At 72.4% G+C, this 41,662-nt stretch carries 43 protein-coding genes and 2 pseudogenes; 19 read left to right on the top strand and 26 right to left on the bottom strand.

Features of this window, described 5'->3' with window-relative positions; all coding sequences use genetic code 11:
- Nucleotides 1–25: 25 nt before the first annotated feature.
- The 3 genes from EBN88_RS08485 to ilvA all read right to left on the bottom strand — a co-directional run bounded on the left by EBN88_RS08485 (nucleotide 26) and on the right by ilvA (nucleotide 3,620).
- Nucleotides 26–895, bottom strand: coding sequence for an ABC transporter permease (locus EBN88_RS08485; protein WP_407703386.1), 870 nt, complete (start codon nucleotides 893–895; stop codon nucleotides 26–28).
- Complete coding sequence (locus EBN88_RS08480; RefSeq protein ID WP_122183182.1) at nucleotides 892–1,893, bottom strand: ATP-binding cassette domain-containing protein; 1,002 nt, start codon at nucleotides 1,891–1,893, stop codon at nucleotides 892–894. The genes EBN88_RS08485 and EBN88_RS08480 overlap by 4 nt, the downstream gene beginning before the upstream one ends.
- Before the next feature lie 512 nt (nucleotides 1,894–2,405).
- A complete protein-coding gene (gene ilvA / locus EBN88_RS08470) occupies nucleotides 2,406–3,620 on the bottom strand; it encodes a threonine ammonia-lyase (RefSeq protein ID WP_122183181.1) in 1,215 nt (404 codons plus the stop codon).
- Between the two features lie 172 nt (nucleotides 3,621–3,792).
- On the opposite strand from ilvA, the gene EBN88_RS08465 reads away from it, so the two are divergent.
- Entirely contained in the window at nucleotides 3,793–4,326 is a 534-nt protein-coding gene (locus tag EBN88_RS08465) for a MarR family winged helix-turn-helix transcriptional regulator (protein WP_122183180.1), read from the top strand.
- Between the two features lie 40 nt (nucleotides 4,327–4,366).
- Here EBN88_RS08465 and EBN88_RS08460 read toward each other — a convergent pair whose 3' ends face one another.
- The gene (locus EBN88_RS08460) at nucleotides 4,367–5,527 is read right to left on the bottom strand and encodes a cystathionine gamma-synthase (RefSeq protein ID WP_122183179.1); all 1,161 of its coding nucleotides are present in this window, start codon (nucleotides 5,525–5,527) and stop codon (nucleotides 4,367–4,369) included.
- A gap of 182 nt (nucleotides 5,528–5,709) precedes the next feature.
- Between EBN88_RS08460 and EBN88_RS08455 the strand changes: the two genes are divergently transcribed.
- From EBN88_RS08455 to EBN88_RS08420, 8 genes and pseudogenes are all read left to right on the top strand, one after another.
- Nucleotides 5,710–6,852 carry a hypothetical protein gene (locus EBN88_RS08455; protein ID WP_122183178.1) on the top strand — a complete coding sequence of 381 codons (1,143 nt, stop codon included), beginning with the start codon at nucleotides 5,710–5,712 and terminating at the stop codon, nucleotides 6,850–6,852.
- A gap of 44 nt (nucleotides 6,853–6,896) precedes the next feature.
- Nucleotides 6,897–7,553 carry a peptide-methionine (S)-S-oxide reductase MsrA gene (gene msrA / locus EBN88_RS08450; protein ID WP_122183177.1) on the top strand — a complete coding sequence of 219 codons (657 nt, stop codon included), beginning with the start codon at nucleotides 6,897–6,899 and terminating at the stop codon, nucleotides 7,551–7,553.
- Between the two features lie 182 nt (nucleotides 7,554–7,735).
- Nucleotides 7,736–8,032, top strand: a pseudogene (locus tag EBN88_RS31690) (DUF6247 family protein); the annotation flags it as partial.
- Between the two features lie 297 nt (nucleotides 8,033–8,329).
- Complete coding sequence (locus EBN88_RS30185) at nucleotides 8,330–9,634, top strand: hypothetical protein (protein WP_147472682.1); 1,305 nt, start codon at nucleotides 8,330–8,332, stop codon at nucleotides 9,632–9,634.
- A 75-nt stretch (nucleotides 9,635–9,709) separates the two neighbouring features.
- On the top strand, nucleotides 9,710–10,009 hold the full coding sequence (locus EBN88_RS30180; protein ID WP_147472681.1) for a Shedu immune nuclease family protein: 300 nt from the start codon (nucleotides 9,710–9,712) through the stop codon (nucleotides 10,007–10,009).
- A 151-nt stretch (nucleotides 10,010–10,160) separates the two neighbouring features.
- Nucleotides 10,161–10,805 (top strand): peptide-methionine (S)-S-oxide reductase MsrA, encoded by a 645-nt coding sequence (gene msrA / locus EBN88_RS08430; protein WP_122183174.1) that lies wholly within the window; start codon nucleotides 10,161–10,163, stop codon nucleotides 10,803–10,805.
- A 220-nt stretch (nucleotides 10,806–11,025) separates the two neighbouring features.
- Entirely contained in the window at nucleotides 11,026–11,649 is a 624-nt protein-coding gene (locus EBN88_RS08425; protein WP_122183173.1) for a ClpP family protease, read from the top strand.
- Nucleotide 11,650: 1 nt separating this feature from the next.
- Nucleotides 11,651–12,253, top strand: a complete 603-nt coding sequence (locus EBN88_RS08420) for a ClpP family protease (RefSeq protein WP_122183172.1) — start codon at nucleotides 11,651–11,653, stop codon at nucleotides 12,251–12,253.
- Nucleotides 12,254–12,480: 227 nt separating this feature from the next.
- Here the strand turns inward: EBN88_RS08420 and EBN88_RS08415 are convergent.
- Nucleotides 12,481–12,846, bottom strand: a pseudogene (locus EBN88_RS08415) (helix-turn-helix domain-containing protein); the annotation flags it as partial.
- A gap of 399 nt (nucleotides 12,847–13,245) precedes the next feature.
- On the opposite strand from EBN88_RS08415, the gene EBN88_RS08410 reads away from it, so the two are divergent.
- From EBN88_RS08410 to EBN88_RS08400, 3 genes are all read left to right on the top strand, one after another.
- Nucleotides 13,246–13,971 (top strand): class I SAM-dependent methyltransferase, encoded by a 726-nt coding sequence (locus tag EBN88_RS08410; protein ID WP_158621337.1) that lies wholly within the window; start codon nucleotides 13,246–13,248, stop codon nucleotides 13,969–13,971.
- A 75-nt stretch (nucleotides 13,972–14,046) separates the two neighbouring features.
- Nucleotides 14,047–15,651, top strand: coding sequence for a class I adenylate-forming enzyme family protein (locus EBN88_RS08405; RefSeq protein WP_199742297.1), 1,605 nt, complete (start codon nucleotides 14,047–14,049; stop codon nucleotides 15,649–15,651).
- Complete coding sequence (locus tag EBN88_RS08400) at nucleotides 15,651–16,406, top strand: tRNA-dependent cyclodipeptide synthase (protein ID WP_122183186.1); 756 nt, start codon at nucleotides 15,651–15,653, stop codon at nucleotides 16,404–16,406. The genes EBN88_RS08405 and EBN88_RS08400 overlap by 1 nt, the downstream gene beginning before the upstream one ends.
- A 12-nt stretch (nucleotides 16,407–16,418) precedes the next feature.
- Here EBN88_RS08400 and EBN88_RS08395 read toward each other — a convergent pair whose 3' ends face one another.
- Complete coding sequence (locus EBN88_RS08395; protein ID WP_122183169.1) at nucleotides 16,419–17,018, bottom strand: TetR/AcrR family transcriptional regulator; 600 nt, start codon at nucleotides 17,016–17,018, stop codon at nucleotides 16,419–16,421.
- A gap of 95 nt (nucleotides 17,019–17,113) precedes the next feature.
- On the opposite strand from EBN88_RS08395, the gene EBN88_RS08390 reads away from it, so the two are divergent.
- Complete coding sequence (locus tag EBN88_RS08390) at nucleotides 17,114–17,527, top strand: VOC family protein (protein ID WP_122183168.1); 414 nt, start codon at nucleotides 17,114–17,116, stop codon at nucleotides 17,525–17,527.
- Between the two features lie 79 nt (nucleotides 17,528–17,606).
- On the opposite strand, the gene EBN88_RS08385 is transcribed toward EBN88_RS08390, so the two are convergent.
- The 7 genes from EBN88_RS08385 to EBN88_RS08355 form a co-directional block, all read right to left on the bottom strand.
- Nucleotides 17,607–18,206, bottom strand: a complete 600-nt coding sequence (locus EBN88_RS08385) for a lytic polysaccharide monooxygenase auxiliary activity family 9 protein (protein ID WP_407703387.1) — start codon at nucleotides 18,204–18,206, stop codon at nucleotides 17,607–17,609.
- Nucleotides 18,207–18,464: 258 nt separating this feature from the next.
- Nucleotides 18,465–20,060 (bottom strand): alkaline phosphatase D family protein, encoded by a 1,596-nt coding sequence (locus EBN88_RS08380; protein ID WP_122183166.1) that lies wholly within the window; start codon nucleotides 20,058–20,060, stop codon nucleotides 18,465–18,467.
- Nucleotides 20,061–20,304: 244 nt separating this feature from the next.
- Complete coding sequence (locus tag EBN88_RS08375) at nucleotides 20,305–20,652, bottom strand: DUF1330 domain-containing protein (RefSeq protein ID WP_122183165.1); 348 nt, start codon at nucleotides 20,650–20,652, stop codon at nucleotides 20,305–20,307.
- Between the two features lie 757 nt (nucleotides 20,653–21,409).
- Complete coding sequence (locus EBN88_RS08370) at nucleotides 21,410–21,856, bottom strand: hypothetical protein (RefSeq protein WP_147472680.1); 447 nt, start codon at nucleotides 21,854–21,856, stop codon at nucleotides 21,410–21,412.
- Between the two features lie 55 nt (nucleotides 21,857–21,911).
- Entirely contained in the window at nucleotides 21,912–22,259 is a 348-nt protein-coding gene (locus EBN88_RS08365; protein WP_122183163.1) for a DUF7848 domain-containing protein, read from the bottom strand.
- Nucleotides 22,256–22,585 (bottom strand): hypothetical protein, encoded by a 330-nt coding sequence (locus EBN88_RS08360; RefSeq protein ID WP_122183162.1) that lies wholly within the window; start codon nucleotides 22,583–22,585, stop codon nucleotides 22,256–22,258. The genes EBN88_RS08365 and EBN88_RS08360 overlap by 4 nt, the downstream gene beginning before the upstream one ends.
- Nucleotides 22,582–23,037 (bottom strand): ATP-binding protein, encoded by a 456-nt coding sequence (locus tag EBN88_RS08355; RefSeq protein WP_122183161.1) that lies wholly within the window; start codon nucleotides 23,035–23,037, stop codon nucleotides 22,582–22,584. Before EBN88_RS08355 ends, EBN88_RS08360 begins: the two co-directional genes overlap by 4 nt.
- A 228-nt stretch (nucleotides 23,038–23,265) precedes the next feature.
- On the opposite strand from EBN88_RS08355, the gene EBN88_RS08350 reads away from it, so the two are divergent.
- From EBN88_RS08350 to EBN88_RS08340, 3 genes are all read left to right on the top strand, one after another.
- Nucleotides 23,266–24,138 (top strand): helix-turn-helix domain-containing protein, encoded by an 873-nt coding sequence (locus EBN88_RS08350; protein WP_122183160.1) that lies wholly within the window; start codon nucleotides 23,266–23,268, stop codon nucleotides 24,136–24,138.
- A 1-nt stretch (nucleotide 24,139) separates the two neighbouring features.
- The gene (locus EBN88_RS08345) at nucleotides 24,140–24,379 is read left to right on the top strand and encodes a DUF397 domain-containing protein (RefSeq protein WP_122183159.1); all 240 of its coding nucleotides are present in this window, start codon (nucleotides 24,140–24,142) and stop codon (nucleotides 24,377–24,379) included.
- Nucleotides 24,380–24,533: 154 nt separating this feature from the next.
- Entirely contained in the window at nucleotides 24,534–24,842 is a 309-nt protein-coding gene (locus tag EBN88_RS08340) for a DUF397 domain-containing protein (protein ID WP_233580533.1), read from the top strand.
- Between the two features lie 613 nt (nucleotides 24,843–25,455).
- On the opposite strand, the gene EBN88_RS08335 is transcribed toward EBN88_RS08340, so the two are convergent.
- From EBN88_RS08335 to EBN88_RS08285, 11 genes are all read right to left on the bottom strand, one after another.
- Nucleotides 25,456–26,418 carry an NAD(P)-dependent oxidoreductase gene (locus tag EBN88_RS08335; RefSeq protein ID WP_122183158.1) on the bottom strand — a complete coding sequence of 321 codons (963 nt, stop codon included), beginning with the start codon at nucleotides 26,416–26,418 and terminating at the stop codon, nucleotides 25,456–25,458.
- Nucleotides 26,415–27,719, bottom strand: a complete 1,305-nt coding sequence (locus tag EBN88_RS08330) for a fumarylacetoacetate hydrolase family protein (protein ID WP_122183157.1) — start codon at nucleotides 27,717–27,719, stop codon at nucleotides 26,415–26,417. The genes EBN88_RS08335 and EBN88_RS08330 overlap by 4 nt, the downstream gene beginning before the upstream one ends.
- Nucleotides 27,716–28,279: a gamma carbonic anhydrase family protein gene (locus EBN88_RS08325; RefSeq protein ID WP_122183156.1), complete on the bottom strand. Its 564-nt coding sequence runs from the start codon at nucleotides 28,277–28,279 to the stop codon at nucleotides 27,716–27,718. Before EBN88_RS08325 ends, EBN88_RS08330 begins: the two co-directional genes overlap by 4 nt.
- A complete protein-coding gene (locus tag EBN88_RS08320; protein WP_122183155.1) occupies nucleotides 28,276–29,133 on the bottom strand; it encodes an amidohydrolase family protein in 858 nt (285 codons plus the stop codon). Before EBN88_RS08320 ends, EBN88_RS08325 begins: the two co-directional genes overlap by 4 nt.
- Before the next feature lie 3 nt (nucleotides 29,134–29,136).
- Nucleotides 29,137–30,309, bottom strand: coding sequence for an enoyl-CoA hydratase (locus EBN88_RS08315; RefSeq protein ID WP_199742294.1), 1,173 nt, complete (start codon nucleotides 30,307–30,309; stop codon nucleotides 29,137–29,139).
- On the bottom strand, nucleotides 30,306–31,601 hold the full coding sequence (locus EBN88_RS08310; RefSeq protein WP_122183154.1) for a CaiB/BaiF CoA transferase family protein: 1,296 nt from the start codon (nucleotides 31,599–31,601) through the stop codon (nucleotides 30,306–30,308). The genes EBN88_RS08315 and EBN88_RS08310 overlap by 4 nt, the downstream gene beginning before the upstream one ends.
- Nucleotides 31,602–31,688: 87 nt before the next feature.
- Nucleotides 31,689–33,026: an ABC transporter substrate-binding protein gene (locus tag EBN88_RS08305; protein WP_122183153.1), complete on the bottom strand. Its 1,338-nt coding sequence runs from the start codon at nucleotides 33,024–33,026 to the stop codon at nucleotides 31,689–31,691.
- Nucleotides 33,027–33,037: 11 nt separating this feature from the next.
- Nucleotides 33,038–33,973 (bottom strand): carbohydrate ABC transporter permease, encoded by a 936-nt coding sequence (locus EBN88_RS08300; RefSeq protein ID WP_122183152.1) that lies wholly within the window; start codon nucleotides 33,971–33,973, stop codon nucleotides 33,038–33,040.
- Nucleotides 33,970–34,959, bottom strand: a complete 990-nt coding sequence (locus EBN88_RS08295) for a carbohydrate ABC transporter permease (RefSeq protein WP_122183151.1) — start codon at nucleotides 34,957–34,959, stop codon at nucleotides 33,970–33,972. The genes EBN88_RS08300 and EBN88_RS08295 overlap by 4 nt, the downstream gene beginning before the upstream one ends.
- A 44-nt stretch (nucleotides 34,960–35,003) precedes the next feature.
- On the bottom strand, nucleotides 35,004–35,873 hold the full coding sequence (locus tag EBN88_RS08290; RefSeq protein ID WP_122183150.1) for an NAD(P)-dependent oxidoreductase: 870 nt from the start codon (nucleotides 35,871–35,873) through the stop codon (nucleotides 35,004–35,006).
- A gap of 76 nt (nucleotides 35,874–35,949) precedes the next feature.
- Nucleotides 35,950–36,636, bottom strand: coding sequence for an RraA family protein (locus EBN88_RS08285; RefSeq protein WP_122183149.1), 687 nt, complete (start codon nucleotides 36,634–36,636; stop codon nucleotides 35,950–35,952).
- Nucleotides 36,637–36,882: 246 nt separating this feature from the next.
- On the opposite strand from EBN88_RS08285, the gene EBN88_RS08280 reads away from it, so the two are divergent.
- The 3 genes from EBN88_RS08280 (at nucleotide 36,883) to EBN88_RS08265 (ending at nucleotide 39,061) form a co-directional block, all read left to right on the top strand.
- Nucleotides 36,883–37,578: a GntR family transcriptional regulator gene (locus EBN88_RS08280; protein ID WP_122183148.1), complete on the top strand. Its 696-nt coding sequence runs from the start codon at nucleotides 36,883–36,885 to the stop codon at nucleotides 37,576–37,578.
- Between the two features lie 139 nt (nucleotides 37,579–37,717).
- The gene (locus EBN88_RS08275) at nucleotides 37,718–38,128 is read left to right on the top strand and encodes an SRPBCC family protein (RefSeq protein WP_122183147.1); all 411 of its coding nucleotides are present in this window, start codon (nucleotides 37,718–37,720) and stop codon (nucleotides 38,126–38,128) included.
- A gap of 285 nt (nucleotides 38,129–38,413) precedes the next feature.
- Nucleotides 38,414–39,061, top strand: a complete 648-nt coding sequence (locus EBN88_RS08265; protein WP_122183146.1) for a LysE family translocator — start codon at nucleotides 38,414–38,416, stop codon at nucleotides 39,059–39,061.
- Nucleotides 39,062–39,092: 31 nt separating this feature from the next.
- On the opposite strand, the gene EBN88_RS08260 is transcribed toward EBN88_RS08265, so the two are convergent.
- Both EBN88_RS08260 and EBN88_RS08255 read right to left on the bottom strand, forming a co-directional pair.
- A complete protein-coding gene (locus tag EBN88_RS08260) occupies nucleotides 39,093–39,971 on the bottom strand; it encodes a COG1361 family protein (RefSeq protein ID WP_122183145.1) in 879 nt (292 codons plus the stop codon).
- 17 nt (nucleotides 39,972–39,988) lie between these two features.
- Entirely contained in the window at nucleotides 39,989–41,587 is a 1,599-nt protein-coding gene (locus tag EBN88_RS08255; protein WP_233580532.1) for an alkaline phosphatase D family protein, read from the bottom strand.
- Nucleotides 41,588–41,662: the final 75 nt, after the last annotated feature.

The following is a 41,662-nucleotide window of genomic DNA, read 5'->3' as shown; positions in this document are numbered from 1 at the left end:
GGGGCGCCGGGCGCCCCACCCGGGGTCAGCTCGCCGCGCGCTTGTACTTGCGGACGGCGAGGGTGCGGAAGACCGCGATGATCGCTATCGACCAGAGCAGGGACGCCAGCGCGGGGTGCCGCATCGGCCAGACGTCGGGGGCCTGGTAGTTGGGCGGGAGGTTCCCGAACAGCTCGCGGACGGCGAGCACGGTGGCGCTGAACGGGTTCCACTCGGCGACGGGTTGGAGCAGCGAGGGCATGTTCTCCGAGGGGACGAAGGCCACCGAGATGAAGGTCAGCGGGAAGAGCCAGACCAGCCCGCCGGAGGTGGCCGCCTCGGGGCTGCGGACGGACAGGCCGATCAGCGCGCCGATCCAGGTGAACGCGTACCCGAGCAGCAGCAACAGGCCGAACGCGGCGAGCGCGCTGACGATGCCGTCGTGGATGCGCCAGCCGACCAGCAGCGCGACCAACGACATCACCAGCAGGATCACCGCCGTCTGCACCAGGTCGGCGAAGGTGCGGCCGGTGAGCACCGCGCCGCGCGCCATGGGCAGCGAGCGGAAGCGGTCGATGATGCCCTTCTGCATGTCCTCGGCGATGCCGGCGCTGGCGCCGGCGACCGCGAAGGTGACCGTCTGGGCGAAGATGCCGCCCATCAGGAACTCGCGGTAGGCGCCCGCGTCCGTCCCCGCGCCGGGCAGGGTGATGGAGCCTCCGAAGATGTAGGAGAACATCACCACGAACATGATGGGCTGCACCAGCCCGAAGATGACCACCTCGGGGATGCGCAGCATCCGCAGCAGGTTGCGCTTGGCGACGACCATCGAGTCCCGCCAGCCCTGCCGGAACGAGACGCGGTCCCCCGCCCTGACGGTCGGCTGTGGGCTCGGCTCCTGAGCGGTGATGCTCACTTCTTCCCCTCCTTGTCGGCCGCCCCGTCGGCGGTCCCGGCCGCCGGCTCCTCGCCGTCCTCCGCGCCGTGCCCGGTGAGGGAGATGAACACGTCGTCCAGGGTGGGCCGGCGCAGCCCGATGTCGTCGATCTCCACGCCCTCGCCGTCCAGTTCGCGGATCACCTCGGCGAGCAGCTTGGCGCCGCCGGCCGCCGGGACGCTGAGCTTGCGCGTGTGCTCGGCCAGGGTGGTGTCACCGTCCCCGAGCCGGCGCAAGACCCGCTCGGCGACCGGGATGTGCTCGCGCGCGTGGACCACGACCTCCACCACGTCGCCGCCGGAGCGGCTCTTCAGCTCGTCCGATGTGCCCCGGGCGATGACCCGGCCGTGGTCCACCACCGCGATGGTGTCGGCCAGATGGTCGGCCTCCTCCAGATACTGCGTGGTGAGCAGCAGGGTGGTGCCGCCGGCGACCAGCTCCTCGATCACCGCCCAGAGGGCCATGCGGTTCCTCGGGTCGAGGCCGGTGGTCGGCTCGTCCATGAACATCACTGGCGGGCTGACCACCAGTGCCGCCGCCAGGTCGAGCCGGCGGCGCATCCCGCCGGAGTAGGTCTTGGCGGTGCGGTCGGCGGCGTCCGAGAGGTTGAACCGCTCCAGCAGCTCGTCCGCCCGACGGCGCGCGTCCCGCGAGGTCAGCTGGTAGAGCTGGCCGACCATCTGGAGGTTCTCCCGGCCGGTGAGGTAGTCGTCGACGGCGGCGAACTGGCCCGAGAGACCGATGGATCGGCGCACCAGCCCGGGGTGGGTGGTGACGTCGATGCCGGCGACCTCGGCCCGCCCGCTGTCCGGCCTGAGCAGGGTGGTGAGCACGCGCACGGCGGTGGTCTTGCCCGCCCCGTTGGGTCCGAGGAGGCCGAGCACCGACCCCTCGGGGACTTCGATGTCCACGCCGTCCAACGCGCGGACGTCGCCGAAGGTCTTCACCAGACCCTCGGCGTAGATGGCGGCTGGCATGTGCGCTCTCCTCTGTGGGACTCGGGATCAGAGTGGCCGGTGTGGTGTGGCCTCGCCAGTCTAGGCACACACGATGTATCGCGATAGTACTCAATGGAGTGCGACAGGGGCGCACGACCCTACTCCGCGCGCTCCTTGCGGAGCGCGCGGTTTTCCGGCGGGCGGCGCGGGCGGCGCGCCATGCGCGCCATGCGCGCCGTCGGCGGCGGGCGGGCGGCCGGCGCCAACGGGCCCGTCCGGGACGGGAGGTGACGGCGCGAAGCGCGCCGGCGGGGCGGGAAACGGCGGCGCGGGAATCGGCGGAAGGTGGTGCGGCGAGGACGGCGGAACGCCGGACGGTGGGGCGGGGGCGGCAGGAAGCGGGGCAGCGGGAAGCGGGGCAGAGGAACGCCGGACGGCGGGGCGGGGGGCGATGGCGGGGGCCCGGGGAGCGGGACGGCGACGGGCGATCGCGTGGGACGACAGCGAGGAACGGCGCGGCGGCGGGGGCGAGCCCGGCCGGCGACGGCCCGTCAGGAGAGGACGCCGTACCCGGCCTCGCGCAGCGCCACGACCACCTCGTCGCAGTGGCGCGGCCCCTTCGTCTCCAGCCACAGCTCGACCTCCGCCTCGCTCACGCCGAGCCGGGGGTCGGTCCTGACGTGGTTCACCGCCAGGACGTTGGCGTCGACCACCGACAACACCCCCAGCAGCGCGGCCAACGCGCCCGGGTGGTCCGGGAGTCGGAGCCGCAGCGAGAGGTAGCGCCCGGCGGCGGCCATGCCGTGGCGGAGCGTCCGTTCCAGCACCACCGGGTCCACGTTGCCCCCGGAGAGCACCGCGACGACCGGCCCATCGAACGCGCTCGGCTCGGCCAGCAGCGCCGCGACCGGCGCGGCACCGGCCGGCTCGACGACCAGCTTGGCCCGTTCCAGACAGTGCAGCAGCGCACCCGAGAGCGCGCTCTCGGAGACCGTCCGTACCTCGTCCACCAGCTCGGCGACCAGCTCGAACGGCACGTCTCCCGGGCGCCCGACGCGGATTCCGTCCGCCATGGTGGCCGCCCCTGGCAGCGAGAGCGGCCGGCCGGCGGCCAACGACCTGGGGTAGGCCGCCGCGCCCTCCGCCTGCACCCCGACGATCCGCACCTCGGGCCGCCGCGCCTTGATCGCCAGCGCCACGCCCGCCAGCAGCCCGCCGCCGCCCACGCTGACCACCACGGTCCGCGCCTCGGGGCACTGCTCCAGCACCTCAAGCCCCAACGTGCCCTGCCCCGCGACCACATCGGGGTGGTCGAAGGGGTGGATGAAGACCGCGCCGGTCTCCCTCGCGTAGGCGGTGGCGGCGGCCAGCGTCTCGTCGACGAGTTGCCCGACCAGCCGCACACCCGCCCCGTACTCGCGGGTCGCGGCGACCTTGGGCAGCGGGGCGCCGACCGGCATGAAGACGGTCGAGGTGACGCCCAGCAGCGAGGCGGCCAGGGCGACGCCCTGCGCGTGGTTGCCCGCGCTGGCCGCGACCACGCCCCGCGCCCGGTCCTCGGACGTCAGGGCCGCGATCCGGTTGTAGGCGCCGCGCAGCTTGAACGAGCCGGTGCGCTGGAGGTTCTCGCATTTCAACAGGACCGGGGAGCCGATCAGTTGACTGAGGTAACGGCTGCCTTCCAGGGCGGTCACCCGGGTGACCCCGGAGAGCGTCTTCTGGGCGGCGAGCACGTCCTCCAGGGTGGGCCGGCGGTGCGTGGGCATGGCACCAGTCTCGCAGGCGCCCCGCGCGCGGGCGCCCGGGGACGCGGCCGGCCGGGAACGGGGCCCGCGTGGACGACGCGGCCGGCCGGGAACGGGGCCGTCCCACGGCGGCTACCCTTGAGGGCCCGTCCACGCGCCCCCGTCCCGCTCCCGCTACCTCCCCAGACCGGACATGACGCCTGATCACACCCCTCCCCAGTCCCCGCCCCCGGCCGCGCCGGTCGCCCCGCCCGGCGGGCCCCGGGACGACGAGCTGCTCGACGCGTTCCAACACGAGGTGGCGGTCTTCGCCCGCAGGGCGGAGCAGACCCGGCTCGGCGGCCTCGGCCCCGCCCGCAACTCGATGGACCGCGCCGCCTATCTGCTGCTCAGCCGCCTCGACGTCGGCGGCCCGACCGGCGTCAAGGCGTTGGCCGCCGGCATGGGCATCGACTCGTCGACGGTGACCCGGCAGGTCGCGCCCCTGGTGGACGCGGGCCTGGTGCGCCGCGCCGCCGACCCGGAGGACGGGCGGGCGGTGCTGCTGCACCTGACCCCGCCCGGGCGGGAGCGGCTGGAGGAGGTGCGCGCCTCGCGGCGGGCGTTGATGGCGCTCCTCACGGAGGACTGGACCGAACAGGAGCGCGCGGACTTCCGCGCGCTCCTGGCGCGCTTCAACGCCTCGATCGCCCGCTTCCACGGCCGCCCCCTCGCGCCGGGGCCCTGAGCGGCCGGGGCCCGGGGCCGGGGAGACCGGCGCTCCGGGGTCAGACCGCCGCCAGCGCCTGCCCCAGGTCGGAGAGCAGGTCGTCGAGCGACTCGATGCCCACCGAGAGCCGGACCAGGTCCCCCGGCACCTCCAGCGCCGAGCCAGCCGCCGAGGCGTGCGTCATCCGCCCCGGGTGCTCGATCAACGACTCCACGCCGCCCAACGACTCGCCCAGCGTGAAGACTTCGGTCCGGTCGCAGAGCGCGACGGCCGCCTCCTCGCCCGCCGCCAGCCGGAACGACACCATCCCGCCGAAGTCCCGCATCTGCTTGCCCGCCGTCTCGTGCCCCGGGTGCGAGGGCAGCCCCGGGTAGCGCACGTCGGCGACCTTCGGGTGTGCGGCGAGCATCTCCGCGATCCGCGTCGCGTTGGCGCTGTGCCGGTCCATCCGCACCGCGAGCGTCTTGATCCCGCGCAGCACCAGCCAGCAGTCGAAGGGGCCGGCGATCGCGCCCATCGCGTTCTGGTGGAACGCCAACTCCTCGGCCAGCGCCAGGTCCGAGGTGACCAGCGCGCCGCCCACCACGTCGGAGTGGCCGCCCAGATACTTCGTCGTCGAGTGCACCACCACGTCGGCGCCCAGCGCCAGCGGCTGCTGGAGGTAGGGGCTCGCGAAGGTGTTGTCCACCACCAGGCGCGCGCCGGCGGCGTGCGCCAGGTCCGCGATCAGCGCGATGTCGGTGATGCCCAGCAGCGGGTTGGACGGGGTCTCCACCCACACCACCTTCGTCTCCGGGCGGATCGCCGCCCGCACCGACATCGGGTCCGAGGTGTCCGCCACCGACCAGGCCACGCCCCACCGTTCGACCACCTTGGCGACCAGCCGGAACGTGCCGCCGTACGCGTCGTTGGGGATCACCAGGTGGTCACCCGGCTTCAGCACCGTGCGCAGCAGGCAGTCCTCGGCGGCCAGCCCCGAGGCGTAGGCCAGCGCGCGGGAGCCGCCCTCCAGGGCGGCGAGGTTCTCCTCCAGCGCGGTGCGGGTCGGGTTGGCGGAGCGGCTGTACTCGTAGCCGCCGCGCAGCCCGCCGACGCCGTCCTGCTTGTAGGTGGACACCTGGTGGATGGGCGGGACCACGGCGCCGGTCAACGCGTCGGGCTCCTGCCCCGCGTGAATGGCCAACGTCTCGAAGCGCCGTCCCACAAACTGCTCGTTCATGGGCCCACGGTAGTGGCCTTACCGTGGAGTCAGGCACCAGGAACGCCCGTTCGCCGCGCCTTCGGGCCGGGCGACATAGGGTGTTCATGCCCCGCACACACTCCGCCGCCGCCGCGCCGCCCGCGCGGGAGCGCGGGAGCGTGTCGGCCGGACACGAAGCGACGAGGGGGAGCGACTCCGCCATGGAAGCCCTGATCCTGCTGATCGCCCTGACCGCCATCTTCGGCGTGCTGGTGCTGCCGGCGCTGCGCCGCCGCAGGGAACGGCAGGAGTTCGAACGGGCCGCCGCCCAGGCGGACGCCGCGACCGGACCGGCCGGGGCCGGGATCTCGCTGGGCAAGCCCGGGGACGCCGCCGAGGGCCCGAGGGCCGGGCTCGTTCCCGTCGACCAGCTGGACGTGCGGCTGCCGGGGCCCGACGACCCGCTGGTCGAGGCGTTGGACGAGGTCCGCGCCTCCGGCGACTGGCGGCCGGCCGGGCAGCTGCTGGCGATCACCGACGACAGCGAGCTGCGGTGGCAGCGCGTGCAGTCGCTGGCCGGCGCCGCCGCGATGGAGCTGGCCGGCTGGCGCGCGGCGGGCGGCACGCCCGACGACGGCCGCCCCGACGCGGGCTGGCTGCGCCGCTGGCGCGGCGAGGAGCCTCGCGACCCGGGCGGCGCCCAGGTGTACGCGCAGTTCCTGGTGTGGCAGGCGATGGCCGACCCCGGCGCCGCCGAGTACCGGATCATCCTGGAGGAGGCCCGCGCGGTCTGCGCCGAGGCCGCCGAGCTGGCCCCCGACGACCCGATCCCGCACATCGTGGAGCTGGCCATCGCGCGGGGTCTCGACTACGCGCGGGAGGAGTTCGACGCGGTCTGGCGGCGGGTGACCGAACGTGATCCGCAGCACATGGGCGGGCACCTGGCCGCGCTCCCCTATCTGTCGGAGAAGTGGCACGGCTCGCGCAAGGAGGCCGAGGGCTTCGCCGCGGCGGCCGCCGGCGCGGCGAAGCCGGGGAGCCTGCTGCCGGCGCTGCCGCTGTTCGCCGTCTACGACCACCTGCCCGACCTCCAGCACTCGCCTGGCATGTACCAGGGGGCGGTGGTGTCGGACGCGATCGAGGCGGCCCAGTTCGCGTTGCACCATGTGCGCGAGGACCACCCGGTGCAGCCGCACGTACACCATCTGTTGCTGTGTTTCCTGGTGCGGGCGGAGCGGTACCCGGAGGCGGCGGAACAGGTGCGGGCCATCGACGGTTATGTGGGGGCGATCCCCTGGGTCGACGGCGAGAACCCCGCGACCGAGTACGCGGCGTACCGGGCCATCGCCATCGCCGGCCGGTAGCCAGCCGGGCCGATCACGACCGAGGAGCGAGGAGAAACGAGGACATGCTGTACACCTTCAAGAACCGGCTGCCGACCAGCGACGAGGCCCTGCCGGGGCGCGACGCGAGCCCGTACCCGGTGCCCGAGACGCACACCGTGCTGGGGAACCCGCTGCTCGGCCCCTACCCGGAGGGCCTTGAGGTCGCCGACTTCGGCCTGGGCTGCTTCTGGGGCGCGGAGCGCCGCTTCTGGCAGACGCCCGGCGTGTGGACGACGCTCGCCGGCTACCAGGGTGGCCACACCGCTTACCCCACCTACGAGGAGGTGTGCGGCGGGATGACCGGACACACCGAGGCGGTGCGGGTGGTCTTCGACCCGGCGAAGGTCTCCTACGAGGAGATGCTGCGGGTCTTCTGGGAGTCGCACGACCCGACGCAGGGCTTCCGGCAGGGCAACGACGTGGGCACGCAGTACCGTTCGGCGATCTACACGCACTCGCCGGAGCAGGAGCGGATCGCGGAGCGCTCGCGCGAGGCGTACCAGAAGGTGCTCAGCGACTCGGGCTACGGTGAGATCACCACCGAACTCGCCCCGGCCGGCCCGCGCCCGTTCTATCCGGCTGAGGGGTACCACCAGCAGTACCTCGACAAGAACCCGGCGGGGTACTGCGGTCTGGGCGGCACGGGGCTGAGCTGCCCGGTGGGGGTGGCGAAGGCCTGACCGGCCACGGGGCGGCGGAAGCCACGGTTCGAGGGTGACGGGGCCGGCCCGTCACCCGTTCGGGGGGCCGGGGGTGGGTGCCGCCGGATACGCTGCCCGCAGCGAGCGGAATCCCACCCAGGGGAGACGCCATGACCACCTCCGTGCCGGAGCAGCCCCTCATTCCGTAGCCGCCCGCGACGGTGGCGGCGCTGCGGCAGGCCGTCGCGCGGATCGCGCCCGCCGCGTTGCCCTCGTTCGCCCGGGAGTTGGACCAGGCGGCCGACCAGGCGCGACTCGGCTCGGATCTGGCTCCGCTGAGACGCTTCGTCGCACGGTGGGCGGTCCATGCGCACATCCAGCGACAGCCTCACCTCGCCCGACGGCCGCGTCACCGGGAGGATGTCGCGGCCTCGGGGGACGCGGTGCGGGCCCGCGAGGCCGCGTCGGAGACCGGTCGCATCCTGGACGAGGCGCACGCCGCGCTGGCGTCGTCGTCCGGATCGTCCCGCCCTTCGAGCACCTGTGAAAGTTTCGGATCGGGTCAGGTGCCTGCCTGGCGAGGCTCACCGTGGTGATCGCCCCCCTGCTCTGCTCGTCGGTGAGGGGACTCTCCCAACACGCTCCGGACGATAGAGTGCAAAGCGGAATCCGGCGTGGCCTACCGGTGGGGGTGGGAACTCTTGTTACTCAGCGGGCGATCGACGCCTGGTCCCAGGAAGCCCGAGAGTGGGGCGCGGGTGGGGAGCGGGCTTCAGCCCCCGCCTCCCCCGGCCTCGTCGCTGCGCCGGAACGCGGTGTGGCACCTCTACGACGCCCCCCTCTATCGCGACTGGCTGTTCTGGATGACCGTCATCTGGGGAATGGCCATGGTGATCTCGTCTCCGTCAGACGAGACCGAGGAAATGCCGGTCTGGCTGAACACAGTTCTCGCGACCATCGCCATCATGGCGTGTCTCGGCGTTCTTCCCGCGTGGCTGCGCCTCGTGTTCCGGCGGTGGTGGTGGGCCCGACGCCACGGTGGGTCCGGTGCGCTCGCCTCTCCCCCGGCGCCCGCTCGGGACTGGAGCCGGGAGTCGTGGGCCGCGCCTTCGTCCGGCCAACGGCTCAACCGCCCACTGCGACCAGGGCAGGAGCCACTCACCGCGCCAGAGACGACCGTGTCCGGTGCGGGCCAGCCCCATGCGCCTTCGCCGACAGCGGGCACCGTGGCCGGCGAGGGCTCCGAGGCGAAGCCAGCAGGAGTGACGGATGACGCTCCGGCCGCGCCCCACGGGACACCGGTTCTCGAAAGTCCCCAGGTTTCGCGCGGCACACAGAACAGCCTCTCCGGGGTGGCCCACGGCCCCGTGTTGCAAGCAGAACAGTTCAATGCCCCCGTGACGATCAACTTCCAGTACTCCTCGGATGTACGGCCGGCACACCACGAGGAGAGGAAAGGGTCAGGACCAGGCGGACGGAAAGTCACTCCCAAGGTGCCGCGAACGGCCGGCGAACTTGTCGCACTGCTCGACCACCAGCCCCCGATGTGGGAGCACCTGGCCTGGGCCGGCCATTTGGCCATCGGAGTGAGAAAGCTGAATCCCAAGTGGCTGGACCACAGGATGGGATACCCGGGCCGCGGGCAGATCTTCACGTCTGCGGAGGCAGCCGTCGACCATGCGGAGAACGCCCTCCACTACATGATCGACATCGTGGAACAGATCGACTACTGGCTCTCCCCGCAGATGCGGGAACTGGCCTTCGGAAGGCCAGGAAGCTCCGGGGATGCCGCCGTGATCGAGCACACGGCCCATCGACTTCTTGGCGTCTACGAAGGATGCATGGACTGGGCGATCGACCTCCGTTCGGCCAGACCACCGGCCGCCCTGTCGCGACTGTTCCAGTTGGCTGCCGACCACGCGAACAACCCGGTGCGCGCATTCCGCGACTTCGTCGAACTCACGGTCTCGGAGTTCGACAAGTTCTCCGCAGTGGACTGGTACGCCCAAGAAACCAACATCGAGGTCTCGCTGCCCTTCACGATCACCGGTGACGCGGAACTCTCGCGCCAGTTCGCGGCGGAGCGCAGTCGCGTTCTGGCGTCCCTCCGCCGAGGATAGAAGGCCGAACTCGGGCGCCGCTGGGAGGGGTTGGAGTCACTCCGCCGCGTTGCGGAGGACCCTGCCGCGAGCGAGTTGGACCTCCGGCGAGCGCTTGATGCGATACGCGAGGAGTTCGGTATCGAGACGCGCCGCGCGAGTGCGACCGTTCTGATCGGGCATCCGGCACCGCATCCCGAGGTGAGTGAAACGGAGATCAGCGACACGTTCCGTCGGCTGAACTCCCATGTGAACCGCGTCGAGGTGGTGACCTACAAGGAACTCATCGACAACGCCGCGCGCGCCATGAACGGCCCGACCCGACGGGCGCCCCGGACTCGGCCCGCGCAGGACGGGCCCGGCTCGGCGCCGCTCGCACCCGAGCCGCGTCCGTGACGGGTCACCCACCTCCGGCCGAAAAGGTGGTGGTGTGGGGGGTTGGGGGCGGGTAGGGAAGGGGCTGGGGCCGTTTGGTCCCTCGGTGTCGTGAGCGGACCGCGTGCCGTGAACGGGCCACCGCCGTCGAGGACTTGAGGAAGCGCCGACGATGCTGACCGACCTGACCCACCGCCTGCCCACTCCCGAGGAGGCGTTACCCGGACGTTCCGAGCCGATGTTCACCATCCCCGAGCGGCACCGCGTGCTCGGCACTCCGGTGCTCGGGCCCTACCCGGAGGGCTTCGAGATCGCGGAGTTCGCGATGGGCTGCTTCTGGGGCGCGGAGCGGCGCTTCTGGCGAACGGAGGGGGTGTGGACCACGGTGACCGGCTTCCAGGGCGGCACGACGCGGCACCCCATCAGCGACGAGGTCGCCTCCGGCCGCACCGGCCACGCCGAGACCGTGCGCGCGGTGTTCGACCCGGCGAAGGTGTCCTACCGGACCCTGCTGCGCGTGTTCTGGGAGGGCCACGACCCGACCCAGGGGATGCGGCAGGGCAACGACATCGGCACCCACTGCCGTTCGCTGGTCTTCCACCGCTCCCCCGCCCAGCGCGAGGCGGCCGAGGAGACCCGGGAGACGTACCAGAAGATCCTCACCGAGGCCGGATACGGCCCCATCACCACGGAGATCGTGGCCGAGGCGGACTTCCCGTTCTACCCGGCCGAGGAACGGCACCAGCAGTACCTCGACCGCAACCCGCGCGGCTACTGCGGCCTCGGCGGCACGGGCCTGGCCTGCCCCGTCGACTAGACCACCACCCGCCACGAGCGCACCGCTGAGCCCCCGGTGTCCGTCCGCCTCCTTCGGCGGACGCGAACCGGGGGCTCACGCGTGCGCGGGGGCGCCGCTCTGCCTCCGGCAGATCTGCTGGAGGGCGAGACGGGGGACGCGGGGCGGGGTGGGGGCGCAGGGTGGGTGGGGTGGACGGCGTTCCCGATGGGGGCGCCGGAGGCAGTGGAGGAGGAGTGTGATGACGCCACCGGTCACCGCGGCCGAGGGGGAGACCCAGGCGACGCGGTTCGACGACGATCTGAACGCGCGGCTGTTGACGCAGCGGATCGTGTTCCTGGGGACGCAGGTGGACGAGGTCTCCGCCAACCGGGTCTGCGCGCAGCTGCTGTTGCTGTCCGCCGAGGACCCCCGCAACGACATCCGGCTCTACGTCAACAGCCCGGGCGGCTCGGTCACGGCGGGGCTCGCGATCTATGACGTGATGCGGCTCATCCCCAACGACGTGGCCACGTTGGTGATGGGGTTCGCGGGCAGCATGGGCCAGTTCCTGCTGACGGTGGGCGCGCCGGGCAAGCGGTACGCGCTGCCCAACGCGCGGATCATGATGCACCAGCCGTCCGCCGGGATCGGCGGTTCGACGGCGGACATCGCGATCCAGGCGGAGAACCTGGAGTTCACCAAGCGGACGATCGAGCGGATCACCGCCGAGCACACCGGCCAGAGCGTGGAGACCATCGCGCGGGACGGGGACCGGGACCGCTGGTTCACGGCCGAGGAGGCCAGGGAGTACGGGATGATCGACCGGGTGGTGACCTCGCTCGCCGACGTCCGCCCGGACTCGCAGCGCAGGACGGGGTTCTGAGATGGGTCAGTACACGATTCCCACGGTGGTCGAGCGCACCCCGAACGGTGAGCGGGCCTTCGACATCTACAGCCGGCTGCTGTCGGACCGGGTGATCTTCCTGGGCACGGAGATCGACGACGGGGTGGCCAACGTGGTCATCGCGCAGCTGCTCCACCTGGAGTCGGTGAGCCCCGACCGGGAGATCTCGATCTACCTCAACTCCCCCGGCGGCTCGCCCACCTCGCTGATGGCGATCTACGACACGATGTCGTTCATCAACGCGCCGATCGCGACGTACTGCGTGGGCCAGGCCGCCTCGTCGGCCGCCGTGCTGCTGGCGGCAGGGGAGCAGGGGCGGCGGGCCGTGTTGGACCACGCGCGGGTGCTGCTGGGCCAGCCGGTCAGCGGCGGGCGGCAGGGCACGGTGGCCGATCTGGCCATCCAGGCCAAGGAGATGCTGCGCATCAGGGGCCAGATGGAGGAGGTGCTCGCCCACCACACCGGCCACGACGTGGCGAAGCTCCGCGCCGACATGGACCGCGACCGGGTGTTCACGGCGCGGGAGGCCGTGGAGTACGGCCTGGCCGACCATGTGCTGAGCCGCAGGCAACGCCCGGCGTAGCGCGGGCGCCCGGCGCCGGGTTCGGCCGGTCAGGCCGCGAGCAGCACCGCGCCGCCGCCGAGCGGCGGGGCGGTGCCGGCCGCGCGGTGGCACGGGTCGAACAGGGAGGTGGCGCGCCCGTCGGCCGGCTCCTCGGCGGCGGGTTGGTCCGCCGGCCGCTCCGCTGGCGCGGGCGCGTCGCCCAACGGCGCGTCGCTGACGGCGCGTTCGGGCGCCTCCGGCACGAGGCCGGTCCCCAGCGCGAGGCCGGTCTCCGGCGCGAGCCGTGCGTGGGCCAGGGCCAACAGGTCGGCGAGCCGCAGCCCGAGGGCCTGCGCGGCCGCCGCCAGCACCTCGGACGACGCCTCCTTGCGGCCCCGCTCCACCTCGGAGAGATACGGCATCGAGATCCGCGCGTCCTCGGCGACGTCCTTCAACGTCCGCCCGCGCGCGAGGCGTTCGCGGCGGAGCACCTCGCCCACCACGTGCCGCCAGAGCGGCTCGCGGACCCGGCCCGGGGCGGGCACCGGGCGCAGAAAGCCGATCCCGTGCCGTGCTCCGGCGGCGGAACGGTCGCGGACGCGGGCTGGTTCTGGCGCTTGGCTGCTGCTCACCCTCCCAGGGTAGGAGCGGGAGCCGGAGGAGGAACGGTGCGAACGTTCCGCCCCCCGCGAAACCCGGCGCCGCCCGGCCCGGGACGACGAACGGCGTGACGGCGCCGCGTTGTCGGCGTGTCTCGGAACGATCCGGGCGGGGGCCGGGTCCCGTCGCCCCAGCCGTCCCACCGGAACCGTTCGCACCATCGTCCCCAGCGGCACCATGGGCCCTCGCCACGAAAACCGGGAAACAACAGGGCACAGAAGGAGAAACGGCCGTCCAGGGTACCCACCGGCTTTACGCCATTCCGCATGTGCTCGTTCGTTGAGGTTGTTCGCAGGGGATGTGCCGCCCACTGGCCGCGCTCAGGACCGTATGCGAGAGTGGATGCCCCTTGGTCACAGGGAGGGGCTACGGTGACGCAGTACGACACGCTTGCCGCACGACTCGCCGATATCGAGAAGGCCATCGGATTCCTCCGCGAAAACCTGGAGTTCCCCTCGTTCCTGCGCGCCCTGGGACCGGTGCGCGGAAAACGGGTCCTCGACGTGGGCTGCGGTGACGGCCACTATGCGCGGATGGTGGCCGAGTTGGGCGCCGAGCAGGTGGTGGGGACGGACTCATCGGCCGAGATGATCCGGTTGGCCGAGGCCGCCGACGAGGCGCGGCCGCTGGGGATCGACTACCAGGTGCACGATGTGGCGACGATGCCGGAGCTGGGCCCGTTCGACCTGGTCATCGCCGTGAACGTGCTCCACTACGCGGACAGTAGGACGACGTTGGACGCCATGTGTCGGCGGATCGGCTCCCAGCTGGCGCCCGGTGGCAGGCTCCTCGCCTATGTCGGGAACGCGCGGTGCGAGCCGGAGGTGGTGCGGGACTTCGGTTTCCTCGTGGACCGCCCGGCGCACCTCGGCGAGGGAGATCCCTACACGATCACCATTCCCGTGACTCCGCCCGCCTCGTTGCGCGTGCACCACTGGCTCCCGGAAACCCTCGAACGGGCCGTGGAATCCGCCGGATTCACCCGGGTCACCTGGGAGGAAATGGTGTGCTCCGACTCTTCGGGCGCCGATGACGCCCGTCTGGAGCGGCTGTTGAAGAGCCCGCCGAGTCTTCTTCTCAGCGCCCACAGGGAATAACCCGAAACGCTTCACCGGCAGCCGCTCGGGCCGTCGCGTTCATTCCGGAGAAAAAAGGGGGAACGGGTGCGCACCATGCAGTTGTGGAAGTCCGGTCTTGGGCTTCTCCTCGACCGTAGGGCGGAGTTCGGGAAGCCGATGGTCTTCCGTCTCGACCGCCCCTTCGACATCGATCCGGCCGGCCAGCGGGTGCTCGACATCGAGGCGATGGCCCAGTGTGTGCGCGACGCCGCTGGCGCCCTGCACGCGGCGGGAGTTCGCCGTGGCGACCGGTTCGCGGTGTACAAGGACAACCATCTCGACTGCCTCCTGCTCGCCGCCGCCGGGATCAGGATCGGCGCGGTTCCCGTCATGCTGTCGGGTCTGCTCCCCACCGACCCGGCGCTGGCGCTGCTGCGGCGGACCGAGCCGAAGCTGCTGGTCAGCAACCGGAGGCTGCTGTCCAGGGAGGGGAACGGCGGGGAGTCGCTGACCTCCTTCGCGGAGCGCACCGTGTCGCTCGACGGGGGCGTGCCGGGCGCGACGCCCTTCGCCGAGCTGTACGGGAGCGCCGATCCGGCCCCGGACCCGCGCCCCGACGACGAACTGATGATGCTCACCCACACGTCGGGAACGACGGGCGTGCCGAAGTTGATCATGTACACCCCGGAGAAGCTCCAGGGGCAGATGGCCCGGCTGGAGTGCCGCCATCTGCCGCCGATCACGTTCCGGCGGAACGACACGGTGGCCATGTTCTGCCCGTATGTGCACGCCCGCGCGTTCACCTGGATCTACTCGGTGCTGACCCTGGCGCCGACCAAGGTCCTGGTGATGAGCGAGAGCGATCCCCAGGTCGTCGGGCCGCTCTTCGAGCGGCACCGGCCCACGGTGATCGAGGCGTTGCCGATCGACTACGCCCGTCTGGAAGGGCTCGCCGACGACCGGCGGAGCCGGGCCTTCGCCTCGGTGCGGATGTTCGTGGGCAACTTCGACGCGGTGCGCTGGCCGATCATCCGCACCTTCCTCAACGCGTCCCGCCACCGGTTCCCCGTGTGGCGGGAGGGCTACGGGCAGTCGGAGACCGGTGGCATGGGGATGACGTTCATCTCGCGCCGCACCGCGAACCGGCGGCGCGACGAGCTGCCTGGGCCACGGAAGGTCGGGCGGCCGATGCCCGGGTTCACCCAGCTGAAGGTCGTGGACCCGAAGACGTTCGCGCCGGTGCCCGACGGCCGGCCGGGGCTGGTCCTGGCGCGCACCAGGGCGCGGTGCGTCGGCTACTACGGCGAGCCCGAACGCTGGGAGGAGAAGGTCAGGGGCGAGTGGTGGAACACCGGTGACATCGGCATCAGAAGCAGGACCGGCAGCCTGCGGCTCCTCGACCGGGAGGTCAACCACGTCCCCGGCATGAGCTGCCTGGAACAGGAGGACATCCTCGTCGACCGCCTGCCGAAGGGGCACGACGTGGCCCTGCTGACGGTGCCCGACGGGCCGCCGGTTCCCGTCGTCGCCACGCCCGACGGCACGCTCGACGAGGCGAGCTGGGCCGGGGCGACGCGTGGGCTGCCCGCGCTGGCGAAGCCGGTCGTGATCGCGTCCGACGCCATGCCGCGCACCGGCACCGGGAAGATCGTCCGGGAGGAGCTGCGGCGGCGCCACCTCGGGGAGACCGAGCCTCCCGGCAGCGGTCGGTGGACCTGATGGCGGCCCACGGGGACGCGACCGGCGGCGCGGACCGGAACGGGCCGGGTGCCGCGAACCGGCCGCGATTACACCGGCGTTCGTTTGTCGTCGAGCCGTTCTCGGAGGCGTGTGGCGCGGTCTGGGAGCTGCGGCAGCACGTGGTGTTCGGGGTGAGCCCGGGGAACAGCTACTTCAACGAGGCGCGGCTGGCCGTCCTGCTCGACTGGCTCCGCGCGGAGTTCGCCCGCGTCGACGTCGTCGTGCCGGACTCCGCGCTGGAGCACACCTATCTGGCCCTCGACTACGACGCGCGGCGCGCGGCGAGAAAGGCGCGCGCCGAGACCAACGTGCTCCACAACCGCGTCACCCGGGCCTGGGACAGCGTCGGCGGGCGGCGGGCCGGCGACGGCCTGCACCGGATGTCGGAGCTGGTGCCCCATCCCGTCTACCGGGAGCGGCTGGTGGAGTGCGAGGAGGCGCTGGCCGAGGACGAGGTCCTGTGGGACACCTGCGCGGAGATGAGCCGGGAGGTGCTGACGCTCAAGGGGTTCGAGGGGCCGTTCACCACCGAGCGCCTGCGGCGGGCCGTGCGGTATCTCCTCGCCGAGCTGCCGTTCTTCCTGGCCTCGGCGGAGATCTTCGGCGCGCCGACCTCGCTGAACTTCTACCATCGGCCGCTGCCGCTGGCGGAGTTGGTCTTCTCCGGCAAGTCCCTGCTCCGGCCGGGGCCCGGGCAGGGCTACGCCACGGTCCGGCCCGTCCAGTCCGCCTGACGCCGCGCGCCGTCAGTCGGCGCGCAGCGCCCGGAGCATCCGGCGCAGCGCGGCCGTGGTGGCGGCCAGGTCCTCGGGCCCGGAGGCGGCGGAGGCCAGCCAGAGCGCCGCCTCGTTCATCGCCCCGGACAGCAGGTGAACGAGCGGCGCGACGGGCTGCGGGGCTATGCGGCCCGCCTCGACCAGGGCGGTCAGCGCCTCGCCGAGGTGGCGCGCGGAGGCGGCCTCGTCCATCGCGCGCCACTCGGCCCAGCCGAGCACGGCCGGGCCGTCCACCAGCATGACGCGCTCCGTGCCGGGTGCCGTGGCGGCGGCCAGGAACTCCTCGCAGCCGGCGACCAGTTGCTCCCAGGCGTCCGCCTTGGCCTCCGCTGCGGCCGCCACCCGCTCGCCGACCTGCCGTTGCACCTCGGCGAGGACGGCCCGGAAGAGGTCGGCCTTGCCGCCCGGGAAGTGGTGGTAGAGCGCGCCCTTGGTCACCCCGGCCGCGCTGACCAGCTCCGCCAACCCGACGGCGGCGTAGCCGCGTTCGGCGAAGAGCCGCTCCGCCTCCCGCAGCAGCGCCCGCCGGGTCTGCTCCCGTTGCCGCGCCCGAACGCCCGGCTCCTCCATCGCGCACTCCCCTCGCTGACGTTCCCCCTCGTTGACATACCGATGGTACGCCCCTAGCCTGCTTCACATACCGACGGTATGCGAAAGGGTTCATCATGCGTCTGACCAGCCTCTATCCGGTGATCTGCACGGCAAGGCTCGCCGAGTCCCACGCGTTCTACACGCGGCTGCTGGGCTTCGAGACCACCTTCGAGGCGGACTGGTACGTCAGCCTGCGCCATCCGGCGGGCGCCGGGCACGAGTTGGCGCTGCTGGACCACACCCACCCGACGCTGCCCGAGGCGTACCGGGCGCCGGCGAGGGGGCTGTTGCTCAACTTCGAGGTCGAGGACGTGGACGCGGAGTGGCAACGGCTGGTGGTCACCGAGGGGCTCAAGCCCGTTCTGGAGCTGCGCAGCGAGGACTTCGGGCAGCGGCACTTCATCGTGGCCGACCCCAACGACGTGCTGGTCGACGTCATCACGCCCATCCCGCCCAGCGGGGAGTTCGCCGAGAACTACGCCCGGTGAACCTCCCGCCGGCCAGACGCGCGTTCGCCCCGCCGGCCGTGACCCGGGCCGGCGGGGCGAACGGTCAACAGGCGGTGGCTCAGCCGAAGTTCACGTCCGAGCAGATGTAGTAGGACTGGTCCGAGTGCGAGGCCTGCCAGATCGTGTACACGATGTGGTGGCCGCTGCGGCCCGGCGCCGAGACGTCGACCAGCATGTGGGAGCTGGGCGCGACGCGGTCGGTCTCGGCGAGCAACTCCAGGTCGCCCCAGCCGAGTTCGTCGGTGGTCGGGTCGAAGCCCTGCTTGGTCACATAGACCAGCAGGTAGTCGGCCCCGTGCAGGGCCTGGTCGTGCAGGTCGACGGTGAAGTTGGTGCCGACGTTCGCCGTCTTCCAGTTGCCCGGGGTGTCCATGGCCGCGTAGCGGCCGTCGCCGGTGAGGCCCGCGCTGCACAGCTGGCCGTCGGGGATGGCGCCCTGGTGGTCGCCGGCGACGCCCTCGCGGTACAGGCCGTTCCAGTTCCACATGGCGTTGGTGTCGGTCTGCCAGGCGGCCCAGCACATCGGGTCCTCCTGCTCCATGGCCGGGTTCTGGAAGTCGTCGCCCCAGCGTTCCCAACAGCCGTAGTTGCGCGAGGGCGGGTCGATCACGGAGCCGTGCGCGGAGGCGCCGCCGGCCCAGGGCACCAGCAGCAGCATCGCCACGGCCGAGACCAGTCCCACCACGCGCGCGGTCCAACGGCGCCCGGCGCGGGCTCCGCCGGCGCCGCCTCCGCCTCGTTCTCGGTTCATCCTCGGTCGCCACCTTCCGTCGTGGGGGGTGTCAAGTCACGGGAGCGCTCCCATAGTTGACCTGCCCGTTACCCGTGGACATGTCAGCGAAACCGGCGGCGCGGAGTTCGACACGTTCGCGAACGACTTCGACGATCGGCAAACGATTTCGGCGCTCCGACGAGGTCAGAGGCGCTGCGCGCCGGGGCGTCCGGCGACGACCTCGAAGGCGGCGACCGTCTGGATTCCGGAGCCGGGAACGGTGACCATCGGCGTCACCCGGTAACGCGCCGTGAGCGCCTGCGGGGTGGCCTCCACGACGGTGTAACCGCGCTGCGCGCTGTGCCACTTGAGGTGCGGGTTGACCCCGCCGGTCATCCACGCCGCGCCGATCTCGTCGGTCGGGGCGCCGTCCTTGCCGGAGCTGATCGAGGTGCCGGCGAACTCGGTCGCCACCACCGGGGCGTTCTCGTCCGCGAAGTCCAGCGTGAGATCGGCGACCACGGCGCGGTGGATGTCGCCCGTGACGACCACCGGGTTGGCGACGTTCCGCTCCCACAGGCCGGTCAGCAGCCGGTCGCGGGCGGCGGTGTAGCCGTCCCACATGTCGAGGCCCGAGGCGTGGACGAACGGGTCCGGGTTCTGGTCGACCTGGGCGACCAGGGTCTGGTTGGCGAACACGTTCCAGGTGGCGCCCGAGCGGCCGGCGCCGTCCAGCAGCCACCGTTCCTGCTCGGCGCCGAGGATGGTGCGCTCGGGCGCCGAACGCTCCACGTCGCAGTCGGACTTGATGCCGTCGCCACAGACCTGGTCGTCGCGGTGCGAGCGGGTGTCCAGGACGTGCAGGTCCAGCAGCCGGCCGAAGGCCAGCCGCCGGTACATCCGGGCCTCGGCGCCGTTGGGTCGCTGCGGGAGCCGCAGCGGGAGGTGCTCGTAGTACGCCTGGAACGCGGCCGCCTTGCGGGCCCGCCACGCCTCCGGGTCCTGGTCGGGGTAGCCGTCGGTGTCCAACTGGGCGAAGTCCCCGGCCCAGTTGTTCTCGACCTCGTGGTCGTCCCAGGTCAACACCCAGGGGAACGCCTGGTGCGCGGCCTGGAGGTCGGAGTCGAGGCGGGTGAGGGCGTGCCGGTTGCGGTAGTCGACCAGCGTCAACGTCTCGCGCTGGAACGACGCGTCGAGGGTGACGCCGCGCACCCCGCCGGTCTCGCCGACGCCGTACTCGTAGAGGTAGTCGCCCAGGTGCAGCACCAGGTCCAGGTCCTCGGCCGCCATGTGGCGGTAGGCGGTGTAGAAGCCCTCGTACCAGCACTGGCAGGAGGCGAACGCGAAGGTGAGCGCGGCCGGGTCGGTGGGCGCGGTGCGGGTGCGGCCCACCGGGCTGAGGTCGCCGCCGGCGCGGAACCGGTAGAAGTACTCCCGTCCCGGGGCGAGTCCGGTGACCTCGGCGTGGACGGAGTGGGCGAGTTCGGGCGTGGCCTGCTCCACGCCCCGGCGGACGCCTCGGGTGAAACGTTCGTCCTCGGCGATCTCCCACTCCACGGCCACCGTGCGCTCCGGCATCCCGCCCCGGCCGTCGAGCGCCAGCGGGTCGGGCGCCAGCCGGGTCCACAGCACCACGCCGTCCGGCAGCGGGTCGCCGGAGGCGACGCCGAAGGCGAACGGGTCGCCGGCGAACCGGGGCGCCGCCCAGGCGGTGCCGGCGCTGAAACCCGCCGCGTGCAGGGCGATTCCGCCGAGGGAGGCGCCGGCCAGGCCGAGGAGACGACGTCGCGTGAGGTCCATCAAGAGGTTCGCCCGTCTGTGCAGGGAGTGCTGACGAGGCGCCACCCTTCTGCCCTGCGGGCGGATTTCGACGGAGACTCGCCCGACACTCACCGCCCCGGCGGGATGGCGGGCGGGCCGGCGGGCCGACTTCATCGACGCGAAGTGAAGCCCTGGCCGGCGGTTTGCCCGCGCTTGACCAGGGCTGGAGCGGCCCGGGGTTCTCTGGGGTGCCGGCGAGTTCCGGTGGGTTCCGGCGGGCGCCTCAGGCGGGGAGGTTCGCGCGCAGCTTGGCGGCGAGTCCTGAGGCGTCGTAGTCCTCGGGGACACCGGGCAGGAAGATCAGGTCACCGGGGATGTGGCGGGTGCGCAGCGGAAGGATCTCCTGGTAGGCGTCGGAGGCGTACCAGGCGCGGGCGGCGTCCAGGTCGGGGAACGCGACCATTACCACGTCGCCCTCCCAGGCCCCCTCGACGACCTCGACCTGCTGCGCGCCGTGGATCAGGAACCGGCCGCCGTAGGGCGCGAAGGTGCCCTGGATGCGCTCGAGGTACGTGATGACGTCGGGGTGTGGCTCGGTGGGCAGCAGCCGGGCGAGGGCGTAGGCGGTCATGGTGGCCTCCTGGACTGGTCGTTCGCCGGGTCTCCCCGGGTGGTCCCGGGGTCGCTCCCCCGGACATGGCCCCATCCTGCGGGTGGCGGGCCCGAGGTGTCGATGACCTCCCAGGTCATGGCCGGCGTCGGGGACTGGGCGACGTCGGGAACTGGGGCTCTGGCCGGGTGGGTGCGGGTGGTGTGTTGGGTGCGGGGTTTGTCTGCGGGTCGGTGGCCGGTGCGGGGCAGCCCGACTGATCGTTTGTTGGTCGACGAGACTCGTTGTGAGGGGTTGGGGTTCTGGCGCGGGCCACGACGCCGGGCCTACATGGCGCACGACCGGCCGGGGGCGGGCGTAACGAATGCCGGCAGGAGGCTGGCTGGGAAGGGGGGCGCGGCTTCCGGGAGGTGGGGTTTGTTGCCGCCAGGGGTGGTCGGGAATGGCGACCGTGCCTCCGGGCGCAGGGACCGCGCCGAGTTCGAAGGCCGGCCGGCGGCTGGGGGCGTGCGTAGCGCGCACCGGCTTCGCCGGCCTGCCCCGGCATGTCGTCCGTCTCTGACCTGGCCGATCGTCGGACGTCTGGCGGGGGCGGTGCTGGCGGTTCGGGCAGGTGGGCGGTGTCGTTGGGTGTCCCGTCAACGACCACGCTGCCGCGCGAACATCGCCTGCCGGTGGGATAGTCCGCGCGTCGTCGACTCCCGAAGGCGGGCGCGCGGGGGGGCCAGGGTTTGCCGGCCGGGGCCCGGTTGGGCGGGCCCCGGCGAAGCGTCGTTGGTCAGCTGAAGGCGGCCTCGGGTCGGTCGGCGTTGACCAGGAGGGGGAGTCGGCGGCGTTGTCCGGCGGCGATGATGGCGTACTGGTACAGCGCGGGCGGTTCGTGCAGCTCCCGCATGGGCACCCAACTCGCGCCTTCGGCCGGGTCGTTGTCCGGCACCTCCGGCAACACCCCGCCATCCAGCACATAGGAGAACCCGTTCAACTCCCCCTCTTCGTCCGTCGTCGGCGTCTCGGCGAGGGAACGGTCGCATCCGGTCTGCTGCATCAGCACCTCCCGCGCGGCCAGGATCACGCACCGCCCCTGCGGCACGGTGCCGTGCGGCAGCACCCACCCGTCGTCCATCCCCTCCCGCTTCCCCCGCACCATCAACACGTGGTTCGACGCCGTGGTCGCCAACACGTGAAAGGTGAACGGAACCGAGGAACGGACAATCGTCGTACGCATGAAGAACCCTTGCCTTTGTCGATGAGTTGACTTGCTGAACTTGCGTGGTTGTTGGTCAGTAGTTCAGGGCCGGCAGCAGGCCGGACAGCGCCGTCAGCAGGCACATCAGCCCGACGAACGCCGGCCCCAACACCCCGCCGGCGTCCGGCGGTTGCTCCGGACCGGTCTCGTGCGGGCGGGGCACCACCCGCCAGTGCCGCTCCGTCCGCGCCAGAAACAACGTGTGCTCCGGGTACTCGGCCGTGTGTTGGATCGACCACACCGCCACCGGCAGCTCGTCGTCGTCGAACAGCGGCGAACGCGCCTCACAGCTCATGCACTCCGCGCCGTAGATGCCGTCGGGCACCCCGGGCCCCCGCTCCGCTACCAGCACCCAGTCCGCACCCCGAACAATCTCGGTCATCCCCCGCCCCTCCCCTTCGTCTCCGTTGGTTGATACGCGTCGGCCAGCCGCCGCAGCCGCCGCCCGAACACGGTCCGCGCTGTGCGGTACCGGGCCTTCCACCCCGACTCCGCGAAGTCCCAGACCATCGCGTGCAGTTGATCCAGACACCCACCACAGGCATAGAGCGGGGCGTGCGCCCCCACCGTCGAAACCGCCCCGATCCACACCACGGCCGTCACCTGGTGGCCGCAGAAGAACCAACACGGCCCGACCACCCAGGAGTTGGCCCCCCACCGCCCCGGCAGCGGAAGCATGAACTCCCACCCGGAATCGGCCGCCGTCATCCGCCCTGCCCCTCCGGGACGGCGCCCCAGCAGGCGAACCACACGACCTTCCCCAACCGGCAGGACCCGCCGCTGCGGAACGGCATCGGCATGAACCCGAACCCGTCCGCCATCTCCCGCAGCAGCCATAGCCCCCGCCCCGCCTCCGCACACCACTCCGGCGTCCGCAACACGGGCAGCTCCTTCGACTCGTCGAAGACCTGCACCACGACATCGCCCCCCACCCGCACCAGCCGCAGACAACACCGGTGGTTCACGGTGTGCTTGACCACGTTCGCGAGCAGTTCGCTGACCCCCAACCGCGCCAACTCGACGGCCTCCCGCGAGGCGTCCCAGCCGTGGAGCGTTACCCCGACCCGGTGACGCCACCGCTCGATCTCGGTGGTGCGGACCGTTAACGACCAGCTGTGGTCGTACTGGCCGGAAGCGGGCCGACGTACGGGAACGAGCATGAGAACACCTCCAAGGCGCGCCAGCGGAAGCCCACTTCGAGGAGTCACCTCCTGAGCGCGCTGCGTCGTGTCGTCATGATGCGCAGCTTCGTGGCGGCCCGTCAACGGCCTGTTTGGCAATCTGCCAAATCTTTGTCTGGCATTCCCTCGTTAGAGTGAGAAGAGCCCTCAACACGGTTGCGGCTGCGTAGGCTGCAAGCGCTCCAACTCATGGGAGGAAGTTCGGACATGGCTGCGGTTTACAAGGTCAGCCCACTCACGGCTCGCCGTCGCCTGGGCGCGGCGCTGCGGAAGCTCCGCGACGACCACGGGCTCACCGCCGAGGAGGTGGGTGCGCACCTGGAGTGCCACAACTCGAAGGTCAGCCGGATCGAGTTGGGCAAGCGGGCCTGCACACCCAAGGACTTCAAGGGCCTCATGGAGCTGTACGAGGTGGATGACACACAGGCGGAGGAGCTTGAGGCTCTGATGAAGCGCGCGAGGCAGCGCGTGCCACCGTGGTGGCACGCCTACAACGACGTGATCAGCAAGAACTACAGCGAGTTCATCGCCTACGAGGCCGAAGCGAGTCGATGCCGTGAGTATCAGACCGTCTTCATTCCCGGCCTTCTCCAGACTGAGGCATACGCTCGCGCGGTCACCGCAGGCGGCTCCGCTGCCCTGGGGCCCGACCAGGTGGAAGAGTTGGTCGAGGTACGGATGCGCCGACAGAGCCGGCTCTACGAGGACGATGCCCTGCTACTCGATGTGCTGACCACTGAGGCGGCAATGCGAATCCGGATCGGCGGCAGCGAGGTGATGCGGGAGCAGTTGCACAAGTTGCGCGAGGTGGCCGAACTTCCCAACGTCAATCTGCGCGTGATCCCGTTTGAGGCGGGTGAGAGGGGCGCCAGCACCGGAGCCTTCACGCTCTTCGCTTCGGAGAAGGACGACGACCCGGATGTTGCCTTTACGGAGTCCGCCGAGACCATCATGAGCCTGCGTGAGGACCTGATGACGATGCGCCGACTGAACCGCCTCTTCCGCAACTTGGCCGCTGCGGCCCTCTCGCCGCAGGATAGCCTTGAGCTGGTCCAACGTATCGAAAGCGAGCTGGTCTGAGATGACGAAGTCGGTCAACGCATCCCCGGTGGCATCGCATGATGCCGAGTGGCGCACGAGCAGCTATACGGCCGGTGACAGCGCCTGTGTAGAGGTGTCTCGGCGCTTCAGCGGGCCCGTGGTCGCCGTTCGCGACACCAAGGATCGCGCAGCCGGCCACACCACCATCTCCCCCGACGCATGGGCTGCGTTCATCAGCGCAGCAAAGGGCGGAACGTTCGACGAGCCATTCACCGCCTGACAACCATCGTTCGACAGACCGCGCGGCTCCACCAACGGGTGGGGCCGCGTTCGTCGTTCAACAACTCGTCCGCTTCGCGCCTTGACCGCCGCCGGCGGCTGGCGCGCAATGGTCCTGAGCTGGTTCACCGGTCACGAAAGCGAGTTGGTTCGAGATGACAAAGCCGGCCGACGCGTCCCGCGCCACCAGGTGGCGCACCAGCAGCTACACCGCCAGCGACGGCAACCGCATCGAGGTGGGACGGGAAGTCGACATGATCCGGCACCACCTCCCCGCGAACCGCTGGCGCAGCTCGTCGTACAGCGGTAACAACGGAGCCCAGTGCGTCGAGTTCCAGACCGTTGACGCCGGGGACATCGCGGTGGGCGACAGCAAGGACCGCGCGCGTGGCGCGTTCGTCTTCGCTCCCGCCGCCTGGACCTCGTTCGTCAACCACCTGAAGGACGAGCCCGTTCCGGATTGAACGAATCGTTCAACTCCAGACGGGCACCTAGAAAAAGAGTTCCCCACCCCCCGCGCGCCCGCCTTCGGGAGGCGACGGCGTGCGGGCTACCGAGACGGCAGGCGTTGTTCGCGCGGCAGCGTGGTCGTTGACCCGACCCCACCACCCACCCACCCCTCAACGACCAACCGGCACCGTCCCCGTGAGACGCCCGACGATCGGTCACGTCCGAGACGGGCGACATGCCGGGGCAGGCCGGCGAAGCCGGTGCGCGCTACGCACGCCCCCAGCGGCCAACCGTCCCTCCCGAAAGGCGCGGTCCCCGCGCCCGGAGGGCACGCACCGCCAGAGCTGACCCCCGATCGGCAACAAACCCCACCTCCCGGAAGCCGCGCCCCCCTTCCCAGCCAGCCCATCACAGCCATGCGTTACGCCCGCACCCGGCCGACCCACCCGCCATGTAAGCCGCGCGTCGTAGCCCGCGCCACAACCCCAACCCCCCACCCACAACACTCGTCAACGAACCAAACGACCAGTCGGGCTTCCCCGCACCGGCCACCGGCCCGCAGACAAACCCCGCACCCAACCACCCCACCCGCACCGCACCCCCACCCCGTCGCCCCGTCGCCCCGTCTCACGCCACGCGGCAGCGCAGCGGCTCTCCGGCCAGCGCCCGGGCGGCCTCCTCGGCGGCCAGCCGCTGCAACGCGTCCAGCGACTCGTCCGAGTAGAACGCGGCGTGCGGGGTGAGGATCACCTGCGGCAGCCCGCGCAGCGGTGAGTCCGCCGGCAGCGGCTCCGGGTCGTGCACGTCGAGGGCGGCCCCGGCCAGCCGGCCGGCGGCCAGCGCCTCGGCGAGCGCCGCGTGGTCGACGAGCGCCCCGCGCGCGGTGTTGACCAGCACCGCGCCCGGCCGCATCAGCGCCAGGTTCTCCCGGCCGAGCAGCGAGACCGTCTCGGGCGTGGCGGGCGCGTGCAGGGTCACCGCGTGCGAGGCCGCCAACAGCTCGGGCAGCGCGACGTGGTGGATGTCGCGGGCGGCCAGCGCCGCCGGGTCGGCGTACGGGTCGCTGGCCACCACCCGGCAGCCGAACGGGCGCAGCCGCTCCCGCACCGCCAGGCCGATGGAGCCGGTGCCGACCAGCCCCACGGTGGTGGCGGCCAGGCTCGGCAGCGAGCCGACGTCGGCCGGCCCGGCCCAGCCGGACGCCCGGATCGCGTGGTCGTAGGCCGGCAGCCGGCGCAGCAGCGCCAGCAGGCAGGCCACCGCGTGGTCGGCGACGGTCTCGGTGCCGTAGTCGGGCACGTTGGCCACCCGCACGCCCAACTCCCGTGCCGCGGCCACGTCCACGTTGTCGTAGCCGATGCCGTAGCGGATCACCGTGGCGCCGGGGGCGAGGGCGGCGAGCGCGGGGCGGCCCATCGGGGCGAAGTTCAGGAACACCACATCGGCGCCGCGCACCGCGTCCACCGTCTGGGCCTCGTCGGTGCAGTGGTGTTCGGCGAACGCGGCGCCGAACCGTTCGGCGGCCGCCCGCTCGTGGGTCACCTGGCCGAACGCCTGGTCGGCGACGACCACCCTGGGCGTTCTGGTCATGTGAGCAGCCCCCGTTCCGCGAGGTTGGACATCAGCGCGCGGACGCCGAACGTCCAGGGCTCGGCGGTCTCGGAGTGGGTGACGACGTTGACGAGGGCGCCCAGCCGGGGCGTGGCGATCCGCACCACGTCGCCGAGGTGGTGGGTGAAGCCCTCGCCCGGCGCGTCCCGGTCCTGGGTCGGCGCGAACATGGTCCCGGTGAACAGCAGCAGCCCGTCCGGGTACTGGTGGAGGCGGCCGATGGTCTGGGCGACGAGGTCCAGCGGGTCGCGGCTGATCTCGGAGAGCGAGCTGACGGACTCCAGCTGGAAGCCGTCGCGGCCGGTGATGGTGAGCGTGATGTCCAGCGACCGCACGTCGTCGAGGGTGAACTCCTCGTCGAAGAGCCGCAGGAACGGGCCGACGGCCGTCGAGGCGTTGTTGTCCTTCGCCTTGCCGAGCAGCAGCGCGCTGCGGCCCTCGACGTCGCGGAGGTTGACGTCGTTGCCGAGGGTGGCGCCGACGGCGCGGCCCACGGAGTCGACGGCGAGGACGAGTTCGGGCTCCGGGTTGTTCCACTCGGAGCGGCTCCAGACGCCTATCTCGGCGCCGGCGCCGACGGCGGAGAGCACCGGCGCCTTGGTGAAGACCTCGGCGTCCGGGCCGATGCCGACCTCCAGGTACTGCGACCACAGGCCCTCGGCCGTCAGCACCTCCTTGACCCGCGCGGCCTCGGGCGAGCCCGGCACCAGGTGCTCCAGCCGGCCGCCGATCGCGGCCAGTACCCGCTGGCGCACCTCGGCCGCGCCGCCCCGGTCGCCCTTGGCGCGCTCCTCGATGACCCGCTCCACCATGGAGCGGACGAACGTCACGCCGCACGCCTTGAGCGCCTGGAGGTCGCAGGGCGCGAGCAGGCGCGGCCGGTCGCGGTCGCCGGCGAGGGTGGCCTCCAGCACGGCGTCGAGGTCGAAGGAACGCCCGGCGTCGGCCCGTTCGCCCGCCGCGCGGACGAACGCGGCGGCGTCCGGGCGCTCCAGCAGCTCGCTGACGGTGGGCGCCTGCGGGGTGAGGTCCACGAGCCGGTCGCCGCGCAGCGTGACGACGCAGGGGCCGGCGACGGCCGGGTCCCACACCCGGCCGACGAGCACGGCCCGTTCGGCGTCCTCGGGCAGCAACGGCGGGAGCAGCGCGCCGAGTTCGAACGGCGCCGGTGTGTCGGCGGTGGCGGCGGCCGTCTCCGGGACGGGCGTCGACTCACCGGCGGGGGCCGACTCGCCGGCGGGGGTGGGCGGTTCGGCGGGCTGCGGCGACGTGTCGGTCATGACGGGGGTTCCCCCTCGTTTCCCGGGCCCAGAGCCCGATAGCGTTCGGCGAGCCGCCGGTAGTGCTCGGCGGTCGCGCGGAGGCCGGCGGCCTCCTCCTCGGTCAGTTCCCTCCGCACCTTCCCTGGGACGCCGGCGACCAGGCTGCCCGGGGGCACCTCCGTGCCCTCCAGCAGCACCGCGCCGGCCGCGACCAGCGCGCCACGGCCCACGTGGCAGCCGTTGAGCAGCACCGAGCCCATCCCGACCAGCGCGTCGTCCTCGACGACGGTGCCGTGCACCACGGCCCGGTGGCCGACGGAGACCCCGGCGCCCAGCCGGGTCGGGAAGCCGGGGTCGGCGTGCAGCACGCAGCCGTCCTGGACGTTGCTGCCGGCGCCGATCCCGATCGTCTCGGCGTCGGCGCGCGCCACGCCGGTGAACCAGACGGAGGCGCGTTCGTCGACGGTGACCCGGCCGATCAGGGTGGCGCTCGGCGCCAGCCAGGCGGAGTCGGCGACGCGCGGGGTGTGCCCGTCGAAGGTGACGAGCTGCCGCTGGGAGAGGTCTCGTTCTGTCATGCGGCCACCCCATACCATCGGGCGGCCGTCTCGCCACGGACCCGGGCCAGCCCGTCCTCGTCGAGGCCGGCGTCGGCGAGCAGGGCGGCGAGGTCGGCCAGCGTTCCGCCGTAGTCGCGGCGCAGCAGCGAGACGGGCCAGTTGCTGGCGAGCATCAGCCGCTCCGGGCCGAAGTGCCGCACCGCCTCGGCGACGAACGGGCGCAGCGCTGCGGCGTCCCAGCGTTCCCAGGCGGTGAGGACGTCGATGCCGACGGACACCTTCAGCGCGACGCCCGGGTTCGCGGCGAGCGCGGCCAGCCGGGCCGACCAGTCGGCCGCCTCGCCGGGCGCGCCGCGCTCGACCGGCGGCCTGGCCAGATGGTCGACGACGATCCGCAGGCCGGGCACCGCCTCGGCCAACTCCCCCACGGCGCTGACCTGTTCCGGGGTGACGGGCACCACGTCCCAGCACAGGCCGCGCTCGGCGAGCCGCTCGCACAGCTCGACGGTGGCCGGGTCGCGCAGCCAGCGCAGCGGGTCCCGGCCGACCAACGTCCGCACCCCGCACAGCGCGTCGGCGCGGAACCGATCCAACTCGCGGTGCGCGGCGGCCGGTTCGGCCAGCGGCAGCCAGCCGACCAGGCCGGCGACGAACGGGGCGCGCGCGGCGTAGGCGGCCAGCCGGTCGTTCTCCTCGGCGGAGTCGACGGACTGCACCAGCACGGTGGCGTCCACGCCGGCGGCGGCCAGCTCGCCCGCGAGGTGCTCCGGCTCGAAGTCCCGGGCGATGGCGGCGTGGTGGTGCGGGTCGCGCCAGGGCTGCGCCTGGCGGGCGACGCGCCAGAAGTGGTGGTGGGCGTCGATGGTCGGCATGGGTCAGCGGCCCTCCCAACGGGGCGTGCGGTGGTCGAGGAAGGCGGCGACGCCCTCCCGGAAGTCCCGGCTTCCGTAGCAGCGGCGCAGCAGGTCGTCGGTGTCGACGCGGGCGGCGGCGGAACTGAACCTGCGCTCGGTCTCCTTGAGCGCCGCGAGGGTCAACGGGGCCTGGGAGCAGAGCCGTTGCAGCAGTTCGTCCAGGGCGGCCGGCAGCTCCTCGGGCGCCACCAGCCGGTGGACGAAACCGGCGGTCAACGCCTCCCGCGCGTCGAGGCGTTGGGCGGTCAGCAGCAGCGCCATGGTGCGCGCGGTGCCGAGCCGGTCGGCGAGACGGGCGACGACGGGCGCCGGCAGGCAGTTGCCGAGGGTGCGGGCGACGGGCGCGCCGAAGGTGGCGTCCGGGGTGGCGAGCAGCAGGTCGCAGGCGGCGGCCAGCGCCAGCCCGCCGCCCATGGCGGGCCCCTCGACGACGCCGACCAGCGGGGCGCGCAGCGCGAGCAGCCGCGCCAACACGGCGCCGACGCGCCGCTCGTAGGCGAGGCCGGCCTCGGCGGCGGCCTCCGGCTCGGTCGGGAACTCGGTGAAGTGCCGGATGTCCGTCCCGGCGGCGAACGCGGCCCCGCCGGCGCCGCGCAGCACGACGGCCCGCACCTCGGGGCCGTCCGCGATCTCACAGGCGGCGGCGAGCTGTTCGTACATCCGGAACGTCAACGCGTTCCGCCGCTGCGGGTGGTCGAGCAGGATCTCGACGACGGCGCCGCGATGGGTGACTTTTACGGAGCCGGAGGCGCGGGCGCCTCCGGCGGGGTCCCGCGGAGCACCGGCGCCCGGGGCGCCGGCACGGACCTGGCCGCCTCCGGCGGGGCGTTCGCCTCCGGCGGGGCTTGGTGCGCCTCCGGTGGGGGGTTCGCCTCCGGCGGGGTACCGCGCGCCACCGCCGGCGCCCTCGGGCGCCAGGCTGGCATCGCCGCTCGGGCCGGCACCGGCTCCGCCGGCCGCAGACCCAACCGCGCCTCCACCGCCCGCCGCAGGCCCGCCGGAGGCCGTCGCACCCGCCGCGATCCCCCGACCGTCGGAGGCCCCCGCGCTCGGCGCGGCTGATGCCCCGCCGGTGGCGCCCGCCTTCGGCTCAGCGCCGTCGCCCCCGGCGCCGGCGCGCTCCGCGTGGCTCACGGCGCCTCCTCCCCGTTCCGGCCCCGCCGCCGCGCGGCGGGACCGGCCAACTCCGCCAGTACCTCGTCCGTGTGTTCGCCGATCAGCGGCGGGTGGCGGCGGATGGCCGCCGGCGAGGCGCTCAGGCGCAGCGGCGGGGCCAGCACCTTCACGCGGCCGGCGACCGGGTGGTCGACCTCCCGCACCAGTTCCCGCGCGGCGACCTGCGGGTCGTGGTCGAGGACCTGCGCGTAGTCCTGGATCGGCCCGGCCGGGACCCCGGCGGCCAGCAGGGCGTCCACCCACCGTTCCGTGGTGTCGGCGGCGAGGCGTTCCTCCAGCAGCGCGGCCAGTTCGTCGCGGTGCCGCATCCGGTCCATGTTGGTGACGAAGCGCGGGTCGTCGACCAGCTCGCCCAACTCCAGTGCGGCGCACAGCCGTTGCCACAGCCGCTGGTTGTTGGCGCCGATGGTGAGGTAGCCGTCGGCGGTGCGCAGCGCCTGGTAGGGCGCGGACATCCGGTTGGCTGAGCCCAGCGGGCGGGGTGGCGCGCCGGTGGCCCAGTACTCGGTGGACTCCCACACCGACATCGCCAGCACCGCCTCGAAGAGCGAGGTCTCCACGCGCTGCCCCTCGCCGGTGCGCTCCCGGTGGAGCAGGGCCGCGAGTATCCCGCTGACCAGCAGCATCCCGGCGCCGAGGTCGCCGACGGGCAGCCCGTTCTTGACCGGCCGGCCGTCGGGCTCGCCGGTGACGGACATGGCGCCGGCCATGCCCTGGGCGATCAGGTCGTAGCCGGGGCGGTCGGCGTAGGGGCCGGTGGTGCCGAAGCCGGAGATCGCGGCGTAGACGAGGCGCGGGTTGAGCGCGCTGAGCGTGGCGTGGTCGGCGCCGAGGCGTTCGGCCACGCCGGGGCGCCAGTTGTGGACCACCACGTCGGCGGTGGCGACCATGCGGTGCAGGTCGGCGAGGCCGCGTTCGGTCTTGAGGTCGAGGAGCACGCTGCGCTTGTTGCGGTTGAGCGCGAAGAACGCGGTGCTGTCCCGGCCGTCGTCGGTCTCGCCCCAGGAGTGGCGGGTCTGGTCGCCGCCGCCCGGGTTCTCCACCTTGATCACGTCGGCGCCGAGGTCGGCGAGGATCATGGTGCAGAACGGGCCCGCCATCACCTGGGTGAGGTCGACCACCCGGATGCCGGCCAACGCGGCGCCGCTCGGCCGCCCTTCGTCCGCCGCGTGGTGTCTGGCGGCCGTGTCGTGCGTGGCGGCTGGGTTGTCCCTGGCGGCGGTGTCGTCGTCCCTGGCGTGATCGGACATGAGGTCTCTTCCTGGTCGGTGCGCTGGTTCGGCCCGTGGCTGGTCGGGTGGCCGGCCGCCGGGCGGGGCCCCGGCGGCCGGCCGCCGCTAGCGGGCCAACCCGTCGTTGGCCTCGGCGAAGAACGTGTCGACGGCCTCGGGCACGGTCTGGTTGCCGAACGCCACGTCCTCGTAGGCGCGGGTGAAGGCGGACTCGAAGACCGCGAGATAGCCCGGCGGGTAGAGCACGATCGACGGGTCGTCGGCCACGATCCGCTGGTAGAGGGCGAGTTCGCGCTTCTTCAGGTCGGGCAGCTCGGGGTCGTCCAACTGCCGTCGCAGCAGCTCGGTGTTGGTGACCGCGCCGTTGTCCGAGGCGTAGGTGTCGCCGCTGCGCGGGTCGTTGGCCCAGAAGTCGAGGAACGCGGCGGCGGTCGGCACGTTGGCGCAGTTGCGGGGGATGGACAGGCCCGAGGTGATCAGCACGTTGCCCTGGCCGGCCGGGCCGCTGGGCAGCGGGAGGCTGGTCATCCGCTGGCCCTCGCCCTGGCCGTCGAGGGTGCCCTGGATCGGGGTGAGGGCGTTGCCGGGCCGGTTGTCGGAGAGGACGTCGCCGCTGGCCACATAGCTGGCCTCGGGCGACGGCGGCTCCTCGGCGTTGGCGGCGGGGCTGTTGGCGAGGCCCTCGGCGCGGATCTCCTCCCACATCTCCCAGTACTCGACGAGGAGTTCGCGGGAGAAGCCCAGCTGGTTCCCGTCGAACATGTGCTCGCCGAGGCCCTGGACATAGGCGATGAAGAAGTTGGGCAGCCCGCCGCGCAGCGCGGTCGCCGGGATGCCGTCGGGCAGCCCCTCGGCGGCGTCGCGGAGGAACGTGACGTAGTCGTCCCAGTCGTAGCCGGGTTCGGGGAGGGCGACGCCGGCCTCCTCGGCGAGGGTCTCGTTGACCATCAGCGCGTCGTAGGCGGCGCCGGTCGGCAGCATGTAGAGCCTGCCGTCCTCGCCCCGGCCGGTGTCCAGCACGGCTTCGGGGATGTCGCTGACGTCGATGGCGCCCGACTCGATCATCGGGTCCAGCGGCAGCAGCGCGTCCCTGGCGGTGAAGTCGCCCAGGGTGCGGGCCTGGAGCTGGGTGACGCACGGCATGTTGCGGCCGGCGCCCTGCACGTTGAGGCGCTTGAAGTAGTTGCCGAAGTCGGCCGCCTCGCGCCTGACCTCGACGCCGGGGTGTTCGGCCTCGAAGAGGTCGGCGACGGCGTTGGTCCTGTCGTTCCTGCTGGCCGAGCCCCACCAGGAGAAGCGGATGCCGCCGGCGATGTCGCCCCGGCCGCGCAGCTCGTCGGCGCTGTGGTCGGGCAGCGACTGGCCGCAGCCGGCGAGGACCGTCATCAGCAGCCCGAGGCCGAGGCCCAGCAGCGGGCGGGTGCGGAGCGTCGCGTGTGCCATGGGTCTTCTCCTCACTTCAGCCCGCTGGTGGCGATGCCCTCGACCAGCAGCTTCTGGGCGGCGACGAAGAAGCCCAGCACCGGCACGAGGGAGAGCGTGGACATCGCGAACAGCGAGCCGTAGGCGGACTGTCCGGTCGCGTCGAGGAACGAGGCGAGCCCCTGGGAGACGGTCCAGCTGTCGGGCTCGGTCAGATAGAGCATCGGGCCGAGGAAGTCGTTCCAGGTGTTGATGAACGTGAACAGCGCCGAGGTGCCCAGCGCCGGGATCGACAGCGGCATCACCACCCGCCAGAAGATCCCCCAGTGGCCGCAGCCGTCGATCCGGGCGGCGTCGTCCAGCGAGGACGGCAGGGCGCGGATGAACTGCACCATCAGGAAGATGAAGAACGCGTCCGTGGCCAGGAACTTCGGCACCACCAGCGGCAGGATGGTGTTCACCCAGCCCAGCTGGTTGAAGAGGATGTACTGCGGCACCAGCGTCACGTGGTACGGCAGCAGCAGCGTGCCGATGACGAGGGCGAAGAGCGTCTTCTTGAAGCGGAACTCAAGCCGAGCGAAGGCGTAGGCGGTCAGCGCGCAGGCCAGCAGGTTGCCGACGATCGACAGCACCGTGATGGTCAGCGAGTTGAGGAAGAACCGCGAGAAGTTCAGCTGGTCGCCGCCGGACCAGCCGGCCGCGTAGTTGTCCAGCGTGAGGTCGGAGCCCCACAGCCCGAGCGTGGTGAAGACCTGGTTGTCGGGGCGCAGCGAGGCGCCGAACATCCACAGCAGCGGGTAGAGCATCAGCGTCAGCGTGATGATCATGACGCTGTGCTTGACCAGGGCCCGCAGCAGCGGGCTGCGCGTGGGCCGGTTACCGAAGAGCGGACGGCGCGGCCTTCCGGGCCGGCGGGGCCCTCCCACCTGGCGCGGACCTCTGACGGGGGCGGTGGCGTGCGCGCTCATCGTTCGTCTCCGTAGTGGACCCAGTAGCGGGAGCTGAGGAAGAGGAAGCCGGTGAACAGCGCCAGGCCCAGCACCAGGACCCACGCCATCGCCGCCGCGTACCCCATGTTCAGCTGGGCGAAGCCCTGTTCGTAGAGGTAGAGGGTGTAGAAGAGGGTCGAGTCCGACGGGCCGCCGGTGCCGTTGCTCACCACATAGGCGCTGGTGAACGCCTGGAACGCGTTGACCACGCTGAGCAGCAGGTTGAAGAGGACCAGCGGCGAGAGCATCGGCAGCGTGACGCTGCGGAAGCGGCGCAGCGCGCCCGCGCCGTCCACGGAGGCCGCGTCGTACAGCTCACGCGGGATCTGCCGCAGCCCGGCGAGGAAGATCACCATCGCCGAACCGAACGTCCACACCTGGAGGATCACGATGGTGTGCAGCGCCGAGTTCGGGTCGCCGACCCAGCTGGTGTGCTCGATCCCGACCAGCGCCAGCGCCTTGTTGACGATCCCCTCCTCGCCGAAGATCTGCCGCCACAGCGCGGCCACCGCCACGCTGCCGCCGATCAGCGAGGGCATGTAGAACAGCGCCCGGTAGCCGGTCAGGAAGCGCATCCCCCGGTTGAGCAGCAGCGCCAGGCCGAGCGAGACGGCCAGCAGCAGCGGCACCGACCAGGCGACATAGGTGAGGGTCACCTTCACGGAGTCGAAGTAGCGGGGGTCGGTGGTGAACATCCGCTCGAAGTTGGCCAGTCCGACCCACTCGGGGGCCGAGGACAGGTCGTAGCGGGTGAACGCCAGATAGAGCGAGAAGAGCATCGGGCCGATGGTGAAGACCAGCATCCCGATCAGCCAGGGGGTCAGGAAGGCGTAGGCCGCCCGGTTGTCGGCCGCCGCGCGACGGCCGGCGCGTCGGTCCCGTGACCGGTCCCTTCGGTCCCGTGGCGTCGCCGGGGGCCCGGCCGTCACCTGGGTCCCGGCCGCGCCGGGGTCGTGTTGCCGCATCGAGAAACCTCCACATCGGCGTGGGGTCGTGAGGGCGCGCCGGCTCAACGCCGGCCGCGCTCCTCGGCCGTGCGCGCGTGTTCCTCGACGCGGTCGGCCATGGTCTGGGCGAGGAGCCCGGCCAGCGGGAGGCGGACGCCGGCCGCGCGGGCGGCCGCCGTCACCTCCCACAGGTCCTTGCTCCAGGGACGCTCGCTCACCGGGGTGGCGCCGGCGTCGTAGGCGTGCGCGACCCGGTCGAAGAAGCCCCAGGTGCGCGCCACCCAGGAGTCCCCCGTCGAGCCGGCGACGACGGCCAGCACCTCCTCGGCCGCGACGCCGTGCGCGGCCGCCAGGTCGAGCGCCTCGTGGGCGCCGGCCAGGGCGGCGAACATCATCAGTTGGTTGGCCAGCTTGACCGCCGCGCCCGCCCCGGGAGGGCCGACGTGGCGCACCTCGTCGCCGACCGTCTCCAGCAGCGGGCGGGCGTCGGCGACGACCTCGGTCCTGCCGCCGACCATCACGGTCAACTCCCCGCTGGCCGCCCGTTCGGCGCCGCCGCTGACCGGGGCGTCGACCAGCCCGACCCCGGCGACCTCGGCCCGTTCCGCCAGCGCGCGGGCGGTCGCCGGCAGCACGGTGCTGTGCACCAGCACCAGGGAGCCGGGCGCCAGCCGGGCCAGCAGCCCGTCGGGGTCTTCCAGCAGGCCGAGCACGGCGGCGTCGTCGGGGACCGCCAGGCAGACCGCCTGGCAGTCGGCCAACTCCGTTGCCGCCGCGACCCGTTCGGCGCCCTCGGGCACCTCGCGGCCGGCCGCCACGTCGTGCACCGCCAGCCGCCAGCCGTCCGCCGCGAGGGTGCGCGCCATGGGCAGCCCGAGGTTGCCGAGACCGACGAAGCCGACGCGGGCGTGGGCGCGTTCGGGTGCTGCCATGGTGAACTCCTCACGGGGACGGGGCGGTTGGGCGGCCGCTTCCGGGTGGCCCTGCGGATCGCCGCCGGGGCGCGGCTCAGCGGACGGTGTCGTCCAGCGGGCGGCCGAGCTTCTCGTAGAGGGCCCGCCGGCCGACCTTGTCGTTCTCCAGCTCCTGCCGGGCGTACCTGGCGACGGTGACCGCGTGCTCCACGGGGACGGCGATCACGCCGTCGCCGTCGGCGACCACGATGTCGCCGGGCCGCACCAGCACCCCGCCGATGTCCACCGGCACCTGGAGCGCGTCGAACTCGACGCGGCCCTGCACCATCGACTGCGCGCGGTAGCGGCAGAAGATCGGCACCCGCTGCATCACGCACTCGTCGGTGTCCCGGACGCCGCCGGTGGTGACGATGCCGGTGGCGCCGGCGGCGTGCCACTCCAGGGAGTTGTTGGAGCCGATCTCGCCCACCGGTAGCCCGGCGGACTGGACGACCACGATGTCGCCCTGCTCGATGGTCGGGGTGATCCTGTTGGGGTACAGCTCCCGGTACCAGCGCCCGGCCCACTCGGTGTACTCCTCGGGGGTCAGCGGCGGCACCGCCTTCTCCGTCGGCCGGAACCTCATGGTGCGCGCGATGCCGGTGAGCCTCGCGCCCTGGTAGAGCGGGGTGATCTCGGGCGAGACGGTTCCCTTGGCGTGCAGCCCCGCCCAGTCCATGCCGTCCCGCACGTCGGCGACGCGCAGGCCGTCAAAGAGGCGCAGCAGCTCAGCTTTCTCCATCGATCTCAGTCCTCAGTCGACTCGAATCCCGTTGGCTGGCCTATTGTCTACAATAGGCACGGACCGGCGACAAGCCCTTGGAACGATGTAATCCTTGGCGTGACCGCGCACCAACGCGGCGTGCCCGGGCCGCTCTTCCGGGCGGCGAGCGCCGGTCGCGGTGAAGTGCCGCCACCGTGGACGTCCTTGCCGCCGGCCACGCGATCGGCACAATGTGAGATCCGTTGAAGCCCAGAAAGGCTGCCCATGGCCTCCCGTGTCAGCCCCCAGGCGTCGTCCCCCGAAGACCCCACGGGGAACGGCCAGTTGGACCCGCCCAGCCTGGTGCAACTCGCCGCCGGGGCGATCCGCAAGATGATCCTCTCCGGCGAACTGGGGCCCGGCGAGCGGCTGATCGAACTGAGCCTCACCGAACGCCTGGGCATCAGCCGGCCCCCGCTGCGCGAGGCCATGCGGCTGCTCCAACAGGAGGGGCTCATCCTGGTCCAGCCCCGCCGGGGCGCGACGGTGACCACGCTGACCGAGCAGGACGTCTACGAGATCCTGACGCTGCGCTCGGCCCTGGAACGCACCGCCGTCGAACTCGGCGTCCCCGTGCGGTTCCCCGAACGCCTCGCCGCCTGCCGGGAGGCGCTGGAACGGATGGACCGCGCGGCCGAACGGGAGGACCGGGCGGCGCTGGTGGAGAACGGCTACGCCTTCCACGCCTCGCTGGTGGCCCTGGCCGGGCACCGGCGGATCGACGAGATCTACGCCTCGCTCCACCGGCAGCTGCTGCTGTGCATGGCGCGCAACCTGTACGTTCGGGAACGCTACTACGAGGACCTGGACGTCCATGTGGCCCGCCACCGGCACCTGTTGGAGCTGGTGGAGGCGGGCGACCCCGAGGCGGTCCTGGCGGAGTTGGCGGTGCACGGGGAGCGGTCGTTCTCCCAGCGGTGACGCCGGGCGCTGAGCGCTGGCCGCTGGGCCTTCGGGGACGGGCGGCCGGGTGGGGGTGGCCGGCCGGGGCGGCCCGATCGCTCGGGCGCGGCCGATTCGTTCAAGAGCGCGGTGCCGTTGGCTGACTAGCCTCACGGTCATGACCAGCACAGACAGGGAATCGCGCCACCTGGGCGTCGCCATCGATCGCGCCCCCGACGAGGTCTACGCCTACGCCTCCGACCCGGCCAACCTGCCCGCGTGGGCCCATGGCCTGGGGACCTCCATCGAGCGGATCGACGGCCGGTGGGTCGCGGAGGACTCTCCCCTGGGACGGATCGTGGTGACCTTCGCCCCGCGCAACGAGTTGGGGGTGCTCGACCACGATGTCACGCTCCCGAACGGGGAGACCGTCCACAACCCGTTCCGGGTGATCGCCTACGGCGAGGGCAGCGAGGTGGTCTTCACGCTGCGCAGGCGGGAGGGGATGAGCGACGCCGACTTCGACCGCGACGCCGAGGCCGTCGCGGCCGACCTGACCCGGCTCAGGGAGCTGATGGAGTCCGCCTGAGCCGACCGAGGCCGAGCATACGGCGTCCGGCGTCCGGCGTCCGGCGTCCGGCGTCCGGCGTCCGGCGTCCGGCGTCCGGCGTCCGGGGGGAACGCCCGCGTCGGGCGCCGGGACTCCACGGGGATCACGCGCGGCACGGCCGGAACAGGGGGACCGGCCCGGGCCGCAGCCGGGCGCGGGCCGGGGCCCGCCGGGGGAGGAACCTCGGAGGGTTAAGCAACGCTTCCGCATCCCCCACAGAAGATTTCACTGGTGCAGGCCAACCGCCTCGGGGATTCTGGGCACATGATCACAACAGGCGCACTGGCCGGGGTCGCCGCGGTCGCGCTCGGGATGGCGTTGACGCCCGGGCCGAACATGCTCTATCTCGTGTCGCGGTCGATCACCCAGGGCCGCGCCTCGGGGCTGACGTCGCTCGGCGGGGTGGCGCTCGGGTTCCTGATCTATCTCACGGCCGCGAACCTCGGCCTCTCCGTCGTCTTCGCCGTCGTTCCCGGCCTCTATCTCGCGGTGAAGCTGGCCGGTGCCGGGTATCTCGCGTGGCTGGCGTGGCAGGCGCTGCGGCCGGGCGGGGTGTCGGCGTTCGAGCGGCGGGAGTTGCCGGCCGAGTCGCGGCGGCGGCTGTTCACGATGGGGCTGATGACCTGCCTGCTCAACCCGAAGATCGCCCTGATGTACGTGTCCCTGATCCCGCAGTTCGTGGACCCGGAGGCGGGCCATGTGATGGCGCAGGGCTTCGTGCTGGGCAGCGTCCAGGTGGTGATCGGCGTCGCGGTGAACGGCTCGTGCGTGCTGGCGGCCGGCGCGATCGCGGTGTTCCTCGGCCGGCGTCCGGGCTGGCTGCGCGCCCAGCGCTATGTGATGGGCGGCGTGCTCGGCGGCCTGGCCGTCCACCTCGCCCTGGACAACTCCCGCCCGGCCCCCGCCCGTTGACCACGGGGGGACGCCGGGCGGGTTGTGGTCGCTACTGCGGTGCGTACGCCTCCAGTTCCAGGATGCGGGAGTAGTCGCCGCTGTTCGACGCGTGGACGAGGACCCGGACGGCGTCCGTTGTGACGGGGTCGAACGTGGTGACGACGCGGTCGAGGGTGTTGTCGCGGTAGGAGCCGACGGTCAGCCACTCACCGCCGGAGTGGATCTGGACGTCGAAGTCCTTGATGCCCTGGAGCGCGGCGGGCCGGGACGGCGTGCCGTAGGTGACGGTCTCGACGCGGCCGAGTTCGACCGGCTCCGGCCAGTTGACGGCCAGCCAGTCGGGGAACTTCCCGCTGTCGGCGTCGTTCCAGCCGGTCTTCGTCGACCAGTTGAGGTAGTCGCTGTCGCCGTCCACGGCGCCGCAGGCGGTGAACCTGCCGTGGGTGGAGGAGGCGGTGGCCCGCTGGCCGAAGGCCAGGTTGGCGCCGGGGCCCGGCTCGGGGACGGCCTCGACGGTGACCGGGACGACGACGCGCTGCCGGCCGCTGGTGACGGTCACGTCGTAGGTGCCGGCCTCGGTGCCCGGCGGGACGCGGACGTCCACGGTGCGGGAGACCGGCTGGTCGGGGTCGGTGGCCGGCAGGTAGGTGGAGAACACGTCGTGGCTGAGGTCGATCGGCTCGTCGGCGGCCAGCGTCGCGTCGGCGAAGACGGGCTGCCGGCCGGTGTTGGTGAGGGTGACGTCGAACGAGGTGGGCAGGCACGGGAGTTCGTTGGCGGTCAGGCTCGTCGGCGTGGCCGAGAGCACGACGTCGGAACGCCCGGCGCCCGCCGCCGTGGCGGTCGGGCCGGCGGTGGTAACGGCGAGAACGGCGGTGACGGTGACGGCGGCGGCGAGCAGGCCGGCGGCGGCGACGGTGGTCTTCATGGTGCTCCTCGGGGGCGTTACGCCTGCTGGACGGCGGGGACGCCGTTCTCGACGGCGAGGACGGTGCGGCTGCTGACGGTGCCGTTCGGGACGGTGACCCGGTCGCAGACCCGGAAGTCGGAGCGCCACAGGTCCGGGGTGATCTCGCAGCTGACGTAGCCGCGTTGGAAGTTGCCGAACCTCATGTGCGGGTTCTCGTCGAGCAGGACGCGGCCCCCGGCGTCGAGGTCCTCGCCGTCCAGCGCCGAGGTGATGGAGGTGCCGACGAACTCGGTGGCCACCACGCGGGATGCGGGGTCGGCGAAGTCGAGCGCGAGGTCGCCGGCGATGTTGCGGTGCAGGTCGCCGGCGAGGCTGACGACGTTCTGGATGCCGCGTTCGGCGATGCCGCCGAGGAGCCGGTCGCGGGAGGCGCTGTAGCCGTCCCAGGTGTCCATGGGGACGGCCACGTCGGGGCCGCTCACGGTGTCGAGCAGGGTGATGGCGGTCTGGTGCCCGAGGATGTTCCAGCGCGACCGCGACGCGGTGAGTCCGTCGAGCAGCCAACGTTCCTGTGGGAAGCCCAGGATGGAGCGGGCCGGGTCGGCGGTCGCGTCGTTGGGCGGCTTGGTGCCGTCGCCGTTGGCCTGGTCGTCGCGGTACTGGCGGGTGTCGAGCATCGAGATCTCGGCGAGCCGCCCGTAGCGCAGCCGCCGGTGCAGCCGCATGTCGGGGCCTTCGGGGAACTGGGGCGCGCGCAGCGGCATGTGCTCCCAGTAGGCGCGGAAGGCGTTGGCCCGGCGGACCAGGAACTCGTCGGCGGGGGCGCTGCCGGCGCTGAGGTCCGCCCAGTTGTCGACGACCTCGTGGTCGTCGAAGACGACGATCCACGGGGCCGACGCGTGCGCGGCCTGGAGGTCGGTGTCCAACTTGTAGGCGGCGTACCGCTGTCGGTAGTCGTCGAGGGTGACGGACTCGCGGGTGTTGCGTTCGTCGCCGTCGGTCGGGCGGATGCCCCGGTCGATGCCGAACTCGTAGATGTAGTCGCCGAGGAAGAGCACGACGTCGTGGGCGCGGGCGGCCAGGTCGCGGTGGGCGGTGTACCAGCCCTCCCAGATCGCCTGGCAGGAGGCGAAGGCGAGGGACAGGCGCGGCACGAGCTGGTCGCGGGACGGCGCGGTCTTCGTCCGCCCGACGGGGCTGATGAAGCCGCCGGCGCGGAAGCGGTAGAAGTACTCGCGCCAGGGCCGCAGGCCCCGGACGTCGACGTGCGCGGTGTGGCTGAACTGGGCGCGGACCGTGGTCGTTCCGCGTCGCACGATGTGCCGGAAGCGTTCGTCGGCGGCGACCTCCCAGTCCACCCGGTGGTCCCGCTGGTCCATGCCGCCGAAGGGGGCGAGCGGGTCGGGGGCCAGGCGGGTCCACAGGACGACGCCGTCGGGCAGCGGGTCGCCGGAGGCGACGCCGAGGGTGAACGGGTCGGCGGGGAGGCGGGAGGCGGCCGTCGCGGCCGACGCCGACGCGATGCCGGGCAGGGCACCGGAGAGGGCGAGCGCGGCGGCGGCACCGGTAACGGTCAGGAAGCGGCGGCGGGTTGCGGCGAGGAGGGCGGGGGGTGGGCTGGTTCTCGATATCACCAGGGCACCCCATCCGGACCCGGTGAACGTGGGGCGTACCGCTCGTGTCCGACATCGGGCGAAACACCGTCCGCG

It is taken from the genome of Streptomyces triticirhizae (genome assembly GCF_003696235.1).
GTDB lineage: Bacteria > Actinomycetota > Actinomycetes > Streptomycetales > Streptomycetaceae > Streptomyces > Streptomyces triticirhizae.
The sequence above is the reverse complement of the archived record's forward strand: the minus strand, read 5'-3'. Positions and strand labels throughout refer to the sequence as shown.

Coding starts and splice junctions, on each gene's coding strand:
- EBN88_RS08480 (WP_122183182.1), bottom strand. CDS start 1,893: ATGCCAGCCGCCATCTACGCCGAGGGTCTGGTGAAGACCTTCGGCGAC.
- ilvA (WP_122183181.1), bottom strand. CDS start 3,620: ATGCCCACGCACCGCCGGCCCACCCTGGAGGACGTGCTCGCCGCCCAG.
- EBN88_RS08465 (WP_122183180.1), top strand. CDS start 3,793: ATGACGCCTGATCACACCCCTCCCCAGTCCCCGCCCCCGGCCGCGCCG.
- EBN88_RS08460 (WP_122183179.1), bottom strand. CDS start 5,527: ATGAACGAGCAGTTTGTGGGACGGCGCTTCGAGACGTTGGCCATTCAC.
- EBN88_RS08455 (WP_122183178.1), top strand. CDS start 5,710: ATGGAAGCCCTGATCCTGCTGATCGCCCTGACCGCCATCTTCGGCGTG.
- msrA (WP_122183177.1), top strand. CDS start 6,897: ATGCTGTACACCTTCAAGAACCGGCTGCCGACCAGCGACGAGGCCCTG.
- msrA (WP_122183174.1), top strand. CDS start 10,161: ATGCTGACCGACCTGACCCACCGCCTGCCCACTCCCGAGGAGGCGTTA.
- EBN88_RS08425 (WP_122183173.1), top strand. CDS start 11,026: ATGACGCCACCGGTCACCGCGGCCGAGGGGGAGACCCAGGCGACGCGG.
- EBN88_RS08420 (WP_122183172.1), top strand. CDS start 11,651: ATGGGTCAGTACACGATTCCCACGGTGGTCGAGCGCACCCCGAACGGT.
- EBN88_RS08405 (WP_199742297.1), top strand. CDS start 14,047: ATGCAGTTGTGGAAGTCCGGTCTTGGGCTTCTCCTCGACCGTAGGGCG.
- EBN88_RS08400 (WP_122183186.1), top strand. CDS start 15,651: ATGGCGGCCCACGGGGACGCGACCGGCGGCGCGGACCGGAACGGGCCG.
- EBN88_RS08395 (WP_122183169.1), bottom strand. CDS start 17,018: ATGGAGGAGCCGGGCGTTCGGGCGCGGCAACGGGAGCAGACCCGGCGG.
- EBN88_RS08390 (WP_122183168.1), top strand. CDS start 17,114: ATGCGTCTGACCAGCCTCTATCCGGTGATCTGCACGGCAAGGCTCGCC.
- EBN88_RS08385 (WP_407703387.1), bottom strand. CDS start 18,206: ATGCTGCTGCTGGTGCCCTGGGCCGGCGGCGCCTCCGCGCACGGCTCC.
- EBN88_RS08380 (WP_122183166.1), bottom strand. CDS start 20,060: ATGGACCTCACGCGACGTCGTCTCCTCGGCCTGGCCGGCGCCTCCCTC.
- EBN88_RS08375 (WP_122183165.1), bottom strand. CDS start 20,652: ATGACCGCCTACGCCCTCGCCCGGCTGCTGCCCACCGAGCCACACCCC.
- EBN88_RS08370 (WP_147472680.1), bottom strand. CDS start 21,856: ATGCGTACGACGATTGTCCGTTCCTCGGTTCCGTTCACCTTTCACGTG.
- EBN88_RS08365 (WP_122183163.1), bottom strand. CDS start 22,259: ATGACCGAGATTGTTCGGGGTGCGGACTGGGTGCTGGTAGCGGAGCGG.
- EBN88_RS08360 (WP_122183162.1), bottom strand. CDS start 22,585: ATGACGGCGGCCGATTCCGGGTGGGAGTTCATGCTTCCGCTGCCGGGG.
- EBN88_RS08355 (WP_122183161.1), bottom strand. CDS start 23,037: ATGCTCGTTCCCGTACGTCGGCCCGCTTCCGGCCAGTACGACCACAGC.
- EBN88_RS08350 (WP_122183160.1), top strand. CDS start 23,266: ATGGCTGCGGTTTACAAGGTCAGCCCACTCACGGCTCGCCGTCGCCTG.
- EBN88_RS08345 (WP_122183159.1), top strand. CDS start 24,140: ATGACGAAGTCGGTCAACGCATCCCCGGTGGCATCGCATGATGCCGAG.
- EBN88_RS08340 (WP_233580533.1), top strand. CDS start 24,534: ATGACAAAGCCGGCCGACGCGTCCCGCGCCACCAGGTGGCGCACCAGC.
- EBN88_RS08335 (WP_122183158.1), bottom strand. CDS start 26,418: ATGACCAGAACGCCCAGGGTGGTCGTCGCCGACCAGGCGTTCGGCCAG.
- EBN88_RS08330 (WP_122183157.1), bottom strand. CDS start 27,719: ATGACCGACACGTCGCCGCAGCCCGCCGAACCGCCCACCCCCGCCGGC.
- EBN88_RS08325 (WP_122183156.1), bottom strand. CDS start 28,279: ATGACAGAACGAGACCTCTCCCAGCGGCAGCTCGTCACCTTCGACGGG.
- EBN88_RS08320 (WP_122183155.1), bottom strand. CDS start 29,133: ATGCCGACCATCGACGCCCACCACCACTTCTGGCGCGTCGCCCGCCAG.
- EBN88_RS08310 (WP_122183154.1), bottom strand. CDS start 31,601: ATGTCCGATCACGCCAGGGACGACGACACCGCCGCCAGGGACAACCCA.
- EBN88_RS08305 (WP_122183153.1), bottom strand. CDS start 33,026: ATGGCACACGCGACGCTCCGCACCCGCCCGCTGCTGGGCCTCGGCCTC.
- EBN88_RS08300 (WP_122183152.1), bottom strand. CDS start 33,973: ATGAGCGCGCACGCCACCGCCCCCGTCAGAGGTCCGCGCCAGGTGGGA.
- EBN88_RS08295 (WP_122183151.1), bottom strand. CDS start 34,959: ATGCGGCAACACGACCCCGGCGCGGCCGGGACCCAGGTGACGGCCGGG.
- EBN88_RS08290 (WP_122183150.1), bottom strand. CDS start 35,873: ATGGCAGCACCCGAACGCGCCCACGCCCGCGTCGGCTTCGTCGGTCTC.
- EBN88_RS08285 (WP_122183149.1), bottom strand. CDS start 36,636: ATGGAGAAAGCTGAGCTGCTGCGCCTCTTTGACGGCCTGCGCGTCGCC.
- EBN88_RS08280 (WP_122183148.1), top strand. CDS start 36,883: ATGGCCTCCCGTGTCAGCCCCCAGGCGTCGTCCCCCGAAGACCCCACG.
- EBN88_RS08275 (WP_122183147.1), top strand. CDS start 37,718: ATGACCAGCACAGACAGGGAATCGCGCCACCTGGGCGTCGCCATCGAT.
- EBN88_RS08265 (WP_122183146.1), top strand. CDS start 38,414: ATGATCACAACAGGCGCACTGGCCGGGGTCGCCGCGGTCGCGCTCGGG.
- EBN88_RS08260 (WP_122183145.1), bottom strand. CDS start 39,971: ATGAAGACCACCGTCGCCGCCGCCGGCCTGCTCGCCGCCGCCGTCACC.